The 47,383-nt window shown below is 37.9% G+C and carries 49 protein-coding genes (1 of these 49 only partly in view); 5 read left to right on the top strand and 44 right to left on the bottom strand.

Translation table 11 applies throughout. From position 1 onward, the window contains the following. Window positions 1-616 precede the first annotated feature (616 nt). Complete coding sequence (locus tag LMC10_RS07075; protein WP_016496977.1) at window positions 617-1,264, top strand: VTT domain-containing protein; 648 nt, start codon at window positions 617-619, stop codon at window positions 1,262-1,264. Here the strand turns inward: LMC10_RS07075 and LMC10_RS07070 are convergent. The 15 genes from LMC10_RS07070 to ccpA form a co-directional block, all read right to left on the bottom strand. Then, complete coding sequence (locus LMC10_RS07070) at window positions 1,208-1,885, bottom strand: TIGR01906 family membrane protein (protein WP_229269314.1); 678 nt, start codon at window positions 1,883-1,885, stop codon at window positions 1,208-1,210. The genes LMC10_RS07075 and LMC10_RS07070 overlap by 57 nt on opposite strands. Continuing rightward, window positions 1,869-2,639, bottom strand: coding sequence for a TIGR01457 family HAD-type hydrolase (locus LMC10_RS07065; protein WP_229269313.1), 771 nt, complete (start codon window positions 2,637-2,639; stop codon window positions 1,869-1,871). Before LMC10_RS07065 ends, LMC10_RS07070 begins: the two co-directional genes overlap by 17 nt. A gap of 8 nt (window positions 2,640-2,647) precedes the next feature. Beyond that, complete coding sequence (locus LMC10_RS07060; RefSeq protein WP_085650440.1) at window positions 2,648-3,184, bottom strand: YutD family protein; 537 nt, start codon at window positions 3,182-3,184, stop codon at window positions 2,648-2,650. Window positions 3,185-3,203: 19 nt separating this feature from the next. Further along, entirely contained in the window at window positions 3,204-3,812 is a 609-nt protein-coding gene (locus tag LMC10_RS07055) for a metallophosphoesterase family protein (protein WP_003671879.1), read from the bottom strand. A gap of 114 nt (window positions 3,813-3,926) precedes the next feature. Then, complete coding sequence (locus LMC10_RS07050) at window positions 3,927-5,123, bottom strand: acetate/propionate family kinase (RefSeq protein WP_229269312.1); 1,197 nt, start codon at window positions 5,121-5,123, stop codon at window positions 3,927-3,929. Between the two features lie 13 nt (window positions 5,124-5,136). Next, window positions 5,137-6,147 carry a class I SAM-dependent methyltransferase gene (locus tag LMC10_RS07045; protein WP_322975837.1) on the bottom strand — a complete coding sequence of 337 codons (1,011 nt, stop codon included), beginning with the start codon at window positions 6,145-6,147 and terminating at the stop codon, window positions 5,137-5,139. Window positions 6,148-6,384: 237 nt separating this feature from the next. Further along, a complete protein-coding gene (locus LMC10_RS07040) occupies window positions 6,385-6,705 on the bottom strand; it encodes a ComGF family competence protein (RefSeq protein WP_229269311.1) in 321 nt (106 codons plus the stop codon). A 107-nt stretch (window positions 6,706-6,812) separates the two neighbouring features. Beyond that, on the bottom strand, window positions 6,813-7,103 hold the full coding sequence (locus LMC10_RS07035; RefSeq protein WP_229269310.1) for a hypothetical protein: 291 nt from the start codon (window positions 7,101-7,103) through the stop codon (window positions 6,813-6,815). Continuing rightward, window positions 7,090-7,524, bottom strand: coding sequence for a hypothetical protein (locus LMC10_RS07030; RefSeq protein WP_229269309.1), 435 nt, complete (start codon window positions 7,522-7,524; stop codon window positions 7,090-7,092). Before LMC10_RS07030 ends, LMC10_RS07035 begins: the two co-directional genes overlap by 14 nt. Next, window positions 7,521-7,832 carry a competence type IV pilus major pilin ComGC gene (comGC, locus tag LMC10_RS07025; RefSeq protein ID WP_003667658.1) on the bottom strand — a complete coding sequence of 104 codons (312 nt, stop codon included), beginning with the start codon at window positions 7,830-7,832 and terminating at the stop codon, window positions 7,521-7,523. The genes LMC10_RS07030 and comGC overlap by 4 nt, the downstream gene beginning before the upstream one ends. Beyond that, complete coding sequence (locus LMC10_RS07020; RefSeq protein WP_229269308.1) at window positions 7,832-8,866, bottom strand: type II secretion system F family protein; 1,035 nt, start codon at window positions 8,864-8,866, stop codon at window positions 7,832-7,834. The genes comGC and LMC10_RS07020 overlap by 1 nt, the downstream gene beginning before the upstream one ends. Beyond that, window positions 8,820-9,797, bottom strand: a complete 978-nt coding sequence (gene comGA, locus LMC10_RS07015; protein ID WP_229269307.1) for a competence type IV pilus ATPase ComGA — start codon at window positions 9,795-9,797, stop codon at window positions 8,820-8,822. The genes LMC10_RS07020 and comGA overlap by 47 nt, the downstream gene beginning before the upstream one ends. 119 nt (window positions 9,798-9,916) lie before the next feature. Next, on the bottom strand, window positions 9,917-10,663 hold the full coding sequence (locus tag LMC10_RS07010; RefSeq protein ID WP_229269306.1) for a YebC/PmpR family DNA-binding transcriptional regulator: 747 nt from the start codon (window positions 10,661-10,663) through the stop codon (window positions 9,917-9,919). A gap of 74 nt (window positions 10,664-10,737) precedes the next feature. Continuing rightward, window positions 10,738-11,583: a hypothetical protein gene (locus tag LMC10_RS07005; protein WP_229269305.1), complete on the bottom strand. Its 846-nt coding sequence runs from the start codon at window positions 11,581-11,583 to the stop codon at window positions 10,738-10,740. Between the two features lie 13 nt (window positions 11,584-11,596). Continuing rightward, window positions 11,597-12,607 carry a catabolite control protein A gene (ccpA, locus tag LMC10_RS07000; protein ID WP_229269304.1) on the bottom strand — a complete coding sequence of 337 codons (1,011 nt, stop codon included), beginning with the start codon at window positions 12,605-12,607 and terminating at the stop codon, window positions 11,597-11,599. Between the two features lie 160 nt (window positions 12,608-12,767). Between ccpA and LMC10_RS06995 the strand changes: the two genes are divergently transcribed. After that, complete coding sequence (locus LMC10_RS06995; protein ID WP_102815832.1) at window positions 12,768-13,868, top strand: M24 family metallopeptidase; 1,101 nt, start codon at window positions 12,768-12,770, stop codon at window positions 13,866-13,868. A 37-nt stretch (window positions 13,869-13,905) separates the two neighbouring features. On the opposite strand, the gene LMC10_RS06990 is transcribed toward LMC10_RS06995, so the two are convergent. Together LMC10_RS06990 and LMC10_RS06985 are read right to left on the bottom strand one after the other, a co-directional pair. Continuing rightward, a complete protein-coding gene (locus LMC10_RS06990; protein WP_019252897.1) occupies window positions 13,906-14,364 on the bottom strand; it encodes a hypothetical protein in 459 nt (152 codons plus the stop codon). Next, a complete protein-coding gene (locus LMC10_RS06985; RefSeq protein WP_003666701.1) occupies window positions 14,357-14,797 on the bottom strand; it encodes a DUF948 domain-containing protein in 441 nt (146 codons plus the stop codon). The genes LMC10_RS06990 and LMC10_RS06985 overlap by 8 nt, the downstream gene beginning before the upstream one ends. Before the next feature lie 142 nt (window positions 14,798-14,939). Here LMC10_RS06985 and LMC10_RS06980 point away from each other — a divergent pair, with 142 nt between their 5' ends. Beyond that, window positions 14,940-15,815 (top strand): mechanosensitive ion channel family protein, encoded by an 876-nt coding sequence (locus LMC10_RS06980; RefSeq protein WP_003671905.1) that lies wholly within the window; start codon window positions 14,940-14,942, stop codon window positions 15,813-15,815. Then, window positions 15,805-16,641: an HAD-IIB family hydrolase gene (locus tag LMC10_RS06975; RefSeq protein ID WP_229269303.1), complete on the top strand. Its 837-nt coding sequence runs from the start codon at window positions 15,805-15,807 to the stop codon at window positions 16,639-16,641. Before LMC10_RS06980 ends, LMC10_RS06975 begins: the two co-directional genes overlap by 11 nt. Before the next feature lie 107 nt (window positions 16,642-16,748). Here LMC10_RS06975 and cbpB read toward each other — a convergent pair whose 3' ends face one another. The 4 genes from cbpB to murI are packed head-to-tail and all read right to left on the bottom strand — an operon-like array spanning window position 16,749 to window position 19,129. After that, on the bottom strand, window positions 16,749-17,192 hold the full coding sequence (gene cbpB / locus LMC10_RS06970; RefSeq protein ID WP_003671910.1) for a cyclic-di-AMP-binding protein CbpB: 444 nt from the start codon (window positions 17,190-17,192) through the stop codon (window positions 16,749-16,751). 14 nt (window positions 17,193-17,206) lie between these two features. Further along, on the bottom strand, window positions 17,207-17,731 hold the full coding sequence (locus LMC10_RS06965; protein ID WP_229269302.1) for a metallophosphoesterase family protein: 525 nt from the start codon (window positions 17,729-17,731) through the stop codon (window positions 17,207-17,209). Between the two features lie 5 nt (window positions 17,732-17,736). Then, window positions 17,737-18,324 carry an XTP/dITP diphosphatase gene (locus LMC10_RS06960; protein WP_229269301.1) on the bottom strand — a complete coding sequence of 196 codons (588 nt, stop codon included), beginning with the start codon at window positions 18,322-18,324 and terminating at the stop codon, window positions 17,737-17,739. Between the two features lies 1 nt (window position 18,325). Next, window positions 18,326-19,129, bottom strand: coding sequence for a glutamate racemase (gene murI, locus LMC10_RS06955; protein WP_229269300.1), 804 nt, complete (start codon window positions 19,127-19,129; stop codon window positions 18,326-18,328). Between the two features lie 154 nt (window positions 19,130-19,283). Here murI and LMC10_RS06950 point away from each other — a divergent pair, with 154 nt between their 5' ends. Further along, window positions 19,284-19,838, top strand: a complete 555-nt coding sequence (locus LMC10_RS06950; protein ID WP_225359213.1) for a YslB family protein — start codon at window positions 19,284-19,286, stop codon at window positions 19,836-19,838. A 54-nt stretch (window positions 19,839-19,892) separates the two neighbouring features. On the opposite strand, the gene trxA is transcribed toward LMC10_RS06950, so the two are convergent. The 23 genes from trxA to LMC10_RS06835 form a co-directional block, all read right to left on the bottom strand. Further along, a complete protein-coding gene (gene trxA / locus LMC10_RS06945) occupies window positions 19,893-20,207 on the bottom strand; it encodes a thioredoxin (protein WP_019252905.1) in 315 nt (104 codons plus the stop codon). A gap of 90 nt (window positions 20,208-20,297) precedes the next feature. Beyond that, window positions 20,298-22,673 carry an endonuclease MutS2 gene (locus LMC10_RS06940; RefSeq protein ID WP_229269299.1) on the bottom strand — a complete coding sequence of 792 codons (2,376 nt, stop codon included), beginning with the start codon at window positions 22,671-22,673 and terminating at the stop codon, window positions 20,298-20,300. A gap of 1 nt (window position 22,674) precedes the next feature. Further along, a complete protein-coding gene (locus LMC10_RS06935; protein ID WP_003666690.1) occupies window positions 22,675-23,211 on the bottom strand; it encodes a CvpA family protein in 537 nt (178 codons plus the stop codon). Between the two features lie 98 nt (window positions 23,212-23,309). After that, the gene (locus LMC10_RS06930) at window positions 23,310-23,606 is read right to left on the bottom strand and encodes a DUF1292 domain-containing protein (protein ID WP_003666689.1); all 297 of its coding nucleotides are present in this window, start codon (window positions 23,604-23,606) and stop codon (window positions 23,310-23,312) included. Window positions 23,607-23,615: 9 nt separating this feature from the next. After that, window positions 23,616-24,059 (bottom strand): Holliday junction resolvase RuvX, encoded by a 444-nt coding sequence (gene ruvX, locus LMC10_RS06925; protein WP_003666687.1) that lies wholly within the window; start codon window positions 24,057-24,059, stop codon window positions 23,616-23,618. Then, window positions 24,056-24,322, bottom strand: coding sequence for an IreB family regulatory phosphoprotein (locus tag LMC10_RS06920; protein WP_003666685.1), 267 nt, complete (start codon window positions 24,320-24,322; stop codon window positions 24,056-24,058). Before LMC10_RS06920 ends, ruvX begins: the two co-directional genes overlap by 4 nt. A 269-nt stretch (window positions 24,323-24,591) precedes the next feature. Continuing rightward, window positions 24,592-27,246 carry an alanine--tRNA ligase gene (gene alaS, locus LMC10_RS06915; RefSeq protein WP_122481850.1) on the bottom strand — a complete coding sequence of 885 codons (2,655 nt, stop codon included), beginning with the start codon at window positions 27,244-27,246 and terminating at the stop codon, window positions 24,592-24,594. A 258-nt stretch (window positions 27,247-27,504) separates the two neighbouring features. Next, window positions 27,505-28,878: a DEAD/DEAH box helicase gene (locus LMC10_RS06910; RefSeq protein WP_003676050.1), complete on the bottom strand. Its 1,374-nt coding sequence runs from the start codon at window positions 28,876-28,878 to the stop codon at window positions 27,505-27,507. A gap of 13 nt (window positions 28,879-28,891) precedes the next feature. Beyond that, the gene (locus LMC10_RS06905) at window positions 28,892-29,851 is read right to left on the bottom strand and encodes a DHH family phosphoesterase (RefSeq protein WP_003676051.1); all 960 of its coding nucleotides are present in this window, start codon (window positions 29,849-29,851) and stop codon (window positions 28,892-28,894) included. A 126-nt stretch (window positions 29,852-29,977) separates the two neighbouring features. Further along, complete coding sequence (yajC, locus tag LMC10_RS06900) at window positions 29,978-30,442, bottom strand: preprotein translocase subunit YajC (RefSeq protein WP_229269298.1); 465 nt, start codon at window positions 30,440-30,442, stop codon at window positions 29,978-29,980. Between the two features lie 71 nt (window positions 30,443-30,513). Further along, the gene (locus LMC10_RS06895; protein WP_229269297.1) at window positions 30,514-31,602 is read right to left on the bottom strand and encodes a tRNA guanosine(34) transglycosylase Tgt; all 1,089 of its coding nucleotides are present in this window, start codon (window positions 31,600-31,602) and stop codon (window positions 30,514-30,516) included. A gap of 12 nt (window positions 31,603-31,614) precedes the next feature. Further along, window positions 31,615-32,631 carry a Holliday junction branch migration DNA helicase RuvB gene (gene ruvB / locus LMC10_RS06890; protein WP_019252993.1) on the bottom strand — a complete coding sequence of 339 codons (1,017 nt, stop codon included), beginning with the start codon at window positions 32,629-32,631 and terminating at the stop codon, window positions 31,615-31,617. A 14-nt stretch (window positions 32,632-32,645) separates the two neighbouring features. Continuing rightward, window positions 32,646-33,245 (bottom strand): Holliday junction branch migration protein RuvA, encoded by a 600-nt coding sequence (gene ruvA / locus LMC10_RS06885; protein ID WP_229269296.1) that lies wholly within the window; start codon window positions 33,243-33,245, stop codon window positions 32,646-32,648. A 12-nt stretch (window positions 33,246-33,257) separates the two neighbouring features. Beyond that, window positions 33,258-35,264: a DNA mismatch repair endonuclease MutL gene (gene mutL / locus LMC10_RS06880; RefSeq protein WP_229269295.1), complete on the bottom strand. Its 2,007-nt coding sequence runs from the start codon at window positions 35,262-35,264 to the stop codon at window positions 33,258-33,260. Between the two features lie 11 nt (window positions 35,265-35,275). Next, a complete protein-coding gene (gene mutS / locus LMC10_RS06875; protein ID WP_229269294.1) occupies window positions 35,276-37,921 on the bottom strand; it encodes a DNA mismatch repair protein MutS in 2,646 nt (881 codons plus the stop codon). Window positions 37,922-38,082: 161 nt separating this feature from the next. After that, on the bottom strand, window positions 38,083-39,624 hold the full coding sequence (rny, locus tag LMC10_RS06870) for a ribonuclease Y (RefSeq protein WP_011953420.1): 1,542 nt from the start codon (window positions 39,622-39,624) through the stop codon (window positions 38,083-38,085). Between the two features lie 235 nt (window positions 39,625-39,859). Then, window positions 39,860-40,948, bottom strand: a complete 1,089-nt coding sequence (gene recA / locus LMC10_RS06865; protein ID WP_134907143.1) for a recombinase RecA — start codon at window positions 40,946-40,948, stop codon at window positions 39,860-39,862. 89 nt (window positions 40,949-41,037) lie between these two features. Then, entirely contained in the window at window positions 41,038-42,285 is a 1,248-nt protein-coding gene (locus tag LMC10_RS06860) for a competence/damage-inducible protein A (protein ID WP_229269293.1), read from the bottom strand. A gap of 122 nt (window positions 42,286-42,407) precedes the next feature. After that, window positions 42,408-42,995: a CDP-diacylglycerol--glycerol-3-phosphate 3-phosphatidyltransferase gene (gene pgsA / locus LMC10_RS06855; RefSeq protein WP_003666663.1), complete on the bottom strand. Its 588-nt coding sequence runs from the start codon at window positions 42,993-42,995 to the stop codon at window positions 42,408-42,410. Between the two features lie 27 nt (window positions 42,996-43,022). After that, the gene (locus LMC10_RS06850; RefSeq protein ID WP_229269292.1) at window positions 43,023-44,060 is read right to left on the bottom strand and encodes a helix-turn-helix domain-containing protein; all 1,038 of its coding nucleotides are present in this window, start codon (window positions 44,058-44,060) and stop codon (window positions 43,023-43,025) included. 98 nt (window positions 44,061-44,158) lie between these two features. Then, window positions 44,159-45,457 (bottom strand): EF-P 5-aminopentanol modification-associated protein YfmH, encoded by a 1,299-nt coding sequence (gene yfmH, locus LMC10_RS06845; protein ID WP_020842949.1) that lies wholly within the window; start codon window positions 45,455-45,457, stop codon window positions 44,159-44,161. Between the two features lie 4 nt (window positions 45,458-45,461). After that, a complete protein-coding gene (gene yfmF / locus LMC10_RS06840; protein ID WP_229269291.1) occupies window positions 45,462-46,709 on the bottom strand; it encodes an EF-P 5-aminopentanol modification-associated protein YfmF in 1,248 nt (415 codons plus the stop codon). Between the two features lie 203 nt (window positions 46,710-46,912). Beyond that, window positions 46,913-47,383, bottom strand: the 3' portion of a protein-coding gene (locus LMC10_RS06835) for an amino acid ABC transporter substrate-binding protein (RefSeq protein WP_003676073.1). The gene runs 381 nt beyond the window's last position; the window shows 471 of its 852 coding nt (coding positions 382-852); the start codon falls outside the window, past its right edge; its stop codon occupies window positions 46,913-46,915.

The raw sequence follows: 47,383 nt of genomic DNA, 5'->3' as shown, positions 1-47,383 counted from the left end.
TCTCAATTATCTTTGTTATTAAGCGAATTGACTTCGCAAATGTTTTGCTTCAAATCACATCGTGATTGAAGACCCTACACATTTGATTCGTCGAAACTTTGTTCAGTTTTCAAAGGTCAACCCGTTGGCTAATCAAGCAGCCAATCAACATATTTATTATAACATATATCAGATTAACTTGTCAAGAAGAAAATTTAATTAATTTTGAATTCCTTTTGATCGATAACTCAATCAGCAACTTTATTAATATATCATGTTATCAAGTCGATGTCAACAATTATTTTTAATTTTTTATTAAACATCTCAACAGTAATTAACTGCTTTGACAACGATAACTACTATACATGGATTTTACTCCTTCGTCAACACTTTTTTTTAATTTTTATTCATTTTTTTCATTCGCCTTACTATTATTATGATAATAAACGTTAGCTAGCCCGTTTTTAAATGGCGTGATGCTCTTTCACCATTAATAAATTAGTCTCACATAACTAATTAGATTTACTAATAAATATATTTTTCAAAAATTATTAAAAGTTTTAAACGCCCCTTCACAACATTTTTCTATCTTGCTACACTTTAACAGTATTATCTTATTACACAAAGGAGAATTACCTTGGCAACTCTTATCGATTTTATATTACATATTGATGTTCATCTAATTCAGATTGTTAATCAATTCGGCGATGCAACCTATTTAATTTTATTCGCTATTATCTTTATTGAAACTGGTGCAGTCATAATGCCATTTCTACCTGGAGATTCCCTTCTCTTTGCCGCAAGTGCACTAGCTGCTGACCCACGTTATCATCTTAATATTTGGATTTTTATTTTTATTTTCTTATGCGCCTGTTTGGGTGGAGACTCCCTTAACTTTTTAATTGGTCATAAGATTGGGAAGAGTCTTTCTAACCACTCACTTTTTGGTAAATTAATTGATAAAGATAGTCTAGAACGTGCCGAAGTCTTCTTTGAAAAGCATGGTGCGCCGGCTATTATTCTCGCCCGTTTTATTCCAATCATTAGAACATTTGCTCCATTTGCGGCAGCAGGTTCTGGTTTCCCCTACAAGCAATTTATTCGTTATAGTGTAATTGGCTGTGTTATCTGGGTAGCACTTTGTTGTGGATGTGGTTACTTCTTCGGTAATCTTCCGTTCGTTCAAGAACACTTCTCTGTCATCATTCTTGCAATTATTGTGGTTACGTTAATCCCAGCCGTTGTTGGAGCATTGCGTTCGCGTTTTGTTAAAGAAGATGCTTAACATCAGCTTTATCCATCCCCAGATCAAAAGTAAGATTATCAATGTAAATCCTAACCATAATCCAAATAGTACTGTAAAAAATTTTTCAGACATCAGTAATATGATTGGCGTTGTTCGTGGATCAAATAGCCAATCCATATTGCTAAAGAAAAGATAATGGAATTTAATAAAGAAAGCATTGAAATTTGTTATTCCCATAAACCCACTAAAGAGCAACAAAATAAATAACATCTGAAACGGTAAAATCAGGCGCCAGAGCTGATTTTGCCGTTTTTGTTTTTTCAATCCAAACAATAACAACGGGAGCGAAATCACCATCACAGCTTCATTCAATAAAATCAAATATTTTACGTCTTCAAAATGGTGAACTGCAGAAGGGGCAATTGGTAAATATTTTAGTTCGAGGACTCGCTGTGTTGGAAGCTGAATATATTTAATGACACTTCCATAATCGGCCATTAATTCAGGGGCAGATAATCCTAGGAGGTGCTTAGGAATTGTTATAAAAAAAGGTGAGATATTAATAACGATAAAAAGAGCAATACTAATTGCAACAACTAAGCTAAGTAGTGTCAATAAGATTGCTCTTCCCCACTGAATAAATTCAAATTTCCCATTCATCAAGATTATTCACCTTATATGTTGGCTGGATTTTTTCTTTTATAACTTCTTCTGGACGCGATAAACCAGTATAAACTAATAAACTATCCATTCCAACGTTAATTGCTGCTTCAATATCAGTATGATAGTTATCGCCGACCATAATTACCCTTTCTTTAGGTAATTTAACTCTTTCTAGTGCCATTTTCATAATTATTGCTTCTGGTTTACCAATCATCACAGGTTTCACTTGAGTTGCATATTCTACTAGCTTTACAATCGAACCTGCTCCAGGAACCATCCCTCGTTCATTAGGCAAATTACTATCAGCATTGGTCCCAATAAATTTAGCGCCATTTCGAATTAACAAGACTGCCTTTTCAAGCTTCTCATAAGTAACACTCGTATCTAATCCTACAACGACATATTCAGGTTGATCATCAGTCAAGATAAACCCTCGCTTTTCTAAAGCTAACTTTAATCCCGACTCACCAATAACATAAATTTTACTTTTTACTGGCGCCATTGACCGTAAATAGTCAGCAGTTGCGATTGCTGTTGTGTATATATTTTCCGACGTAACATTAATATTATGATTTTTACGGAGGTTTTCAGCGACAAAATCTGGCGTTCTGGTACTATTATTTGTTACAAACAAGACCTCTTTCTTGGCATCTTGTAGACGTTTGATAAATCTTCCAGCTGCTGGAATTTGCTTTTTGCCCTTATAAGTCGTCCCATCTAAATCAATAAAATATCCTTGATAATCTTTCATCGTTTGCCTTAGCTCCTCTTTTTTCGTTGATGAATCACAAATTTTTGCCGATGACCGTTTTTTACACGTTCTGCACGCTGATTATGCCGTTGACGCACGTTCGGTTGTTTAACTTGCCGTCGCCGTTCATGAATGACTGGCGTAGTTTTCTTTCGACGCTGACGGTAACTGTGCCGTGGAATACAAACATCATCATTGTGAAGGATGAAATACGCACAGCCAAAATTACAATACTCAAATAAATAATCCTCAATCGTATCAGTTCCCAATTCTGGTTCAAATAAGGGATTATCATCATTATAAAAACCTTTTAAGCGTAATTGATCATATCCCCAATCCCCAACGATATAGTCATATTTACTCAGAACACTGCTAAACCGTTCTGCGAATTTTTCTGAATTAAAACCGTCACGGTAGTCCTTTACTAATTCGTAGGGATGTCCATTAACGGTAAAATGTGTCTGGTCTTTTTTTTCAATATGATAGATTAAAGATCGTTGCTCTTCACGCTGATCAATATAATCTTGAATCTTAGCTCTATTCATCTTTTCCACCTTCTTTTGATTATTTTTGTCCTGGATACTTCATAGCTTTTTGCGCTACGATTTCTTCTATTTCATGAAAATTCAGCGGGGCTCCAAATTTAGGCTTATTTTCAAGATAGTCTAATTCGGGAGCATCCACGCCTACATTTATATTTTCTTTAATGGGAACAGAATAGTGGTGAATATGGCCATGAAGGTTAATAATTTGCGGTGCTATTCCTAACATAAGAGGATAATGAGTTAAATAATACTGACGGTGATTATATTTTAATAGTACTCCCACATCATGAAACTGAAATTTAGGAAGTCCATTAAACTCATAATTATTACTTTCTAGATATTTAAAAAGGGCCCGATTATCATGATTGCCTTTTATCAGTATTAAGTGTCCATGTAATTGTAATAACACCTCAAGGATTGCTTGATAGGCATTTCGTTGAGGCTTAGTAAAGTACAGAGCAATGTCTCCTAAATGATAAACAATATCATTTTCACCAACCTTATCGTTCCAATTATTAATAATCGTTTGGTTCATCTCATTGACATTATTGAATGGCCTTGGTGCAAATTTATTTGTACCAAGGAGACTATCATGAAAAAAATGAGTATCTGACGTGCAAAACTTCATAAAGAATCTTCTTTCTTAAAAAGACAATATAGTTATCTTAAATTCTAAAATAAAAAGAGACTAGAGACAAACATTTCTTGTCAACTAGTCATCTTTTGGCGAATTATTTAGTACTTAGTTATTTTTCTTTAAACGTTCAATGTCACGAACAATCATTAATTCTTCGTTAGTTGGAATTAATAATGTCTTAATCTTTGCATCATCAGCAGAAAGATCACGTTCAACACCATGGCAGTCGTTCTTTTCTGGATCAATCTTAATGCCAAAGTAGTCAAGCTTATCTGTGATCATCTTTCGTACTGGAACACTGTTTTCCCCAACACCGGCAGTGAAGACAATGGCATCTGCGCCACCCATTTCAGCAATATATGCTCCAATGTAACGGACAATACGGTTAACATAAATATCTAATGCAAGTTGTGCTCGGTCGTCACCCTTTTCAGCAGCTGCAAGAATATCACGCATATCTGGTGAGATACCAGAAATACCAAGTAAACCAGACTTATGGTTCAAAATATCAATCATCTCATCTGAGGATAAGTTTAATTTACCCTGCATAAAAGCAATTAAGGATGGATCAACATCCCCTGAACGAGTTGCCATTGTTATTCCTGCAACAGGCGTAAAGCCCATTGACGTATCGAATGACTTACCATTCTTTACGGCAGTGATTGATGCACCTGCTCCAATATGCATGGTGATTAATTTAAGTTCTTCAATTGGCTTTCCTAACATTTCCGCAGCACGTGCAGATACGTAACGGTGACTGGTACCGTGAGCACCATACTTACGAGCACCATACTTCTCATACCAATCATAAGGCACACTGTACAATGCATTCATTTCTGGCATATCAACATGGAATGATGTATCAAAAACAGCAACCGCAAATGCATTAGGCAATACTTTACGGAAAGCTTTAATACCAACTAATTCTGCCGGCTCATGGAGTGGAGCATATTCTGACAATTCATCAATCTTGCTAATAACATCATCATCAATAATTGTTGAATCCTTAAAGAATTCCCCACCGGCAACAATTCGGTGACCTACTGCCGTGATTTCATCATAGCTTGCCACAATCTTTAATTCAATTAGCTTATCTAACAAGTAATTAACTGCGGCAGCATGATCAGCAAATGGCTTATCTTCTTCATGCTTTTGACCATTACCATACTTAATCTTAGCATGACCCATCTTTTCACCAATACGTTCAATCGTACCTTCAGCTACTACATCTTCACTTGGCATATCAAATAATTTGAATTTAAGTGTTGAACTACCAGCGTTAACTGCAATTGTTTTTGACATTGACTTTTCTCCTTTAACGTAAATTCGTTGTTACCCATTTACTGATATCATCCATGAATGAAGCAAATTTTGCTTTATCCTTAAATGAAGGAAACTCACCCAACAAAACTTTAACTGCTTGTTTGCTATCTCCACCTTGGCGCTGCAATAACAAAATTGATTTTTGCGCATTCGGATTAGCAAAAAGTTCTGCTGGCAAATTGATAAGTCCTTGTAAATAGGCAACAGACTGAATCCATTTAACAAATGATTGTGATTCTTTAGTTTGGAACAAGCTACTAGGCACTAAGAATACCCCAAATGCACCGGGCTTAAGATAATTCATAGATTGTTCAATCAACAAATGGTGAACATATGAATGCCCCTCTTTAGCCCGTGTTTGATAGTTTTTGGCGTTTTCATCAAGTGGATAGTAACCAATTGGCAAATCAGAAATAGCTAAATCACATTGAGGAATATCCAAAGCAGTTACAGCATCTTGATGGTACAACTTTACATTAAGGTGTTGTAATTCTGTACTTACGCTCGCAACTTCCAACATATCTTCGTCATTATCTATTCCGTAACCAACGATATCTTTATCTCCATTTACTTTAAGCTGATTCATCACAGTCGTTAATAAATTAGCTGTCCCAACGGCTGGATCAAAAACAGTCTTAATCTCCTTGATTTTTGTAACCTTTTCAATTAAGAAAGCCATGATTAAGCCAATCGTATCAGGAGTCATTTGATGATTAGCCTGAATTGCGTCTTTTCGAATTACTTTCAAAAAACTCAGCTGGATAATTTGCCGGATAATTTCTGGCTTCACATTTTGTAAATTTAATTCTTGGTATATTTTCTGCAATTCATTTACAGTTTTTTCATCAGGAACACCGTCATCAACACGAACAGTATTATTGTCAATAATATTTTCTGCGTTTTCTAATAGCGCATCTAAATACGAACAATTTAACGCTGCTTGTAAAATTTCAGTGGCCTTATCAAAAAGCTCAAATAATTGCTGTGGTGTTTTCTGTGTCAGTGCTAGTCGCCTCCAAATAATACAATCATTACCTTATTAGTTTAACTATTATTCCTAGCAAATTCAAGATAACACTCTCATTGACCTCTTAGATTATCTTTTATTTTTTCAATATAAATTGAACAAAGGTCTCGTCCCATTTCCTGATAATTCTGATAATATCGATATTGAAACAATAAAACTGAACTAATTATAAGTAGGACGGCAATACTTACAAATAAAATAGAACCCTCTTTTTTATTTTGGTGGATAAAATTTAACAATTGCACTTGCTTTCTCTCCATCCTTCCTTGTCACTTTAATCAATACTCGTTGGGAATCAAGTTGCTTAAACGAATATTCATGATTCTTAATGTTATCTAATAATGGCATATAACCACCTTTATCCTGACACGTTAGGTATAGAGCATGGTTTTCTCTTAATTCATACTTTTGATCAGTTGTCTGACTGTATAACAATAACCGATTATCACGAACCTCCATTAATTCAAAACGATGATTGACCGATTCTAATTCTCGTAAAAACAAATGCCAAGTGATCGTTGATTCTAAATTCATTTTACCCACTTGTCTCACGCTAGTAGTAACTAAACTTATATTGATAATCACTAATGAAGAAATAATTAATGCGCAAGTTGCTTCTACTAAAGTAAAGGCCTCCTTCTTCATTTTCCAACCCGATAAAGGCATCGATCGTTATTATAAACAACTACCCTTTGGACCGTTGCTTTTGCGGTTAAATCACCACGGCTTAAAATAACTGGTTGCTTTTTAACCGCATATAAATCACTAGCCTCTTTTCCTAACCTCGTTGCGGCCATTTTTAGCTGAAGATTTCTATTTTGTAACCACAATTGCTTTTCACAAATAAAAAATAAATTTATCCCCATCGCTACAATAAATAAACTAATTAAACTATCTACCATCATAAATGCTTTTGCTTTAGCGTTTCTCAATTCGGTATCCTCCCCATCCTAATTGAATCTTCATGTAGTAATAGTGACCATCGATTAATGATTTAAAACGCTGGGTACAGGGGCGCGTATAGCCATTTGGCGTAAGATAAAGTTCACCAAACCACTCAACATTCAGTGTTGAGGGAATAAGAATTTCTTTTGTCTCTCTCGTTTGATCATTTATACGAAAAGTAATCATTTCGTTATTTTTGTCGTGGCGAATTACAACAAATTGATGTTTACTCTCACACTTTAATTGCGCCCAATGCCAATCTTGACGCAATGATTGCCAAAATTGTTCTTCAGCTAGTTTTTGACGCGTTTTTGTAAAATTTGGAATCGTAATTAGTAAAAGGAGGGCCGTTATTCCTAAGACAATAATTGCTTCAAGAAACGTAAACCCTTCTTCACGAAAATTCATCGCTGAATTGCCTTCCCATCAACAATTACAATTTTTTCGTGATGGGCCTGCTGAACCTGCGCATCAGTCAGATAATTGGCTTTATTTAACTCTTCTAAACTGACATTATCAGTTCCATTTTCATTTTCGTATGCATCGATTTGGGTCTGAATTACAGAAGTCATTGCCTTTCCGTGAATACTATTAGCATGCTTTCGCTGTTGAGAGAGATTGGGCAGCATGATCAATACTAACAAGCTAATAATAAATAAGACGATTGACATTTCGAGTAAGGTAAATCCTGATTGTTTTTTCTTTAAAATTTTCATTAGTAAACTCCTTGGAATGAATGATAAATTGGCAATAAGATACTAAGGTATAAACAAACAATTATGATTGCAATAATACTAAAAATAACTGGTTGAACAAAAATCAATAAATGCTCAATTGCAGCTGTAAGGGTCTTAAATTTTAAATTTGCAAAAACAATTAAGTCCCGTCCCATATTTTCCCTGGTCGCCCCCTTATTCATAAAAATGATTAATTCATTAGGGAGAAAAGAGCAGGTAGCCACCACTTCTGAAATATCTCCATCACGTTGAATAGTAGTCATTACTTTATTACCAAAAATATAAAGAATTGATTTCCTATCAAAGCTCTGGGTAATTTCACAAATTTCAGCCAACGATAATCCTTGTTGCAACATTGATCCTAATATACTAGTTAAATAATATTGAAAATAATAGCAATAACATTTACCGATTATCGGCATTGCACAGATCTTAATTAGCCGTTGTTCCTTATTCATTTGACGCCATCTTAGCCACTGAAATACGGCGCTAATAAAGATAATGGTAAAAAGATAAGTTACTCCTAACGTAATCATGTGAATCAGCGGCAAAGTTTGCCTCTCGCCCTGCCATACCTTTAATTCTGGAAAGACAAACATAATTAATCCACAGATCACCACCCCTAGCATCCCTAAAAGAATTAGCGGATATTGCAGGAGACTAAATAATTTTTTTCGTTGCCGTTCCCGTGCTGTAAGTATCTTTCCTACCTCACTCAATGTTTTTGTTAAATTACCATGCTTTTCTGCCAATAGTAACTGATAAAACAAATCGTCTTTTACTTCTTGCTGTAAGCTCTGGGCAAAACTCGCTCCCTTTTGCATTCGTTTATCTATAGAAGCAATCCAAGGGGCTAGCTTCGGATTGACAGCCTTGATAAAACCAAGTGCTTCTTTGACAGAAAAGCCAACACTTAACAAATCTGCTAATAAAAGGAAAAAATTTGCTTGTTGCTGATGATTGAATTTAACCCTGCTGGTATTGGCGTGCAGTATTTTCCGTAATTTCTCCATTTTCTACAGCCTGCTGAAGAGCTTTTGCCCATTCATCAGACATTCCTCCTTTCTTGGTGCCACTAAGCAAATCACCAAATTGATGCCGATTTAACAGGTCACATAAGATGGCTTGTTCTCCATTTACCAACGGAATTAAACGCTGATAAGATACCGTCGTTAATACTTGCTGAAGGTAATAAGAATCTATCCCTAATTGTTGAAGGCGAGAAACAACTCCATAAGCATTTCGAGCATGGACAGTTCCCAAAACTAAGTGACCACTTAATGCGGCTTGGACAGACATAGCTGCTGTCTGTGAATCACGGATTTCTCCAATGATAAATACATCTGGGCGATGCCGTAATCCCAATTTTAATAAACTTTCATAGTCCATCCCCGCTAATTCATTTACTTGCAATTGGATAAATCCCGGATGATCAATTTCTACGGGATCCTCAATTGTTAATACAATTTGTTTCGGCAATAGCTGTCGAGCAAGCTGATACATGGTAGTTGTTTTACCAGCCCCCATTGGCCCAGCAAAAAGAATCAAACCTCTTTGTTGACGGTACTTCTGTAATATTTCCCACTGGTGAGGAACTAAAAAATTAAACCTAATATCATTAAGGGGATATATAAAGCGAATAACTAATGATTCCCTCCCTTGATAATCACCAACACTTGATAAGCGTAAATTGATCTTTTGGTGAGCATAAGTAAATTTAAAAGCGCCTAGCTGGGGTCGTCGATGCTCACTAACTGCCATATTGGCGCAATATTTTAAGTATGAGATAAAACGTTGACCATAATCACGCGTAACCTGTTTAAAAGGAAATAGGGTCCCCTTTATCGCTAAGGATAATTGATAATACCTATCATGAGGTAAGATGTATAGGTCACTCGGTTGCTTGCGAATCATTCTTGTTAATTCTTCTTCAAAACTCGGCATATTTTAACCTCCCTATTATTTAAATACGGATAAATTCTAAAAATGCACTAAAAAATTTAAAACTAAAAAAGAGGTTAAAAAGCGTTTTGCTTTTTAACCTCTTAATAACAATGATTGAATTATTCTTCATCGTCATCTTCGTCTGGTAAAATACCAGTTTCGTAAATATCAGCAACATCATCGTTTTCTGTTAATTCATCAATCAAATGACGGTATTGCTTTGCCTTATCTGCAGGTACCTCTGTCCGGTTTTGAGGGATCATGGTAACTTCGGCAGTATCTAATTCATAGCCTTGTTCTTGAAGAGCATCACGAACATCTGTCATGTTACTTGGATCTGTGAAGATTTGGAACTTTTCTTCAGTTGCCTTCATATCTTCAGCTCCAGCCTCTAAAGCATCCATTAACATATCATCTTCGCTCTTATCAAGACCATCACGAAGAATTTCGATTAATCCTTTACGGTCGAACATGTATGAAACTGATCCACTAGCACCTAATGAACCGCCAGAGTGACTAAATGCTGAACGAACAGCAGATGCAGTCCGGTTCTTGTTATCAGTAAGAGCAGAAACCATTACTGCTACCCCACCTGGTCCATAACCTTCATAAGTAACTTCTTCGAACTTAGCTCCACCAATACCTGAAGCTTTAGCAATAGCACGGTCAATATTTTTCTTAGGCATGTTGGCCGCGTGTGCCTTATCGATTACAAGCCGTAATTGAGCGTTGTTCGCTGGATCAGGATCACCTGCTTTAGCTGCTTGGTACAAGTCACGTGAAATCTTTTGGAAAATCTTACCACGCTTAGCATCTTGGGCGTTCTTACGTCCCTGAATGTTATGCCATTTTGAATGTCCTGACATTACTGACTCCTCTTTTCTTTATTAATGTAATACAAACAGATAAATTTTAGCAAATATTCATCGTTAATTCAAGGTTATTGGCGAGGTTGCCATTTTCGTTTTACAAAGTGCAGAATAAATAACACAATACTAATGACAATCATCATCATTGAACCGTGAAATCCAGTCTGCTGAAAATCATTAGCAACCTGGGAAATAAAGGGACTTATGTCTGGTTGTCCCGCACCCATTTGAAGGGCAATCGCATGAATAGTCATAACGATTCCTGTATATAAAACAGTTCCCCACAAACAAATCCACCTAAAACTGCCAATTAAGTGATGCTGCCATAACCCCTTAAGAATCAATATAACGAGGCTGATAATTGAAATCACTAAAATAATATTAACAACCGTTTTAGCAATTTTAATCCCATTAATTAACTGTGCAACTTCGGGAGTATTTAACTGACTGTTAACCATCGAATTAATGTTACCAGCAATTGCTGAAGAACTGCCTGCTGGTAACATGGAAGTGGACAAACCATATTGAGCTAATTGGGAATTAACAGATGCGCCCACATTATTAACTATAGGTGATAGATCAAGATTAATTTTTTCACCTGCATATACCTGATCAATTGCCTGGTTAATTAGCTTATCAGTATCGCTTTTCTTTAAGACAGAAGTTGAAATCCCATACTGAGTTAGACTACTGTTAACCTGGTTTAACATAACTGATTCAAGCGACGAATTTGTAACTTCTTCTTTTACAAAGTTAACATTTAAGAGTGTCGAATTAATTAGTAATGTTAGCCCGAGTAAAGTCACACAGATTACACCCCATAAGCAGTATAGAAAATGATGCTTTTTCGGTGTTTCTTCTATTGGCTTCTCAACTTTTTCTTGTCGTTGTGCTCGTAATTCACTTCGGGTTGTCACAACAAATCACAACCTACTTACGAGTTGATTGGCGTTCAACAAAGCCATGATCTAAAATAACATTTTTTTCATCATCATTGCTGTCATCGCCATCCATTAATTTTGTCAACAACCGCATTGAAATGGCACCAAGATCATAAAGAGGTTGAGTGATCGAAGTGATTGTTGGCCGGACAACCTTTGTATAATTGGTGTCATTAGAAGAAATTAGTTCAAAATCATCTGGAACGCTAATACCAGCATCCGTAAGCCCGTTTAAGAGACCAGCAGCTAAACTATCATCTGTTACATAAGCAGCCTTTAATCCCTTTTCGATAACTTCTTGTGCCTTTGCATATCCTGCTTGATAAGACCCGTCCGTTTCAATTACTAATGATTCATTAAATGGCACATTATTATTTGCCAATGCTTCTTTATATCCATTAAGCCGGTCTTCGCCATTAATTGAGTATCGTAATGGACCAGTAATATAGGCAACTTGTTGATCACCATGTTTTAACAGAAATTCTGTCGCTTCCTTGGCGGCTGCTTGGTAGTTAATCCGAACGCTTGGTAAAGCATCATCATTAACAACAGAACCAGCTACTACAACTGGTGTATTTGTGCTTTCGAATTCATTTCTAAGATCATCAGAAACATCATGACCCATAAAGATAAGTCCATCAACCTGTTTAGCAAGCAAGCTCCGTACCACTTTCAGAATCTTTTCATCATCAGAATCAGAATTAGTTAAAATAATATTATACTTATACATTGAAGCAACGTCATCAATCCCCAATGCTAATTCCGCAAAGTATGGATCAGTTATATTAGGAATAACTACCCCGACAGTCGTTGTTTTTTTAGAAGCTAATCCCCGTGCAACTGCATTAGGACGGTAATTAAGCTGCTTAATTACATCTAAAACTTTTTGTCTAGTTTCTGGTTTTACATTTGGATTGCCATTTACTACCCGTGAAACAGTGGCCATTGAGACACGAGCTTCTCGGGCAACCGTATAAATTGTTACTGATTGTTTTTCCATAAGATAGCCCTTTCTTTATTGGTATAATCTGTTTTCATGTTTTTTCATAACCTAGTTAATATAGCAGATTTAGTTTTAATTAGCAAACGTTCTTCATTATTTTTTTACTTTCATAACAATATGTTATAATATTCGCAATCTTTTTTAGGAAGTGAATGCAGTGACAAAACTTAATCAACTACAAAGCGCGCTTACTGAAAAAGGATTAGATGCTGCTTATATTAGTGATCCGATGACCATTAATTACCTAACTGGTTTCTACAGCGATCCAGTAGAACGGGTATTAGCATTAGTCCTTTTTGCCGACAGTGAGCCATTTCTGTTTGCACCAGCTCTTGAAGTAGAAGCAATAAAGGATACTGGTTGGAAATATCCAGTATATGGGTACTTAGATCATGAAAAACCTTTTGAGCTTATTGCTGAACATATCAAAAATCACGCTGGCTCACCAATTAACTGGGGAATTGAGGGAGAATCGCTAACTGTTGACCGTTTGCGTGCTTTAGAAGAAGTCCTCCCCAATGCCCATTTTAATACTGATCTCTCTCCTTTAATAGCAAAAATGCGGATGATTAAGAGTGATGATGAGATCGCTAAGTTAAATGAAGCAGGAAAATGGGCTGATTTCGCTTTTAAAGTAGGATTCGAAGCAATTCAAATTGGTAAAACAGAGCAAGAAGTTGCTGCCGATTTAGAATATGCGCTTAAGCAACATGGGATTAACAAAATGAGTTTTGATACTCTAGTTCAAGCAGGTCCTCATGCTGCCGAACCTCATGGAGCTACCTCCAGTAATAAGATCCAAAATAATCAGCTCGTCCTCTTTGACTTAGGAACAATTGTTGATGGCTATATTAGTGATGCTTCTCGAACAGTGGCTGTCGGAAAGTTAAATGACAAACAAAAAGACATCTACAAGGTATGTTTAGAAGCTCAATTGGCCGCTCAAAATGCTGCGAAACCGGGAATGACTGCTGAAGAATTAGATAAGATCGCTCGTGATATCATTACTGCAGCTGGTTATGGCGAATACTTTATTCACCGCCTCGGGCACGGAATGGGTAGCAGTGAACACGAATTTCCATCAATCATGGAAGGAAATCAGCTAGTTCTTGAACCTGGAATGTGCTTCTCCATTGAACCCGGCATTTATATTCCAGGTTTTGCCGGCGTCCGGATTGAAGACTGTGTTCATATTACAGAAGATGGTTGTGAACCATTCACGCATACAACTAAAGAATTACTAACTTTCCCTCATTAAAATAAAAAAGCTGAGAAATCCTCTCAGCTTTTTTATTTTATTTATCGGCTGTCTTAGCGTCATCTTGACCTGCTTCGTCGTCTTCAGTAGATGCTGGCTTTTGATCACTAGTAGCATCGATAATAATATCGTTATTATCTTCATCTGCTTCTTTATTCTTCGCCAATTCCTCACGAATATCAGCAGTTTGCTTATCAAAGTCATCATTAGTCATATGATTAACTACTTTATTGGCGCTATCTTTTACTTTACCCTTAACATTATTAACAGCATCTGCAGCGCCACTCACCTTATCGTTCAAGTTAGAATCACTCATAAGATCATCAACAATGTCTAATGCGTCTAAGGTGTAATCAGTCACATAATCAGCAACTTTATTAATCTTTTCATCAACGCTTTCTTTCAATGCTTCTTTTTTAGCTGGTGCCATTTTCTTCCATGCAGCATATGTTGCAGCTCCACCTAATAATATCCCAGCAAGTAACTTTTTACTCATTATTCGTCATTCCTTTCTTTTGCTTCCGATGCTGTCTAAATTTGTTGAAAGCATCTAAAACAAGTGTCTTTCCTGCAAACTTAAAAATACTCCGGTCAAATTGTCGTTTCTCGCGGTGCAGCCGGGCTTTCTCGACCATTTCTTGAAGTGAAGCATTCACTTCTGAAACACTCTGACTTACATCTGCAACTGCTTTAACCGCTGGATCTAGTTGTTCTGATTTATGGTTAATATCGTCTAACAATGTATTCGTGTTACTTAGCACGTCCTCCATTTCTTGGCTAAGATAATGAACATCCCGCGTTAAAGTTGTAATACTTTTATTTGTTTCTTTCATCGTCTTACTCAATTGATTCAACAGGATACATGCAAAAATGACTAAGATTAGGAATGCGATTGCCGCAATTAACCCTGCCAACTGGCCAAAAGTCATCTGATAATCCCTCCTTTAGTTTTCAAAATACTTATTCAATACTAAGAATATCATAAAACAAATAAAAACGATAATCTAGTGTAGTCGACAGAAGCTTGTCTTCCCTGTTAAAATATTTATTAGTATTTTTTAGGAGGTTATTATGATCACTGGTGCCACTTCACTTACATCAAAACAAACGGAACAATTAAAAAAAGCTTTTACAGATTTATCCTGGCACGAAATTTCACAACAACTTTTAAGTAAATTTCTTTTAATTATCGTTACGTTTGTCTTATTTTTAATACTTTTATGGGTAGGACGAGTTATCATTGTCCACCTTTTTCAAGAATCAAAAAAATACAATGTACTAAAAAATAGCAATCGAATGGCAACGGTAAAAGCCCTTGTCTTAAACATTTATCGTTATACTTGTTATTTTTTCTTATTGTACGCTATATTATCAGAAATTGGCGTTCCAGTGGGTACTCTAATTGCTGGAGCCGGAATCTTTAGTTTAGCCTTAGGTCTTGGCGCACAAAGCCTTGTTAGTGATATTGTGACTGGATTTTTCATCCTACTTGAGCAACAATTAGACGTCGGCGATACTGTCCAAATCGGTCAAATCAAAGGAACAGTAACTGCTCTTGGTATTCGTACTACGCAAGTTACTAGTTCCGATGGGACACTTAATTTTATTCCTAACCGTAACATTACCATTGTGCAAAATCTTTCGCGAAATAATATGGTTAGCAACGTTGATATTCGGATTACTTCGAAGACCCCTCTTAGTAAGGTAGAAGAAATTGTTACGCAAGTTAATAAAAAACTAGTTCCACAAATAAAGGCACTACAATTAAAACCAGTTATTGTCGGACCAGTCGTTACCCCAGACGGTGCGCTCGTTTTTCGTGTGACGATAACAGCAGTCAGCGGAAAACAATCAACTGTTGCTAGTCGCTTTTTGGCGGCATATCTTAAAGAATTACGAACAAATAATATTCCAATTGCCTGGGAGGGAGTACCTAATGAGTATTAAATTAATCGCTACTGATATGGACGGAACCTTTTTACGAGATGACCATACTTACAATCATTCTTTATTTGCAAAGGTCTTTCGCCAACTTGAACGCCATAATATCTACTTTGTCGCTGCTAGCGGATCCAGTTTTCCACGGTTGCAACGAGAATTTAAAGACTACACCGCCAAGATGGGATTTATTTCGCAAAACGGTTCAGTTATTCATTTAGGAAGCAAATTATTTAAATCTTTTCCTATTAATCAAGAAGCTTTAGCCCGGGTTATTCATGTTCTTGACCGTTTCTATGGTCCACAAGATATTAATCAATTAGTAATCTCTACTAGTGAAAAATCTTATGTTGATCAGGGGATGAGTGCTCATGATTTCAATATTGTGAAACTTTTTTATGAAAATGTAGAGCGTATCCCTGATATCCGACAGATTTTCACTCAACGGCCAACTGAAGATTTTACCAAGATATCGATTAATTTTGCTAACCATATCGATCTAAAAAAAGTTGCAACAACCTTAGATGGTTACTTACCACCATCCTTAATCATGGAAAATTCAGGCTTTAATACTGACTTAATCGGTAATGCTGTTGCAACTAAACAAAACGCTCTTTCCCTTTTGCAGTCCCACTTTAATTTAAAGGCAAATGAAATTGTTACGTTTGGTGATAATGAAAATGACCTCGGGATGTTAGCAATGACGAGTCAAAGTTACGCAATGCAAAATGCTCAACCAATTATTCAAATGCAAGCTGCCCACACCACAACAATTGATAATAATCATGATGGCGTCTTGCAGACTATTAATCAGTTAATTAAAAATGAACGATAAAAAGAAGGGGCCTCCAACGTTCGGTTTTACCGGGCGCTGGAGGCCTATGTTGTACTGCGCTATTTATTTTTTGAAAGTAACTTGACTTATATCATAACTACTTTTCATTATTTTCCAAAAGTATGCATTGTATAATTGACCGCCTTTAATACTTCACGACGCGTCACAATTCCACAAAAGTAATTATGATCGTCCACCACCGGTAAAAATGACTGATCAATTAAGAGGTGTAAATTTTCTTCGATATCAGTTGGATCTTGGATAACTGGCGCATCGGTTTGCATCACATCCCTGACCTTTAATTCATTTAAGCGCTCCACATTGATCCGTTTTGTCTCCAATAATCGGTCAGTAATCATCGCCAAAGAAACTTGACCACAGTAACGGTTTTTATTATCAATCACAATAATTTTAGCGTACCGATCCTTAGTAAGAACTAAAAATGCATGATCTAAACTGTTGCTTTGGTTTACTGTTGCAACTAAACTGGCAGGGATCATAAACTTCTGCTTATTTTTCAGCAATAAAGTCTGCAAACGCTGATCAATCACAAAAATACACTCCTTTATTTCTGACGCCGGAATTCACAATGTAATTCAGGAACAGCTTCCATCTCGCGGTTATAATAATCAACAATAAACCGCTCAGGCTGCGCATCAATAATTGCAAAAGTTCCTCCGAGTTTAGCATATTCACCACGAGGAAAACTGATGCTCCCAGGATTAATTATTAGCATTTGATGATCGTAAACGGCTCCTAACTGATGAGTATGCCCATAGCACACAATGGAGGCACCTTTTTCTTGACCGGTAAGCATCAGAGGGGTCAGAGAAAAATTGACCCGCTGTAAATGACCATGAGTTAGATAGAGCTGCTTTTGCCCAGCATTAATTACTAACTCATTAGGGTACGACAAACCGTAATCATTATTCCCCTTCACTGCCTTAAAATTGCTCATTGGTTCCTGATCAGGAGCTAATTCTGAATCCCCACAGTGAATCATTAGGTCAACGTGATCCCCCATTTTTTGAACAATCTCTGTCAAAATTTTTTCTTCTCGATGGTTATCACTTACAACTAGTATTTTCATTTTTATTACCACCAATCATTAAATTGCTTCATAAATGATCGTAATGCGCGTCCCCGATGACTAATTTGATTCTTTTGGTCTGCTGTTAACTGGGCCATTGATTTGCCTAATTCATCAACATAAAAAAGCGGGTCATAACCAAAACCGTTTTCTCCTGTGAGTTGATGAAGAATATGGCCATCAACCCGACCATTGGCAACTAATTTGGTTCCATCAGGCTTAATTCCGACGATGGTAGTATGAAAGTGGGCAGTCCTTTTTTCATCAGGTACCTCTTTTAACGCCGATAAGAGTTTAGCATTATTAGCAGCATCGTCATGATCACCAGCATATCTTGCTGAGTGTACACCTGGAGCACCTCCAAGAGCATCAACTATTAAGCCTGAATCATCTGCCATAACCGGTAGTTGGAGTTGATTAGCAGCTGTAGTGGCTTTAATTGTTGCATTTTCTTCAAATGTTTTACCATTTTCATTAATTGCTATTGGTGCAAAATCGGCTAATGTTTTTACTTCAATTCCTAGGGGAGCAAGCATATCTTGGTATTCACGCGCTTTCCCGGCATTCTTTGTTGCGATTACGATTGTTTTCATTTTAACCTTCCTCGTTTAATTCAATATGTGCACACTTACTGTATCCGTTTGGTAACCATTTTTGCGCACCAGCAACTAAGTCTTTAACATCTCCCGTTGAATAAAGGTTGATACTTGACGCTAAATTATCACTCAACTGATTTTTGCCAGTTAACAATTCCTTTGCCTGTCTGATTGTCTCAAATGCAGGATCAATTAACTGAACATTAGATCCTAATTTATTATGAATTTCTTTTTGTAAAAACGGGAAATGAGTACACCCAAGGATCAAAGCTTCAATCGATTGGTTATCAAATACTTCTAATTCAGTGTCAACAGCTTTTTGTGCCTCACTTGTGCCTGTTTGCCCATGCTCAACAATTGAGACAAGTGGCTGTGCGGGAGAACTGATAACACTTAGATCTGGATTAAGTTTAGCTAACGTTTTAGCATAAGCGCCATTTTTAATAGTGGATTCAGTGCCAATTACCCCAATTTTTTTATAATGATGTTGGGTAGCAGCCATGGCTCCTGGTTCAATTACCCCAATTACTGGAATTGGTAATTCGTTTTGAAGAAGTTGAAGAGCTGCTGCAGTCGCGGTATTACATGCAATTATCATCATTTTTACGTCTTGTTTTAACAAGAATTTTCCAATGCGTAATGCTAATTGCTGAATCTGTTCTTTTGTTTTAGTTCCATATGGAAAATGCCCTTGGTCACCCACAAAAATTACAGATTCTTGGGGCATTTGTTCACGAAGTACACGAATTACAGATAGGCCGCCTAACCCTGAATCCATAACCCCAATTGGTCGTTTATCCATTCTCTTCACCTCGTTAATTCATTAAAACGTTTAAAACCTTGAAACTATATTATCCGTTTCTCCATAAGATTTTGCAAGTTTTTCAGGTTTAACCCTATTAAGATCTTGAATTTTAAGTATAATAATAATGATTGTTAAAAAGGAGCGAGTGGATATGAGTCAGAAATTATATAATCAGTTAATAGCCGGTCATCAAGGACTAGGGGCTGGGACAATGCGTGACGTGATTTTACCAGCCATCCTCGGTAAAGAGACCGATGAAATGCTATATTGGATTGGTAAAGATCTCGCTCGAGTATATCCTGTTGCCACAACTGAAGATCTAGTCTATCTTACTAATCAGCTAGGCTTTGGCCGTTTAGCTTTACGTAAAAAAAGCAATACTTCTCAAGTTTGGCGGTTATCAGGGGTAATTGTAAAGGAACGGATTCAAAGAGACGAGGAAGAGACCTCTTTTGGTTTAGAATGTGGTTTTCTTGCTCAAGAAGTAGAATTTCAACTCGGAACGGTTGCAGAGGCAAAGATCTTTGACCGTCACCGTGACTATGTTGATATTTTGATTCAAAATGATCCACAAAATTCAGCTGATAATGAACGATCCGAGATGGTAACATTCATTACTGTTGATCGCCCTGACGAAAAAGAAGACGCCCCCAAAAAAGAAACTCGGCATTCACTACTAAAACGACGAAAAAAAGATAAAAAATAAGTTTAAAATACTAAAAAGCTGGAAGAAAACAAAAAGTTTTTCTCCAGCTTTTTTCTAATCAACATATTGTTGTAAGATTTGCTTTAATTGATCTTCACTATGGTAACCAATGATTTGGTCTACTACCTTACCATCTTTCTTAACCATTAATGTAGGGATACTCATAATCCGGAATTTTTGTGCAGTTTCTGGATTTTGGTCAACATCCATCTTAAAAAATTTAATATCAGTCATCTTATCAGACAGCGCATCGACTACTGGTGATTGCATTCGACATGGACCACACCAAGTTGCCCAAAAATCAATTAAATCTACACCAGTGGCAGTATCTTGTTCAAAGGTTTGATCTGTAGTTACGTTTACAGCCATCTTCAATTCCTCCTTTGTTTTTCTTAACGCTATTCTAACAAATCACTTCTTAAATGTCATTTAACTTGCTTACTTTTTTATAGTAAGTAATTATAAATTAACAATTGTTGCTCCATCCCCACCAGCATTAGGGGAAGCATAGGAGAATGATTTAACTCGTGGATTGCTTTGCAAATATTGTTGCGTTCCCTTCCGAAGAGCACCGGTTCCTTTTCCGTGGATAATTGTTACTGTTGAAAGATTATTCAACAATGCATGATCAATAAAGTTACTTAGCTCACTCATTGCTTGTTCATAGCGATGACCGCGCAAATCAAGACGGGCCGAGGTCTTTCGTGTTTGTGTCGTTCTCACAGCAGCCCGTGGTCGCCGCTTTGCATCTTTTTCTCGTGGAAGATCTTTCTTAGCTACTTTCTCAAGATTATTCTCATCAATTTCCATTTTAAGAATCCCAATCTGAACTTCCCACTTGTGGTTCCCTCGCTTAGATAAAAGTTCTCCATATTGACCATAAGATTTCACCAAGACTGCATCACCTTTATGCAAATCATGCTTTTGCTTAGCCCGTTGTAATACAGAGTTGTGTTGCAACCGGGGATTATCACGATGAAGAGCGTTCAATTGACCTTGTGCATCAATTAATTCATTTTCTTTTACATTTCCGCCCTGCTGAACTTCTAACTGGCGCAAATGATGAATAATTCGGTCAGCCTTTTTCTTAGCCATCGAAACTTGATGGTTGGCCTTTGAACGTGCTTGTTCGTATAGCTTATCGCGCTGTTCATTAAAGCGGGTGAGTTTCTCATCAAGGTCACGCTGAACTTTTTCGTTTTGGGCTACTAGTTTTGCTAGCTTTTCACTTTCTTCACGGGCTTTTTTCCGTTGCTCTACTAAATCACCAATCATATTGTTAAGGTCTTGACTATCATCACTAACAAACGTCCGTGCTTCATCAATAACCTGGGGATTAATTCCTAATCGCTGCGCAATCTCTAATCCATTCGACCGCCCAGGAATCCCTAGTAGTAATTTATACGTCGGCTTAAGAGTTTCTTGGTCAAATTCCATACTAGCATTAATCGTCTTAGCACGATCATAACCATAAACTTTGAGTTCAGGATAGTGGGTAGTAATTACAACCATGGTTCCTTTACTGCCAATATTATCAAGAATTGCCATTGCTAAAGCAGCCCCTTCTTTGGGATCGGTCCCAGCACCAAGCTCATCTAAAAGGACTAAGCTACGACTTGTAATTTGTTCAAGAATGGCTTTTACTCCATCCATATGACCAGAGAAAGTACTCAGATTTTGTTCCAACGATTGTTCATCACCAATATCCGCAAATACATTATCAAAGATCCCAATTGTGCTGCCTTCTTCTGCGGGAATAAATAGGCCAGATTGTCCCATCAATTGAATAATTCCTAAAGTTTTAAGCGTAATGGTTTTACCACCAGTATTGGGTCCAGTAATAATAATCGCTTGGTAATCTTCCCCAATCTTAATGTCATTTGTCACTACTCGTTGGGGATCGATCAGGGGATGACGCGCTTTCCGTAATGAAACATGATTTTCTTTGCTTAAGAGCGGTAGCGTTGCCTTAGTATCATGTGCCCAGCGTGCCTTTGCATTAATAAAGTCAAGGTGTCCAAGAATTGCTTCATTCTGACCAATATCATGTCGATAAGGAGCAATCATTTGTGATAACTCAATTAATACGCGTTGCATTTCTTGACGTTCTTCTATTTGTGCTTGTCGTAACCGATTATTGGTTTCTACAACGGCTGCAGGTTCAATATATAATGTTTGTCCACTAGCACTTTGGTCATGAACAACCCCACCAAATTTATTTCGGTAGCGAGCGATTACTGGAATTACATAGCGGTCATTTCGCATTGTGACAATCGGGTCACTTAAGTATTTCGCATTTTTCCCACGCGTATACCTTTCCATTTGTTGGTGAATTTCCGTTTCCGTTTGTGTAATTAATTGCCGGATACCATGGAGTTTGGCCGATGCTTCATCATTTATTCGTCCATCAGGATCAATCGAACGAACTAGTCGTTGAGTGATTGAGGGAATTGTAACTAGGCGGTCAACTTGGGTAGTTAAAACCCGCAGTTTAATTTTTTTCTCCCGCATCTGGTCAAAAAAGTTTTTTACACTCATACTAGTTTGCAGCACTTTAGTAATTTGAGCTAATTCCGTGCCGTTCAGATTTGCCTTAATTTTCAAACGTTTCAATTGCGGTTTGATATCAGCTAGTTGCGGAATAGGGATTCCATCTTCTAACCTTAAAATATCGGCTCCATCAGTAGTTTCTGTCAAAAGCTCTTTGACTGCCTCATAATCAGTCTGTGGAACAAGCTGCGTCAATTCGCGACGACCAGCAGCAGAAACAAGGTATTGTGCCAGTTGTCCTTTTATTCGATCAAATTCTAATGTTTCTAAAATTTTGTTATTCATTTTATCCCCCCTGTACTAGCGTATCAATTACTAAATGCGCTATTCCTGGTGTTTGATTAATCATAAAACGCGCTAGTTCTGAGTTTGCTATTTGCATTTGCCACCAACCTGCTGGAAATAATTGCATAATTAGTAAAACAACGTAAATAATCAAATAGCCAATTAAAAATGAGATTAACCCACCTGCGATCTTATCAACTGTTCCCACCACTGGAATCCTCTTTATCCAGTTTAACTGACGAATTCCCCAGTGACAAAGAATTGAAACAATTGTAAAAATTATCATAAAGGCAATTCCATTATAAAAGAAAAGATTACTATTTACATTTGCAAGCAAGCTCTCGGAAAAAGTTGCCGGGGTTCCAATACTTGGTAATAACGATTTTAACCAGCCACCAATCAATTGGGCTCCCTGGCGAGCAACGATCCAAGCTACTATATATGTCCCCAGCATTAACGTCATTGTCAATAATCCGCGGCGATGACCATTAATAAAGCACCCCATTAAAATCAAAATAATAAAGGTTGTTAAAATCATCCTAATGATCCTTTCATTCTGCTTGTAAAGAAAAAGGACTGTGACAAATGTGTCTACAGCTCCCTTTTGTTAATATTTTATTTAGCCGGTAATTTTAATTAGGCCTTGAAGTTGCCATCATTATCAAGGAAAGTATTTAATACTTCTTCAACCATGTCCCATTCCTTATCATCTTCAATTGGAACAAGGTCCTGTCCATCGTTATCTTCATTATCAGCTATAATGTAAGCTTGAATGTCAACGGAATCGTCATTTTCTTGTTCCGCTGGATAGATAAAGATATATGATTTGCCATAATCATCAGAATCAAACGTAAACAATTCCTTAAATAATTGTTCATTACCATTCTCATCAATTAACGTAATCATGTCTTCGTTATTTTCTTGTTTACTCATTTTAATACCTCATTTTAGCTTATTCACAAGGCGGCCATGGCGATCCAAATAGCTTTGTAAAATGAATGTTGCTGCAACTTCATCGATAACTTTTTTCTGCTTAGCACGTGAAATGTCCGCTTCTTCAACTAGCATTCGGTGTGCCTCAACCGTCGTTAAACGTTCATCTTGAAAGTCAATAGGAATATCTGGAAAACGTTGTTGTAATAGCTTGCCATAGTGCTGAGATGCTTCAACACGAGGACCCTCTGTATTATTCATATTTTTAGGAAGGCCAATTACAAACCCAGCTACCTGTTCTTTTTTCACTAGCTCGGCAACACGATCAATCCCAAAAATTTCGTTTTCTTCATCAATTGGAATAATCTCAACTGCTTGGGCCGTCCAACCGAGAGGATCGCTTACGGAAATGCCAACCGTTTTAGAGCCAACGTCTAATCCCATTAATCTCATTTAGTTTCACCGTTATTCTTTAGGTATGACCGAACAAGCTCTTCAATAATTTCGTCACGTTCATGTTGACGAATCAAGTTACGTGCATCATTCAAACGCGGAATATAAGCAGGATCACCGGATAAAAGATAACCAACAATTTGGTTAATCGGGTTATATCCCTTTTCTTCTAATGATTCATAAACCGTCTTTAATGTTTGCTTAATATCTTCTTGACGTTCTTGACCAAAATCAAAGAACATCGTTTTATCATTTGTAGCCATCAATCGTCACCTCCAGATATTCTTTTCAACCATCAATTTTACTATATTCTTATTAAAATCACAATTTACATTTGTCAATTGTAAGTAAACAGTAATATTAGTTTTATCTCAAACTACAAGTTTTATAATTATAGCTGATAATAGGGTTTCTTGATAGTATTTTTTTATTACTTTAAGAAGTTCTTACAAAAAGAGATTGAAAGAATTCAAAAATTGGTTTCTTTCAATCTCTTAGACTATGAGATGGTTATTTCCTTCTCATTTTTGATTTACTTATCGAGGTAATCTTTAGCTTGGCTTAAGGCTTCCTTGATTCCGGCTGGATTCTTTCCACCAGCTTGGGCGAGGTTTGGCCGACCACCACCGCCACCATTAATGGCTGGTGCAATCGCCTTAATAAGGTCACCGGCTTTTAAGCCTTCCTTAGTTTTATCATCACTAACAGCCACTAATAAGTTTGCTTTACCATCACTGGCTGTAGCAAGAACTAGAACATCAGAAAGAGCCTTTGAGCGCCAAGTATCAGCAAGTTGCCGTAATTGACCCATTCCAGCAACTTGAACTTCGGCAGCAATTAAACTTCCATTCTTGGTTGCTTGAACGTTTTCAAAAACATTATTAGCTTGTTGAGCAGCAATCTTAGCTTGAAGAGACTCATTTTGCTTTTGAGCTTCTTTAAGTTCATTTTGTAATGTTTCTACTTGGTGAGGAACTTCCTTAATCTGAGCAACCTTCAAACTAGCAGCGCTCTTTGTTAAGAGGTCATCACGATCTTGAAGGAACTTAAAGGCATCACTGGAAGTTACTGCTTCGATCCGCCGTACTCCAGCACCAACTCCTCCTTCAGAAACAATCTTGAAGAGACCAAGCTCATTAGTATTTTTAACGTGATCACCACCACAGAACTCAGTGTTAAAGTCACCAATCTTAACAACCCGAACCTTATCACCATACTTATCTGAGAATAAGGCGATAGCACCCATTTCCTTAGCAGAATCAATATCAGTTTCAACTGTCTTGACTGGGATTTCCTTCCAGATTTGCTCATTAACCATGTTCTCAACCTTCTTGAGGTCCTCAGCAGTTACTTGACCAAAGTGGTTAAAGTCAAAACGTAGGTAATGTTCTTCAACTAATGATCCGGCTTGTTGAGTATGACCACCAAGAACGTTCCGTAATGCTTGGTCTAACAAGTGCGTTGCTGTATGGTTCTTTTCAATCTTAAGGTGACGAATACGGTCAACAACCAGTTTGTAACGGGCACCCTTTTTAATAGGGGCAGTTAATTCTACCCGGTGAAGGTTTTGCTGGTTTGGTGCGTGTTGGACATCAACCACACGGCCAACTTTTTTACCATAGTTATCAATAATGTCACCAGTATCAGCGACTTGACCTCCCATTTCAGCATAGAATGGCGTTACGTCAAAAATTAGTTCAATGTTCTTATCACCCGGTTGTGCTTCATCCGCTTGTTGACCATCATGTGCTAAGCCGATAACTTTTGCATTATCAACGGTCAAATCAGTGTAACCAACATATTTGCTATCTTCTTTGAATGAAGTCCATAAATCAGTTTGAACCCCCATCCCGTTATCCATATCACGGGCATTACGAGCACGATTTTGCTGCTCCGTCATTGCTGCTTGGAAGCCCTTTTCATCAACTGTTAGTCCTTCATCTTCAGCATATTCCTTGGTTAATTCAATTGGGAAACCATAAGTATCATAAAGTTTAAAGGCTGTCCGTCCATCAATTTCGTTGGTCTTATTTTCCTTAGCTTCAGCAATCACGTTATTCAACAAGTTTAATCCGCCATTTAAGGTTGCACTAAAGCGGTCTTCCTCTGATTCAATAACCGAAGCAATATAGTCAGCATTTTTAAGAACATCAGGATAGTAATCTTCCATGATTTTGCCGACTGTTGGAACCATCTTTGCTAAAAATGGTTCATCGATTCCCAACTTCTTTCCAGCAACAACTGCTCGCCGAAGCAACCGCCGAATAACGTATCCACGACCAACATTTGAAGGCAAGGCGCCATCCCCGATCGCAAAGGTAATTGTCCGAATATGATCAGCGATAATCTTAAATTGAATATCGTCTTCTTTATTTTGACCATACTTCTTAGTACCACTAAACTCTTCAGCTTGCTTGATTAATGGCATAAATAAGTCGGTTTCAAAGTTAGTAGGGGCATTTTCAAAGATTGAAACAACCCGTTCAAGACCCATCCCCGTATCAATATTCTTATGAGGAAGTGGTTCGTAAGTATCTTCTGGTGTATGGTTAAATTGACTAAAGACAATATTCCAAATTTCAAGGTAGCGTTCATTTTCACCGCCAGGATAGTTTTCTGGATCATCATCGGCTAAATTATTAAATTCTTGACCACGGTCATAAAAAATTTCCGTATCTGGACCAGATGGACCTTGACCAATATCCCAGAAGTTATCCTCATCAGCAATTAAGTGATCTTCAGCAACACCTACTTCACGCCAGCGATTATAAGCGTCATGGTCTTTAGGGTAATAAGTAATGTATAGCCGTTCAGGATCAAAACCAAACCATTCATCACTTGTTAGTAATTCCCAAGCCCATGGAATTACTTCATTTTTAAAGTAATCACCAACAGAGAAGTTACCTAACATTTCAAACATGGTATGGTGCCGGGCAGTCTTACCAACGTTTTCAATATCATTCGTTCGAATACTCTTTTGTGAGCTTGTCATCCGTGGATTATCAGGAACAACTTTCCCATCAAAGTATTTCTTCATTGTGGCAACCCCAGAGTTAATCCATAGTAATGTTGGATCATTTACTGGAACTAATGATGCACTCGGCATAACTTGGTGGCCATGCTCTTCAAAAAACTTCAAGTACATCCGCCGTACTTGAGCACTATTTAGCTTCTTTAACTCTTTCATCAAATCGCCCTTTCTAAAACAAAAACCACCATTGCGAATCAGAGACGCCGGATTGACGCGGTACCACTCTGCTTGCAACGATGGAATTCGTTTACCTCTTTACTTCTTGGTTGCCCAAGGTTAAATATCAAATTATCCGAATGGGGAGCACTAAGGCTAGGAAATCAGTTGTCACACCTTACCAACTGTCTCTGAAATTTTCCATTAGTTATAGCATGTCCCAAACGTGTCATATTATAGCGAACAATTACTTTAAAATCAACGGGCATTTCGTTCACGGCGATGTTGTTTTTGTCGTGCACGCTTAGCTTTCCGAATTTTATGCCGTAATTCTAGCTTTCGTTTTTGCTGTTCGTCTTCTTTAATCGCCTTTTTAATCCGTTTCTTATAACCAGGTTTAACCTTCTTCTTAGTCTTTTTTACGTAACCCTTCATTGACGGATCAAGTTCATTTTGCCGCCGCTTATAATGCTTCCGACGATTACGGTCATGGGTAGTTACTAGTTGACCATTCTTTAATTCTTTTGGTACAAATTTAACTCCCCGCTCCTCAAGCTTAGCAATTAAATCATCTTCTGCCGGTTCATATAAGGTAATGGCTGTTCCTTTCATCCCATTTCGCCCGGTACGACCAACCCGATGAACAAAATATTCAAGATCAGTTGGCAAGTCGTCATTGATTACTAGTGATACTCCATCAATATCAATTCCACGAGCTGCTAGATCAGTTGCTACAACATATTGATATTCAAGATCACGAATTTGCCGCATTGTCCGTTTACGACGACGGGCTTCTAGTCCCCCATGAATCATTGCTACTTTGAGCCCTTGATTTTCTAAGTACTGGGTTAATTCAACTGCTCGTTCTTTTGTATTAGCAAATACCAACGCAAGATATGGTTCTCCAAGAGTCAACAATCGATAAATTAGCTGATTACGATCCTGCCCCTTAGTTGACATTAACCAATTATCAACATCCGGATTAATTACTGCTTCAGTAGGAATCTCTTCAACTACTGGATTTTCCATATACTTTTTTAAGAATGGGCGCAGTTTCTGCGGAATCGTTGCTGAGAAAACCATCATTTGAAGGTCATCAGGAAAATGACTGGCAATTTGGTCAACTTCATGTAAGAATCCCATATCCAGGGTCATGTCCGCTTCATCCACTACAAACATTTTTGCTGTGTGAATATCCAATGCCTGACTCTTGATTAAGTCTAATACTCTTCCCGGAGTTCCAATGACCAATTGAGGCTGTTTTCGACTTAATTGGTCAACTTGATGCTGCTTGTCTGTACCACCGACATAATTGTGAATGGTAAGAGGATGAGGAGCATACTTATTAAGTTGCTTTGCCGCATTATAAATTTGGTATGCTAATTCCCGACTAGGAGTTGTGATTACTGCTTGAACGGTTTGATCTTCTGGATTAATCTTTGAAAAAATCGGCAAGAGGAAGGCATGTGTTTTTCCACTACCAGTTGCTGATTGCCCCACAACACTTCGTCCAGCCATAATCACTGGTATTACCCGTTGTTGGACCGGTGTTGGTTGACGAAAATTAATTTTTTGAATTGCTGTTAACAGATAAGGTTGTAACTGAAAATCAGCAAATTTTTTATCACTCATAGCTATTTCCCTTTCATTTTTGGTTTGCATAACTTTGTGTTAATTGGTCCAATTCATCAATCACTTGTTTAATTTCTGCTTCATCTTTAGCCTTAGCGCCACTAGCAAGGGGATGTCCACCACCATCGTGCTGCTTAGCTAATTCATTAATTGTTGGCCCCTTTGAACGGAGACGAATGCGATAATGGCCATCTTCTTGTTCTACAAAGATCGCCCAGGCAAGAACATCATGAATTCGACCTGGTAAAGAAACAATTGCGGATGTCCCGGCTTCAGTTAATCCGAATTGTTCTAAAATTTCATTGGTTAAGATAACATATGCGGCTCCATTATCTAATATCTGCAAATTCTCATAAACGTATGCTGATAGACGGGCCACTGGTAAGGTAATTTCATTTTCATGCTGACTAATTTCCGCTGCATTTGCGCCGGCCGCCATTAACGAACCTGCAACTAGCATCGTTCGAGGAGTTGTTGCTGGATAAAGAAAACGACCTGTATCGCCAATAATTCCTGCATATAAGGCATGGGCAGCCTTTTGGGGAAGAGTTAATTCTTTTGCAAATCGTTGATAAAAACTATAAATCATTTCAGAACAGCTAGAAGCATCTGGTTCAACCCACATAATATCGCCAAAGGGTTCATCATTAGGATGGTGATCAATCTTAATAAGCTCGTCCCCATTATCAAAACGCCGATCATCAATTCGTGGCGCATTTGCTGTATCCGTAACAATTACTAATGCATCATCGAATGTCTGATTGTCAATCGTATCCATCTCACCGATCCAATCAAACCCTGGAATATGCTTCCCTACAACATAAATTTGCTTATATGGGAATGAGGCCCGCAAAATTTCCGCAAGGCCAACTTGTGAGCCAATTGCATCTGGATCAGGGCGTTGATGCCGATGAATAATTATTTTATTGTATTTTTTGATTTGTTCAAAAATTGCTGTTAATGGATCTGCCATTATGCTATTCTCCTTACCCGAATAAAATTTAACACTATCTTTTAGTATAGCAATAAACGCGATTAACAACCAAATAAAAAAGATGAAAATATTCGCCTGTTTACGACTATTTTCATCTAAATTAAATTACTTTTCTTCGCTGTCTTTTTGTTCATCGCTAGCACTCGCTGCAGATGTAGGTTCACCAGCAGCACTATCTGCTGAAGCATCTGCAGAACTGTCAGCGGCAGAGCTAGCAACAGCTTTATTATCTTGTGGAACTTCACTAGCTGGTGCATCTGCTCGTTTAATAACACGGGCAATTGCCACCATATCAAAAGTAAGGTAGATCCCTTCACAATCTAAAGTAACTGTCCGGTCAGCCTTATTGATTGAATCAATCTTACCATGCATCCGGCCAATCGTAACAACTTCATCACCTGGGTGTAATTCATTCATCATCTCTTGGTGTTCTTTACGTTGCTTTTGTTGTGGGCGAATCATAAAGAAGTACATTAATGCTACCATTAAGATGATTAAAATAATTCCTGAGTAACCACTTGCATTATTAGATGAAGCAGCACCAAGAACAAAACTACTCAAACTATTCACGGTTTATCCATCCCTTCAAAAAGTTAACTAATATTAACTTTAACAAACTTTACCATAAAAAGCTATATGCTCTATTGATTCTGCAATAATTCTTGAACAAATTTTTTTGTTTGATGATTTTTAATTGCTTGTCGTAGACTACTCATTAATTTATTGAGGGTAAACAGATTATGCTGCAGCAAAAGTTGTTCACCGTAAAAACTTTGATTGGTAATTAAACTATGGAGTAGTGCCCTTGAATAGCCCGCGCGACAAGTTGCACACGCACATTGACGGTCAAGCACTTGTGAATCGAAGCTAAAATGTTGACGATCAAGATGAAGAACTGTCGCTCCTTGATTAACTAATGCAATCCCATTAGCCGCTTTTTTAGCTGCTAGATTGCTATCAATTAAATCAACTCCTGCTAAAATTGCCTCTATCATTTGGTCAAAAGAAAGTGCAGCAGGGAGGTAGCGCAGTTTCTCCTCTTCTAGTTTAGGCGTAATTTCATTAATGATTCGACTAAACTCTTGATCATCTAAGCTGCTAGGGATCCCACTCAAACGATAGCCGCTTAATCTAGCCTCATCGACCGCCTTAATACTGGCTGTTCGCAAATCTTTTAAGCCGCCACCAACAATTGAACCAAGGGCTTGTCCTTTTTGGGGCTTAACAACAGATAACCAGTCATTAGTTTGTTTTACCCCTACTTTTAAATCATCAACTGGCGCATAATAATCTGTTGCTTGGTCAAAGCTTTGAAAAATATCAGCCCCGAGCGCTTCTTGAACTTGAAGAGCAGTTTCTGGTTGCCAGAATTTTAGTTGTCCCGTTACCGGATCATGAAAACGAACGCCATCATGTTTTTTCCCGCGCGGCTTTGCCAAGTGATAGGCCTCCTCAGTTCCTAAATCCACAAATAAAAGGCCATCCCACTGAAAAAGTTGGTGGAGGTCTCCTAATTTTTCAGTCATCGAATCATATTTTAGCCAACGCTTTAATCCACTTGTCTTAACTGCACTTACACCAGCCTGATTAAGCTGGCTGGGTGATAATTTTGCTAGTTCATCTCCACTGGCAACCAAAGCCGGTGTTTCAATTTGTCGTCCATTAACCTGCAAAAGCCCAGTTCGTGCTTGGCCATCGCTTTGATTAATTGTAAATTCTAACTTACTCATAATTTTCCTCAATCAATTTTTATCAGTTGGATATTCAATTCCTAAATGTTCATATGCTGTCGGTGTCACTAACCGACCGCGAGGAGTACGACTAATAAAGCCGATCTGTAACAAATATGGTTCATACATTTCTTCAATCGTATTAGTTTCTTCACCAATATTTGCTGCAATTGTTTTTAATCCCACTGGACCTCCATGGTAGAAATTGATCATCGTTAATAGCATTTTCCGATCAATCTCATCTAAGCCCCGATCATCAACTTGGAGCAACGATAATGCTTGCTTAACAATTGCTGAATCAATGCTTTGTTTCCCTGCTACCTGGGCAAAATCACGTACCCGTTTTAAAAGGCGGTTTGCGATTCGCGGCGTACCACGTGAACGAAGAGATAGTTCATGGGCCCCTTCATTTTGAATACTAGTATGGAAAATCTTGGCAGAACGAAAAATAATTTTTGTCAGTTCGTCTTGAGTATAGTAGTTCATGTGTTCAACGATCCCGAAACGATCACGTAATGGTGCCGATAACATTCCGGCCCGTGTCGTTGCCCCAATTAATGTAAATGGCGGAAGGGGAAAATGAACGGGGTGCGCAGTTGGTCCCTCACCAATAACAATATCAATATAGTAATCTTCCATCGCTGAATAAAGCATTTCTTCCACGACTTTGGGTAACCGGTGGATTTCATCAACAAAAAGGACATCCCCTGGTTTCAGCTCATTCAATAAAGCAACCAAATCTCCTGGTTTTTCGATCGCTGGTCCACTAGTCGTTTTGATATTAACGCCCATCTCATTAGCTATTACCATCGCTAAAGTTGTCTTTCCTAATCCTGGAGGACCATATAACAATACATGGTCAAGGGCTTCTTCCCGGGATTGGGCCGCCTTAATATATACTTCTAGTTCGTGCTTGATTTTAGGTTGACCAATATATTCCCTTAGTTTCTGTGGTCGAAGAGTTATCTCCACTTGGCTTTCTTCTTCTCCTGATGGGTGATCTGATAAAATACCATGATCATTTTCCACAAGTCTTGCACCTCCTAGTTAAGCAACCTTAATGCTTGTCTTAAGTATTCATCGGTTGCCATTTGTTCTTCTTTCATTAATGTCTTTTGAACCTTTTTAATGTCCCGTTCCTTGTATCCTAATGCAGCCAATGCTTCCAAAGCATCTTTCAACTCACGATTTACTGTCGCATCAACAGCAAGCTGAGTTGTTGCAAATAATGAGTTGCTACTTTCATTAGTGAGCTTATCACGTAAGTCTAACACAATTTGCGAAGCTGTCTTTTTCCCGATTCCTGGGAACTTAGTTAAATAGCTAACATTATTATTAGTAATTGCATCAACAAGTCCTTGGTGATCAGGATTCGCTAAAATTGCTAAAGCACTCTTTGGTCCAATTCCAGAAACATTGATTAATTGCATAAATAGATTTTTTTCGTTTTGATCTGTGAAGCCAAACAAGGAAATATTATCTTCACGAACTGCTTGGTAAACATATACTTGGACCTTCTTAGTCCGATCCTCTTGATAACGATAGGGATTAGCAACTAATAATTTATAGCCAACCCCATTAACATCAACAACGATATATTGTGGTGCAACAACGGTTACAAGGCCTGTTAAGTATTCGTACAAGGTAATTCCTCCTTAAAATTCATGGTCATCAAAATCATCCGCATACGGGGTGTGTGAATCCTGAATTCGCTTAAACATCTTCTCTAAATCCTGATCATTAAAATGAACAGTTACCGGACGCCCATGTGGACAATTAAAAGGATTCTCACATTGTGGCAACCGTTTCAGCAAGGCTTTAGCTTCCCGTTCATCAAGGTGGTGGTTAGCCTTTATGGCCCGCTTACAGCTCATCATAATCGCTGTCTTCATTCGAAATTCTTTGACAGTTAGTTTTCCATTCTTAATTAACCAATCAATCATTTCTTTGGCCGTGTCTTCTTCTTGCCCCTCTTTAAACCAGGTTGGATGGGAGCGCAAAATAAAACTATTTTGACCAAATGACTCTAATTCTAATCCGACCGCTGCTAGCGTATCAAGGTGCTGATTAATTGTCATTGCATCGACAGTTGAATAATTAAGAACAAGCGGAACCAAGAAATTTTGCTGATCAGCGCTCACTTCCCCAATTTTTTGGCGGTAGTACTCATAATTGATTCGCTCCTGAGCAGCATGTTGGTCAACAATGTAAAGACCATCTCCTGCTTGCGCTAATAAAAAGGTTCCCTGAAGTTGACCAATATATTGAAGATCAGGAAACCGATTTTGCTGCTGATCTTGTTTATCATGAACATCCAATTCAATATTTGCAGGTTTTACTGGCTTCTTAGTCATAGTGGGAACTGGAGCAGAAAATGGCGTAACTTCACCCTCATTTTGATAACGCTCATCAAATTTTTTCATTGCGGGCGTATTTAAATCTTCAAGATGGTGGATAACGATCGGTGCTGGAATTTCACTATCAAGCGCGTCAGCATGTGCTGGATTATCAGCTTCTGGAGTTGAAATCTCAGTTGCTGCCTTTTCTGTTGCCGGCACTGCCGAAATCGGTGCGGCGTGATAAACAGGGGATGCTTCCTTTAACCGGCGATCAAGGTCCGCTACCTCATCATCATTAGGAATAAATTGGTCAGCATCGACATCCGGAATCAAGTTCTCAACTGCTATCCGCTGCCGAATCGTTTCAGCAATCAATTTTATTAGTTGCTGTTCTTTGCTCAAACGGACCTCACGTTTAGCTGGATGGACATTCACATCAACCAAAACAGGATCCAGATCAATGTTAATTACCGCGATCGGATAACGACCAACCATTAGTTTTGATTCATATCCCTGAATAATTGCCTTTGTTAATTCAAAATTACGAATATACCGATGGTTGATTGTGATTGTTATATATTGACGTGATGCACGTGTTAATTCTGGTAAGGAAACAAAACCACTAACCTTAAAATCATCATCTGCACCACTTATCTCAAGCATCTTACGTCCTGCTTGAACGCCATAAATTGCGGCAACTACTTGCTGTAAATTATTATTACCTGCCGAACGAAATAATTCCCGCCCATTATGGGTAAAGCTAAAAGCAACCGCTGGATTTGCAAGGGCAAGTCGGTTAATGATGTCCGTAATTCTGGTTAGCTCCGTTTGAGGTGATTTTAAGTACTTTAATCGCGCAGGAGTATTAAAGAATAAGTCGGTTACCTTAATATCGGTTCCTTGACGCGCACCAGCCGGCTTCACTACTAATTCTTTTCCTCCCCGTAAATGAATCATTGTTCCTTCTTCTTGACCAGCTTGCGCAGTCGTAAGAGTTACATCAGCGACTGAAGCAATACTAGGTAACGCCTCACCACGAAAGCCCATCGTCTGCACCTTAAAGAGGTCATGGCGAGAATTAATCTTACTGGTTGCATGACGGTGAAATGCTAGTCTAATATCTTCAGCAGCGATTCCGTCACCATCATCAATCACGCGCACACTGTCTAAACCTGAATTTTCAACAATAATATCTACACGGTGACTATGGGCATCCAATGAATTTTCAACTAATTCTTTTACAATTGATGCTGGACGTTCAATTACTTCACCGGCAGCAATTTGATTGGCTAAAATATTATCTAATTCATGAATCTTTCCCATTAAATATCACCTTATTTCAATTTCTGCTGCCATTTATAAATTTGATTCATTACATCCATGGGTGTCATCCCCATTAAATTAAGTTCTTTTAATTGATGTAAAATCCGCCGATCAACACTCGATTCTTTTTTCTCAGGTTGAGTAGCAAATAATTCAAGTTGACCATTATCTTCAACAACTGGTGCAGACTCTTTCTTTACCGGTGCCGCTTCATTTATCTTCGCTGATATTGGTTCTGTATGATAATTATCTGTTGCTGTTTTAGGCGTATTCGGTAGTTTTACATCCTTTTGCTCTAATTTTTGCAAAATAGTATCTGCACGTTTTAACAATGAGGATGGCATTCCTGCTAGTTTAGCCACGTGGATTCCGTAAGACTTATCTGCAGGACCTGCACTTACCTTATGCAAGAATACTAACTCCCCATCTTTTTCCGTTGCCCCTACATGAACATTTTTAAGCCGCGCCAAGCTATTCTCAAGAGCTGTCAGTTCATGATAGTGAGTTGAAAATAGCGTCTTAGCACGAACATGCTGATGAACATACTCAATAATCGCTTGCGCCAATGCCATCCCATCATAAGTTGCGGTTCCCCGACCAATTTCATCAAAGAGAATCAAACTACGATCCGTGGCATGAGTCAAAGCATTATTTGCTTCCATCATTTCAACCATGAAGGTACTTTCACCAGAGATTAAGTCGTCAGCTGCCCCAATGCGCGTAAAGACTTGATCAAAAATTGGCAATTCAGCGGATTTAGCAGGGACAAAGCAACCAATTTGTGCCATTACCGCAATCAATGCTAGCTGACGCATATAGGTACTCTTCCCTGACATGTTTGGCCCAGTAATCAGGAGAATATCGGTATCTTCTCCCATCAAAACATCATTAGGCACATATTCCTGGTGTCCCATAAACTTTTCCACAACTGGGTGACGACCATCTTTAATTTTTAATACGTGACCGGTATTCATTTCAGGACGGACAAAGTGGTAGTCTTCACTAACAACCGCAAAGCTTTGGAGTACATCTAATTCCGCAAGTTGTTGTGCTAATTTTTGCAGGCGTGTAATTTGTCCCTTGACTTGTTCACGGATTTTAACAAAAATATCATATTCCAAGGCTGTCGACTTTTCTTGCGCCCCCATTATCAATGCCTCTTTTTCTTTTAATTCTGGAGTAGAAAAACGTTCAGCATTAACTAATGTTTGTTTACGCTCATAGCGATCTTTAGGAAGCTTATCAAGATTAACTTTTGTAACCTCAATATAATAGCCAAATACATGATTATAACCAATTTTGAGGTTATTTATGCCCGTTAATTTCCGTTCATGTTCTTGCAAGTCCGCAATCCACTGTTTTCCATTATTCATCGCATCACGGTATTGGTCTAATTGGTCATTATAGCCATCCTTAATTACGCCACCTTCAGTAACAGCAATTGGCGGTTCTTCAACAATTGATTGATCAATTAAATCTGCCACATCGTCCAAGGGATCCAATTGTTTTTGCAGTTCTTCAAAGACAGGTGAATCAAGGGTTTCTAAAACGTATTTTATTTTAGGAACTTGCTTTAAGGAAGTCTTAAGTTGAATAAGATCACGCCCATTAACACTTCCATAGGCAACCCGCCCTGCCAAGCGTTCAAGGTCATATACCTTAATTAACTCTTGCTGCAAATTACTTCTCTCAAAATAGTGGTCTAATAACTCTTGGACTTTATCTTGTCGTTCACTGATTGCATTTTGATTAATCAACGGCCGGTCAATCCACCGTTTAAGAAGACGACTACCCATCGCTGTTTTTGTCTCATCCAAAAGCCATGCCAAGGTCCCCTGACGCTTCCCACTTCGCATATTGCGCATTAATTCAAGATTTGTTTTTGAATAGTGGTCGATCTTCATAAAAGAACTTGGTTGATATGCAATTGCTTTCTGCAGGTGGGCCAAAGAGCGCTTTTGGGTCGTTAATAAGTATGACACAAGTAACGCAACAACGTGCTGTTGGGCTTGATCATCGAGGTCTTGAGTAAGATAGCTGATCTCAGCATTTTTAAGGACCGTTGGCTGATGTGATTGAAGAATATTTCGTTGCTTAAACTGAGTTGTTATTTCAGCTGGCAACTCACCGTCCACAACTACTTCCTTGCTTTGGAGATTAACCAATTCATTAACCGCGTCATTTGCATTATTTAAGCTTGTCGTTTTAAGCTCCCCAGTTGATAAGTCGGTATAGGCAATACTAAATACCCCATTTTGTCCACTAATCGCTGCAAGATAATTGTTATCACGTGCCTGTTCACCATTTAAATCCATTTGCGTTCCAGGTGTAATTAAGCGGGTAACGGCTCGTTTAACCATTCCCTTCGCCTTTTTAGGGTCTTCCATCTGTTCACAGATTGCTACTTTATAACCCTTATCAATTAATATATCAATATAGTTGTTAACTGCGCGATGGGGCACTCCACACATTGGAATTGGATTTTTTGCACTATGGTTTCTCGTTGTTAATGTTAACTCAAGAAGTTGCGCTCCTTTAATTGCATCGTCATTAAATAGTTCATAAAAATCACCAAGTCGGTAAAATAAAAAGGCATCTGGATATTGATCTTTTACCTTTTGATATTGTTCCATCATCGGTGTTGTTTTTTTTGCCACTAAATTTCACCCCGTTAATATATTTTTTAATCTTAATAATAAACTAATTATATTTTTTGTCTAAATTTGCTGCAAGATTTCTATAAATGATGGGTGTTATTTAAAATAATAAAGAGACTGAAGGTTATACCCAGTCTCTTTATAGGAACTGAAAAATCAGTTTATTTAGCATAATCAACTGCTCGAACTTCCCGAATAACGGTTACTTTAATATGTCCTGGATATTCTAATTGCTTTTCAATTTTGTTCTTAATATCATGTGACAAAGTTGTTGCCTGCAAATCAGAAATCTTCTTCGGTTTGACAATCACGCGAAGTTCTCGACCAGCTTGAATTGCATAACTATGGTCGACACCATCATAACTGTTTGCTATGCTTTCTAGTTTCTTTAAACGTTGAATGTATTGTTCTAATGACTCACTTCGAGCACCAGGACGGGCCCCTGAAATTGCATCTGCTGCTTGTACAAGAACAGCAATTACAGAATTAGCAGGGACATCTCCGTGGTGAGAAGCAATCGTGTTGATAACTACTTTATTTTCTTTATACTTGCGGGTTAGTTCTACACCTAACTCAACATGTGAACCATCAACTTCATGATCAATTGCTTTTCCAATATCATGGAGGAGCCCAGCACGTTTTGCTAATGTAACATCTTCCCCAAGTTCAGCAGCCATAATTCCGGCTAACTTAGCAACTTCGATTGAGTGGTCTAAGACATTTTGACCGTAACTCGTCCGGTACTTCATTCTTCCGACCGTCTTAATTAGGTCTGGATGCATTGAATGAATTCCTAGATCAAACAATGCTTGCTCACCAGTCTCCCGTAGTTGAGTATCCATCTGTTTACGAGCCTTATCAACTGCTTCTTCAATTCGTGCAGGATGGATACGCCCATCTTGAATTAATTTTTCAAGCGCGATCTTAGCAATCTCACGTCGTACAGGATCAAAGCCGCTCAATACGACAGCTTCTGGCGTATCATCAATAATCAAATCAATACCTGTTAACGTCTCTAAAGTTCTGATATTTCGACCTTCACGACCAATTATTCTTCCTTTCATATCATCATTAGGAAGATTAACAACCGAAACAGTCGTCTCTGAGACAACATCCGCAGCACTACGCTGAATTGCTTCAACAATTAATTTCTTTGCATTACGTTCTGCAGAAAGTTCCGCTTCTTGTTCACTGTCACGAATCATTACTGCTCGTTCAGTTTTTAACTGTTCTTTTACTTCAGATAGTAATAACTGCTTAGCATCTTCTTGTGACATTTGAGCGACTTTTTCAACTTCTTGTTTGCGTTGTTCAATTAAGGCTTCTGCTTGTTCCTTTGATTGATGAAGCTGCTCTTTTTCTTGATCTAATTTACGTTCACGAACGCCAACTGCATTCTCTCTTTTTTCTAGAGCGCTATCCTTATGATCTAAAGAAGCCTCCCGTTGGAGTAATCGGTCTTCCTGTCGTTGGACCTCACTCCGTCGCTGCTTTAACTCATCTTCCACTCTTTCGCGGTATTGATGACTCTCTTCTTTCGCTTCTAAAATAGCTTCTTTTTTCGCCGTTACTGCTTCTTGTTTTGCTTTAGAAATAATACCTTTAGCATCATTATGTGCTTCTGCAACTTGTTTTTCATATGAAACCTTGCGAATTACATAGCCGACAATAATTCCGACAACCATAGCAAGCGCGGCGAACATTAAAATTTTCACTATTTCACCTCCGCTTCAACTATTATGTTGTTGGTATGAATAAATTAATTTCACCGTGTAACGTCAAAAAAACATCACACAAGTTAAATTTTAAGCTTGCCACACTAAGGTGTCAACTATTGAATTTATCAATTGCTTAAACACTCATCATAAAAAGGGAAATCCCTAATATTCAGCTGTTAATGCTAAAAAATTAGGGAATTTCGACTTCAAATATTATTATTTATTCTTTACTTGCTTCTTCAATTGTTTCTTGTTTATTTTCACCGGTCTTACCACTGGCTTTACCATCAGCAGTTTCTTTCGTTGACTTTTCATTTAACGGTTCCATCCCATTTGCAACACGAACTTTATCCATTAATTCATTCATGCTATCTGGGTGTTCCTTAAGCCACTTTTTAGCATTTTCACGACCTTGCCCAATACGTTCATTACCATATGAGTACCATGCACCGCTCTTGTCAACAAGATCGTTTTCAACTGCCATATCCAGCAATTCACCAGTCTTAGAGATTCCCTCACCATACATAATGTCAACTTCACAACGTTTGAATGGTGGAGCAACCTTATTTTTAACAATCTTTACTTTAGCTTTATTTCCAATAACATCCGTACCATTCTTAATTTGTTCCGCACGACGAATTTCCATCCGGATAGTTGAGTAAAATTTAAGTGCCCGTCCACCAGTTGTTGTTTCAGGGTTACCAAACATCACTCCAACCTTTTCACGGATTTGGTTAATAAAGATAGCAATTGTCTTTGTCTTATTAATTTCACCAGAAAGTTTTCGAAGAGCCTGAGACATCAAACGAGCTTGTAATCCAACATGGGTATCACCCATATCACCATCAATTTCAGCACGAGGAACTAATGCTGCAACTGAATCAACAATTACTAAGTCAACTGCCCCACTTGAAATCAATGCATCTGCAATTTCCAATCCTTCTTCACCACTATCAGGTTGTGAAAGCAATAGGTCATCAATATTAACACCTAAGGCTTCTGCATATTGAGGATCAAGAGCATTTTCAGCATCAATATAGGCTGCTGTCCCACCTTGACGTTGTACTTCTGCTACTGCATGTAATGCTACAGTAGTCTTACCAGAACTTTCAGGGCCATAAATTTCAACTATCCGACCACGAGGATATCCACCAATTCCAAGTGCCTTGTCAATAGCAAGGGAACCACTAGAAACTGAAGCAACCTTCATATCAGTGGCGTCACCCATTCGCATAATAGAACCCTTACCGAAGTTCTTTTCGATCTTTCTGATAGCAACATCTAATGCTGCTTTTCGTTGGTCAGCCAAATCAAATTCCTCCTTTTTTACGGTTTATCCGATAACTAATAATAACAGTTTTAGCCAAAAAAACAAGAAAAAAGTGAACAAAAGTTCGTTTATTTTTTTAGTTCACGGTAAATTAATTGAAGTCCATACTGAACACTTAATGTACGAATCGCCTGTCTTCCAACATAGGATGCAAGATGTAATTGAACGGTTTTAGTTGGGTGTCCCTTCATTGCTAGTCCAATCCAGACCGTCCCCGCTGGCTGTCCTTCTAACATATCTGGGCCGGCCACACCAGTAAAGCCAATTCCAACTTCAACATTTAATTTTCGGCGACACCCTTCAGCCATTGCCGCAGCAGTTTCAGAACTTACTACCCCATATTGGTCAATAGCGTCGTGAGGAATTCCTAATAACTTTTCTTTTGCACTAGCAGCATAGGTAACAAAACCACCATTAAAAACAGTCGAGGCTCCTGGTACGGAACAAATAGTACTTTGGAACATCCCCCCTGTTAAGCTTTCTGCTGCTGTCAATTTCCATCCGTGATTTTTTAATTGTTCAACGACGACTTTGGCAAGTGTAAGGTCATCCCCCACTCCAAAGAAAAATGGTTCTTCAACTGCAAGAATTGCCTTTTGTGCCTGATCAATTTTTTCTTCAGCTTCAATCACTGGTAAATCACGCACGGTGAGCCGAACCTGAATTGCTGTGGGTTGAACATAAGAAGTAATGCTTATCCCTGGTATATCGTTAGTAGCATCTTCAATTTCATCCATTAATTGTGACTCCGGCCGCCCTAAAAAGTTTAATGTCCGACTGGTAATTTGTTTTCCTGTTTGAAAATATTGCTGGAGTTTAGGAATCAGACTCTTTTCAACCATTGCCTTAAATTCGACGGGTGGTCCTGGTAAGACAACCACAACTTTACCCTTAGTTTCATACCAACATCCTAGAGCAAGCCCAACAGGATTGGCAAGTGGCTCTCCTCCCCGTGGATACTGGGCTTGACGAATATTCTCTGGTTCCATTTTTATTTGCCGTTGCTCAAATGTTTTTTGAATCCATTTCCAGTGTTCTTCGTCAGTCCATAACTCTTTCCCTAAGACTTTGGCAACTGTAGGCATCGTAACATCATCTGCAGTTGGTCCGAGTCCCCCACAAACAAAAACTAATTGAGCACGAGTCAAAGCGTGATTAATAACCCGTTCTAATCTCTGCGATTGATCGTCAACAGTTGTTTGATAAGTAGCCGGTAAGTCAAGTTGGGTTAGTCTGTTAGCTAAGTACGCGGCATTAGTATTAACTATTTGCCCAAGGACTATTTCAGTTCCTACTGAGATAATTTCTGCATCCATAAACCTCATCCCCTATTAATATATATACGTAAAGTATAATCATTTTCACTAAAATCTTAAAACTATGAATAAAAAAACATGAGGGTGAGAAAAAACTTTTGTTTTTTCTCACCCTCCATATCCTATTTAAATCCATCCGAAAAGACGTCGCGTCCCTGAATGAAGTAGTCCACTCCAGAATAAATAGTAAAGAACAAGCAAATATATAACATAATTTGGCCAAATGGAATATTCCAAATAGCAAAAATAACATTATTTAAGAGTAAGAAGATAATTGCAATAAACTGAGTAGTTGTCTTAATCTTCCCCGGCATTTTAGCAGCTAATACTACCCCGTCTTGTTCCACTAACAATAAACGTAAGCCCGTAACAGACAATTCTCGCCAAATAATGATTGAAGTTACCCATGATGGAACAACACCATTTCCAGTTAAAACGATAAATGCAGTCATGACAAGCAACTTATCAGCAAGCGGATCAGTAAACTTTCCAAAATTAGTTACAAGATGGTGCCGTCGCGCAATTTGTCCATCAAGATTATCAGTAATTGTTGCTGCAATAAATAAAATAGCAGCAATAAGCTGAGCCATCGGGATAGTTGCTCCCCAAAAACTTACAGCTCCCCAACTTTGTAATGGCAGAACCATTAATAATAAGAAAAAGGGAATAATAATTAAACGTATAACAGTTAGTTTATTTGGTAAATTCAATGTTCTAACTCCTTTAGTCCTCTTATATTAACGAGTTGGTTGATTATTTTGCTGACTAGTACTTGTCTGAGGACGACTGTTATTATTAGCAGCAGACGGTTGAGTAGCATTATTAGGACGTGCCGAGGATGACGAAGCTTGGCTTGAGCTATTTGACGGCTGACTTGCTGAACTGCTGCTTGTTTGGGTACGTCCAAAGTTAATCGTTACATTCCGCGTGTTCTGGTAACGGCCATTATTAGTAAAGTCGATTTCTTGATTACCGAGTTTTAATTTTGTTGCTCGGGCATTGCCAACCGTGATTACTAATGAAGTTGTATCACGACTTATTTTTACACTAGTTTTTTCATTGTTATTCAAAGTTCTGTTTAATAAGTCATTATTATTTGCTCTTACTTGCATCCAAGAACGATCACTTGGTTCAATTTGTAGCGTTGTATCTTTAGTAAGTTGACTTGCTGTGTAAGTAACGCTTGTGTCATTCCGATTAGGTGCTTCTTGAAGCTTGATTGCCGTTGATTTACTTTGCTTTGTACTTGCCTTTTTAGCAGAGGTAGAGGCCTTCTTACGACTCTCTCCAGAAACAGATACTGAACTATTATCAATCCGTGTAGAAGAATCGCGATGATTGCGAGCAATAGCCGTAATCCAAATAGCTGCCAATACTAAAATAATCACGCAAGCAATAATAATCGTTGGCATGTAGTTACGAACCTTATCTACGCTCCCACTAACAGTTTTTCGTTGGTTTGCACGAGTTTCAACTGCTTGAGCCAAGTGGTCGGAATACTCTTCCGTTTTAGTCTGTGGTAATTGATCATCGTATTTTTGCAATAATTCATTACCATCTAAGCCCACTGTATTGGCATATTGCTTAATGAACGCACGAACATAAAAGTCACCAGGAAGTTCATCAAAATTTTCATCTTCAATCGCGATTAAATACCGCTTTTGAATCTTAGTCATTTGTTGAAGGTCATCAAGGGTATAGCCCTTTTCTTCCCGTGCTTTTCGTAAAATTTTACCGATTTCTAGTCGTTTTTGATCGTTCTCGTTCTCACTCATTATTCTATCTCCATTTTCATTTATCTTTACTCTTGGATATTATATCATGCTCAATTATATATTAGCTTATCGGAATAAATCTATAGGAAAAGTTTAGTTTATTGATGTTGCGGAACAACTTGGTATACCGAAATACCTTGCGGAGTAATAAACTCTTTTGCAACTTGATAAAGATCATCAATCGTAATAGTTTCCAAGGTCGCTATCTCATCCATCAAGCTAGCGCCAGCAAACAGGTCCCCAGCATAACGATTAGCAATTGCTTCTGGCGAATCTAATAAGCCAATTAACCGCCCTAGTTCTGCCTTTTTAATTCCCTCAAACCTTGTCCGCGCCGCTTCAATTTGCTGATCAGCACTTTCAAGAATATCAATAACCTCATCGGCAAAGCGTTCCATCTGATCAGTATCAGAGCTAAAGTACGCAAAATGAAAGCCCCGTTGCATTTCAAAGTTGTAGCTAAACGTGTCATCCAAGGTTTCATTGTTGTACAAACGCAAATAGTTATCTGACGTATCGTCAAACAAAACATCTAACAAAAGATCAATTGCTAATTTGTAGTGGAGCCGTTCTTTACCATCATCAAATTGCTTGGTCCCTCGTAAGCCTACCATCACTTTAGGACGAACAATATCCATCGTTAATGAACGGAATGGAATTACATCATGCGCAGTTGGATCGTTCAAGCTAAATAACCGTTGGGGTGTCTCTGCGGGAGCGAAAATCTTTTGTTCTTGGTTTTGCTTGATCCACGACATTGTTTCTTCTGGATCTAAGCGTCCTACAAGGAAAAGGTTCATATTGGTTGGTTGATAGAAAGTCCGATAACTATCCATCAAAATTTCTGGTGTAATATGACTGATTGATTCAACCGTTCCCGCAATATCAATCCGCATTGGATCTTTGGGATATAAATTGCCTAAAATACCTAAGTAAAGCCGCCAACTCGGGTCATCCTCATACATTTGAATTTCTTGGCCAATAATTCCCTGCTCTTTCTTCACTGTTTCTGAAGTAAAGTATGGATCTTGAACAAAATCCAATAGAACATCTAAATTCTCATGGAGATTACTAGTCGTCGAAAAAAGATAACTTGTTTGGGTAAAACTAGTAAAGGCATTTGAATCAGCTCCTAGTTTACCAAACAAGTCAAAGGCATCATGATCTTTTTTCTCAAACATTTTATGTTCAAGGAAGTGGGCAACCCCGTCTGGAACAGTAATCGCCTCCTTTTGATGGTACGGTATAAAATGATTATCAATGGAACCAAAATCTGCTGTTAAAATAGCATATGTCTTATGGTAGCCTTCCATTGGTAAGAGCTGGACTTTCAAACCATTTGATAATTGTTCACGGTAAATGGACTGGTTAAATTTTTGATAAACTTCTCTATCCATATAATTATTTCTCACCACTTAATAAATAAACTGCCTGAAGCTTCATCTGTTTAGCAACACGCATGACGTCAGCTACGGTTACTTTTTTTATTTCGGTAATAAAGTTCTTATCCGATTCATTAACTAATTTGGTAACTAATTGTTGTTCCAAAACATTACTTGCCAAATCATGCCCTGCCCGGTATTGGTTAATCAAACTATCTTGAACTTCACTTAGCGTCTCAGTAGTAAAATCACCATTTTGTAAAGCGGTTAATTGTTCCTGAATCATATTTTGAACTTTTTCTTGGTCACTCGCTTGAATTCCCGTTTGAACACTTACAATCCCATTGAATGGAAGAAGCCGGCTAGAAGCATAATAAGCTAAACTAGCTTTTTCACGGACATTCGTAAAAAGCTTTGAATATGGCGTGCCACCAAAAAGTCCATTAAAAACCAAGCCAGCATAGTAATCGGCGTCATGATAATAGACAGGTAAAGAATATGCCAAATTTAACTTTGCCTGATTTACTTGTTGGTATTCTGCTTTTCTTTGAACTTGATCATACAATGCTTGATGATATAAAGGTGAATTATTAACAATATCGCGATCTTTAAAAGGCAACTTAGCAATAACTTGCTGAGCACGCATTGGATCAATATCACCTAACACGAAAATATCAATTTTATCTTCATTAATCATTGAATGATACGTTGAAACTAAACTTTTAGCATTTAAGTTCTCAAGATCAGCAATTTGACCGAAACTAGGAACTTTCATTACAGAATCATTTTGGTAGTACAAGTCCATAAGACGTTGATTAGCCAAAAATTGTTTATCGTCATAAAGCGACTTTATCGCACTTTTTAAATTATTAGATTGAATCCTAAAAGTAGGACCATCAAATTCCCCGTCATCGATTAGGGGATGGAAAATGATCTCATTTATTAAGCTACTAATCTTTTCAAATAAATCTTCATCAACAAAGCGATCATTAACAAAACTTGCTCGCAATCGAACAGTATGTAATGTCCCCAGCCGGTTAACATATAAATTAACATAAGCACCATATAAAGATGCCAATTGACGAGCCAAAGCCGTCTGTGTTGGATAGCGATGCGTGCTGGTCTCTAATAGGTTTGCCAATAAATTTCGTGCAGTAGCATTCGTTGGTGTTTGCGGAGTCGCAAAATCTATTAAGACGTGATTCATCTTAAATTGTTTTGTGGGTATAATGTGCAAGTCCACGCCACGAGCAAGATTAAAATCCACGTTCTCTTTCTCCCTTCAATATAAAATGCAGCAAGAGGGGTTCCACTAGCTGCAACCTAGTTACATTCGAATTATCATACTGAATAATGATACGTTAAATATGACTAAATTACAAACCGATTACGTAAATTCATCATATTTTTATTAATTTGTTTGTAGGAAACAATAAAGGGCAGAGACTATTTCCCAAGTCCCTGCTCTTTTTATTTAGTATTATCTGGTCCCAAGTAGTTACTATCTTGACCGAACCATTTTTCATTAAGCTTCCGTAATTCACCATTTTTCTGCAAATTACCTAAACCTTGATTAATTTTCTTCTTTAAGGTCTTGTCACCTTTCCGCATTCCCACTGCAAAATGTTCCATTGGCAACTCTTTGCTGATATAAGTGCGATACGAATTACTATTTGGTTGGTGCTTAATATAGTAATTAGCATAAACCTCGTCCATTAAAATTCCTTGAATTCGATTTGCATTTAAATCAATAAATGCATTAGGAAATGTATCATAAAGTACTGGTGTATGGTTCTTTATTTTATCCTTTAATAACTTTGGCTTCTCATCCAAAACGGTTACTCCCGTTGAACCATTCTGCACTCCGAGTGTTTTGCCCGTCATCCCGTTCAGATTTTTAATGTTACTCTTCTTTTTAGTTACTAATATCTGCCGATTCTC

Origin of the sequence: Limosilactobacillus reuteri subsp. simiae (assembly GCF_020784875.1) — a bacterium.
GTDB classification, from domain to species: Bacteria; Bacillota; Bacilli; order Lactobacillales; family Lactobacillaceae; genus Limosilactobacillus; species Limosilactobacillus reuteri_H.
Note: the sequence above shows the minus strand (reverse complement) of the source record. Positions and strands in the feature narration are given on the sequence as shown.

Excerpts from the sequence above, each read along its gene's own strand:
- LMC10_RS07070 (WP_229269314.1), bottom strand. The coding sequence starts at position 1,885 with ATGAATGGGAAATTTGAATTTATTCAGTGGGGAAGAGCAATCTTATTG.
- LMC10_RS07065 (WP_229269313.1), bottom strand. The coding sequence starts at position 2,639 with ATGAAAGATTATCAAGGATATTTTATTGATTTAGATGGGACGACTTAT.
- LMC10_RS07060 (WP_085650440.1), bottom strand. The coding sequence starts at position 3,184 with ATGAATAGAGCTAAGATTCAAGATTATATTGATCAGCGTGAAGAGCAA.
- LMC10_RS07055 (WP_003671879.1), bottom strand. The coding sequence starts at position 3,812 with ATGAAGTTTTGCACGTCAGATACTCATTTTTTTCATGATAGTCTCCTT.
- LMC10_RS07050 (WP_229269312.1), bottom strand. The coding sequence starts at position 5,123 with ATGTCAAAAACAATTGCAGTTAACGCTGGTAGTTCAACACTTAAATTC.
- LMC10_RS07040 (WP_229269311.1), bottom strand. The coding sequence starts at position 6,705 with ATGAATTTAGAATCAACGATCACTTGGCATTTGTTTTTACGAGAATTA.
- LMC10_RS07030 (WP_229269309.1), bottom strand. The coding sequence starts at position 7,524 with ATGAATTTTCGTGAAGAAGGGTTTACGTTTCTTGAAGCAATTATTGTC.
- comGC (WP_003667658.1), bottom strand. The coding sequence starts at position 7,832 with ATGAAAATTTTAAAGAAAAAACAATCAGGATTTACCTTACTCGAAATG.
- LMC10_RS07020 (WP_229269308.1), bottom strand. The coding sequence starts at position 8,866 with ATGGAGAAATTACGGAAAATACTGCACGCCAATACCAGCAGGGTTAAA.
- comGA (WP_229269307.1), bottom strand. The coding sequence starts at position 9,797 with ATGCCGAGTTTTGAAGAAGAATTAACAAGAATGATTCGCAAGCAACCG.
- LMC10_RS07010 (WP_229269306.1), bottom strand. The coding sequence starts at position 10,663 with ATGTCAGGACATTCAAAATGGCATAACATTCAGGGACGTAAGAACGCC.
- ccpA (WP_229269304.1), bottom strand. The coding sequence starts at position 12,607 with ATGGAAAAACAATCAGTAACAATTTATACGGTTGCCCGAGAAGCTCGT.
- LMC10_RS06990 (WP_019252897.1), bottom strand. The coding sequence starts at position 14,364 with ATGAGTAAAAAGTTACTTGCTGGGATATTATTAGGTGGAGCTGCAACA.
- LMC10_RS06985 (WP_003666701.1), bottom strand. The coding sequence starts at position 14,797 with ATGACTTTTGGCCAGTTGGCAGGGTTAATTGCGGCAATCGCATTCCTA.
- LMC10_RS06980 (WP_003671905.1), top strand. The coding sequence starts at position 14,940 with ATGATCACTGGTGCCACTTCACTTACATCAAAACAAACGGAACAATTA.
- LMC10_RS06975 (WP_229269303.1), top strand. The coding sequence starts at position 15,805 with ATGAGTATTAAATTAATCGCTACTGATATGGACGGAACCTTTTTACGA.
- LMC10_RS06965 (WP_229269302.1), bottom strand. The coding sequence starts at position 17,731 with ATGAAAATACTAGTTGTAAGTGATAACCATCGAGAAGAAAAAATTTTG.
- LMC10_RS06960 (WP_229269301.1), bottom strand. The coding sequence starts at position 18,324 with ATGAAAACAATCGTAATCGCAACAAAGAATGCCGGGAAAGCGCGTGAA.
- murI (WP_229269300.1), bottom strand. The coding sequence starts at position 19,129 with ATGGATAAACGACCAATTGGGGTTATGGATTCAGGGTTAGGCGGCCTA.
- LMC10_RS06950 (WP_225359213.1), top strand. The coding sequence starts at position 19,284 with ATGAGTCAGAAATTATATAATCAGTTAATAGCCGGTCATCAAGGACTA.
- trxA (WP_019252905.1), bottom strand. The coding sequence starts at position 20,207 with ATGGCTGTAAACGTAACTACAGATCAAACCTTTGAACAAGATACTGCC.
- LMC10_RS06940 (WP_229269299.1), bottom strand. The coding sequence starts at position 22,673 with ATGAATAACAAAATTTTAGAAACATTAGAATTTGATCGAATAAAAGGA.
- LMC10_RS06935 (WP_003666690.1), bottom strand. The coding sequence starts at position 23,211 with ATGATTTTAACAACCTTTATTATTTTGATTTTAATGGGGTGCTTTATT.
- LMC10_RS06930 (WP_003666689.1), bottom strand. The coding sequence starts at position 23,606 with ATGAGTAAACAAGAAAATAACGAAGACATGATTACGTTAATTGATGAG.
- ruvX (WP_003666687.1), bottom strand. The coding sequence starts at position 24,059 with ATGAGATTAATGGGATTAGACGTTGGCTCTAAAACGGTTGGCATTTCC.
- LMC10_RS06920 (WP_003666685.1), bottom strand. The coding sequence starts at position 24,322 with ATGGCTACAAATGATAAAACGATGTTCTTTGATTTTGGTCAAGAACGT.
- alaS (WP_122481850.1), bottom strand. The coding sequence starts at position 27,246 with ATGAAAGAGTTAAAGAAGCTAAATAGTGCTCAAGTACGGCGGATGTAC.
- LMC10_RS06910 (WP_003676050.1), bottom strand. The coding sequence starts at position 28,878 with ATGAGTGATAAAAAATTTGCTGATTTTCAGTTACAACCTTATCTGTTA.
- LMC10_RS06905 (WP_003676051.1), bottom strand. The coding sequence starts at position 29,851 with ATGGCAGATCCATTAACAGCAATTTTTGAACAAATCAAAAAATACAAT.
- LMC10_RS06895 (WP_229269297.1), bottom strand. The coding sequence starts at position 31,602 with ATGAGTAAGTTAGAATTTACAATTAATCAAAGCGATGGCCAAGCACGA.
- mutL (WP_229269295.1), bottom strand. The coding sequence starts at position 35,264 with ATGGGAAAGATTCATGAATTAGATAATATTTTAGCCAATCAAATTGCT.
- rny (WP_011953420.1), bottom strand. The coding sequence starts at position 39,624 with ATGTTCGCCGCGCTTGCTATGGTTGTCGGAATTATTGTCGGCTATGTA.
- LMC10_RS06860 (WP_229269293.1), bottom strand. The coding sequence starts at position 42,285 with ATGGATGCAGAAATTATCTCAGTAGGAACTGAAATAGTCCTTGGGCAA.
- LMC10_RS06850 (WP_229269292.1), bottom strand. The coding sequence starts at position 44,060 with ATGAGTGAGAACGAGAACGATCAAAAACGACTAGAAATCGGTAAAATT.
- yfmH (WP_020842949.1), bottom strand. The coding sequence starts at position 45,457 with ATGGATAGAGAAGTTTATCAAAAATTTAACCAGTCCATTTACCGTGAA.